This is a genomic window from Paramesorhizobium deserti, from assembly GCF_001558695.1.
GTDB lineage: Bacteria > Pseudomonadota > Alphaproteobacteria > Rhizobiales > Rhizobiaceae > Paramesorhizobium > Paramesorhizobium deserti.
In genome coordinates this window covers 1-57,671 of sequence record NZ_LNTU01000023.1, presented here as the reverse complement: position 1 = coordinate 57,671, position 57,671 = coordinate 1, and the positions used below count along the sequence as shown (strand labels likewise).

At 61.2% G+C, this 57,671-nt stretch carries 42 protein-coding genes and 2 pseudogenes (1 of these 44 running past the window's edge); 13 read left to right on the top strand and 31 right to left on the bottom strand.

Going from position 1 to position 57,671, the window contains the following annotated elements; all coding sequences use genetic code 11:
- From ATN84_RS13155 to ATN84_RS26905, 20 genes are all read right to left on the bottom strand, one after another.
- Positions 1 to 865: the beginning of an ATP-binding cassette domain-containing protein gene (locus ATN84_RS13155; protein WP_068882111.1), read on the bottom strand. Its footprint begins 893 nt before the window's first position; only the first 865 of its 1,758 coding nucleotides appear in the window; the start codon lies at positions 863 to 865; the stop codon falls past the left edge of the window.
- Positions 862 to 1,878, bottom strand: a complete 1,017-nt coding sequence (hlyD, locus tag ATN84_RS13150; RefSeq protein WP_068882636.1) for a secretion protein HlyD — start codon at positions 1,876 to 1,878, stop codon at positions 862 to 864. The genes ATN84_RS13155 and hlyD overlap by 4 nt, the downstream gene beginning before the upstream one ends.
- Positions 1,878 to 2,585: a CerR family C-terminal domain-containing protein gene (locus ATN84_RS13145; RefSeq protein WP_068882110.1), complete on the bottom strand. Its 708-nt coding sequence runs from the start codon at positions 2,583 to 2,585 to the stop codon at positions 1,878 to 1,880. The genes hlyD and ATN84_RS13145 overlap by 1 nt, the downstream gene beginning before the upstream one ends.
- Before the next feature lie 168 nt (positions 2,586 to 2,753).
- Entirely contained in the window at positions 2,754 to 4,430 is a 1,677-nt protein-coding gene (locus tag ATN84_RS13140; protein ID WP_153020232.1) for an ABC transporter permease, read from the bottom strand.
- Positions 4,431 to 4,469: 39 nt separating this feature from the next.
- Positions 4,470 to 5,447 (bottom strand): Fe(3+) ABC transporter substrate-binding protein, encoded by a 978-nt coding sequence (locus tag ATN84_RS13135; protein WP_425287401.1) that lies wholly within the window; start codon positions 5,445 to 5,447, stop codon positions 4,470 to 4,472.
- Between the two features lie 158 nt (positions 5,448 to 5,605).
- Positions 5,606 to 6,670, bottom strand: a complete 1,065-nt coding sequence (locus tag ATN84_RS13130) for an ABC transporter ATP-binding protein (RefSeq protein ID WP_068882109.1) — start codon at positions 6,668 to 6,670, stop codon at positions 5,606 to 5,608.
- A 125-nt stretch (positions 6,671 to 6,795) separates the two neighbouring features.
- Positions 6,796 to 7,824 (bottom strand): LacI family DNA-binding transcriptional regulator, encoded by a 1,029-nt coding sequence (locus ATN84_RS13125; RefSeq protein ID WP_068882108.1) that lies wholly within the window; start codon positions 7,822 to 7,824, stop codon positions 6,796 to 6,798.
- A gap of 95 nt (positions 7,825 to 7,919) precedes the next feature.
- The gene (gene scpB, locus ATN84_RS13120) at positions 7,920 to 8,597 is read right to left on the bottom strand and encodes an SMC-Scp complex subunit ScpB (protein ID WP_068882107.1); all 678 of its coding nucleotides are present in this window, start codon (positions 8,595 to 8,597) and stop codon (positions 7,920 to 7,922) included.
- Between the two features lie 2 nt (positions 8,598 to 8,599).
- A complete protein-coding gene (locus ATN84_RS13115; RefSeq protein WP_068882106.1) occupies positions 8,600 to 9,595 on the bottom strand; it encodes a DUF1403 family protein in 996 nt (331 codons plus the stop codon).
- 150 nt (positions 9,596 to 9,745) lie between these two features.
- The gene (locus ATN84_RS13110; RefSeq protein WP_068882105.1) at positions 9,746 to 11,470 is read right to left on the bottom strand and encodes an ABC transporter substrate-binding protein; all 1,725 of its coding nucleotides are present in this window, start codon (positions 11,468 to 11,470) and stop codon (positions 9,746 to 9,748) included.
- A 77-nt stretch (positions 11,471 to 11,547) separates the two neighbouring features.
- On the bottom strand, positions 11,548 to 11,964 hold the full coding sequence (locus ATN84_RS13105) for a DUF2160 domain-containing protein (protein WP_082766278.1): 417 nt from the start codon (positions 11,962 to 11,964) through the stop codon (positions 11,548 to 11,550).
- Complete coding sequence (locus tag ATN84_RS13100) at positions 11,964 to 12,782, bottom strand: carbohydrate ABC transporter permease (RefSeq protein WP_068882632.1); 819 nt, start codon at positions 12,780 to 12,782, stop codon at positions 11,964 to 11,966. The genes ATN84_RS13105 and ATN84_RS13100 overlap by 1 nt, the downstream gene beginning before the upstream one ends.
- Positions 12,783 to 12,882: 100 nt before the next feature.
- Complete coding sequence (locus ATN84_RS13095; protein ID WP_068882104.1) at positions 12,883 to 13,749, bottom strand: carbohydrate ABC transporter permease; 867 nt, start codon at positions 13,747 to 13,749, stop codon at positions 12,883 to 12,885.
- Positions 13,750 to 13,752: 3 nt separating this feature from the next.
- Positions 13,753 to 14,823, bottom strand: coding sequence for an ABC transporter ATP-binding protein (locus ATN84_RS13090; RefSeq protein ID WP_068882103.1), 1,071 nt, complete (start codon positions 14,821 to 14,823; stop codon positions 13,753 to 13,755).
- A gap of 9 nt (positions 14,824 to 14,832) precedes the next feature.
- Entirely contained in the window at positions 14,833 to 15,915 is a 1,083-nt protein-coding gene (locus ATN84_RS13085; RefSeq protein ID WP_068882102.1) for an ABC transporter ATP-binding protein, read from the bottom strand.
- A 27-nt stretch (positions 15,916 to 15,942) separates the two neighbouring features.
- Entirely contained in the window at positions 15,943 to 17,496 is a 1,554-nt protein-coding gene (glpD, locus tag ATN84_RS13080) for a glycerol-3-phosphate dehydrogenase (RefSeq protein ID WP_082766277.1), read from the bottom strand.
- A gap of 175 nt (positions 17,497 to 17,671) precedes the next feature.
- Positions 17,672 to 18,448, bottom strand: a complete 777-nt coding sequence (locus ATN84_RS13075) for a DeoR/GlpR family DNA-binding transcription regulator (RefSeq protein WP_068882101.1) — start codon at positions 18,446 to 18,448, stop codon at positions 17,672 to 17,674.
- 213 nt (positions 18,449 to 18,661) lie between these two features.
- Positions 18,662 to 18,895 (bottom strand): hypothetical protein, encoded by a 234-nt coding sequence (locus ATN84_RS13070; protein WP_068882100.1) that lies wholly within the window; start codon positions 18,893 to 18,895, stop codon positions 18,662 to 18,664.
- Positions 18,896 to 19,081: 186 nt separating this feature from the next.
- A complete protein-coding gene (locus ATN84_RS13065) occupies positions 19,082 to 19,435 on the bottom strand; it encodes a hypothetical protein (protein WP_068882099.1) in 354 nt (117 codons plus the stop codon).
- Positions 19,436 to 19,699: 264 nt separating this feature from the next.
- On the bottom strand, positions 19,700 to 20,272 hold the full coding sequence (locus ATN84_RS26905; RefSeq protein WP_153020231.1) for a hypothetical protein: 573 nt from the start codon (positions 20,270 to 20,272) through the stop codon (positions 19,700 to 19,702).
- Here ATN84_RS26905 and ATN84_RS13055 point away from each other — a divergent pair.
- The 7 genes from ATN84_RS13055 (at position 20,234) to ATN84_RS26900 (ending at position 37,136) form a co-directional block, all read left to right on the top strand.
- Positions 20,234 to 20,959 carry a 3-keto-5-aminohexanoate cleavage protein gene (locus ATN84_RS13055; RefSeq protein WP_068882097.1) on the top strand — a complete coding sequence of 242 codons (726 nt, stop codon included), beginning with the start codon at positions 20,234 to 20,236 and terminating at the stop codon, positions 20,957 to 20,959. The two genes, ATN84_RS26905 and ATN84_RS13055, sit on opposite strands and share 39 nt — an antisense overlap.
- A 114-nt stretch (positions 20,960 to 21,073) precedes the next feature.
- Positions 21,074 to 21,763, top strand: coding sequence for a DUF2161 domain-containing phosphodiesterase (locus tag ATN84_RS13050; RefSeq protein WP_068882096.1), 690 nt, complete (start codon positions 21,074 to 21,076; stop codon positions 21,761 to 21,763).
- 149 nt (positions 21,764 to 21,912) lie between these two features.
- The gene (locus ATN84_RS13045; RefSeq protein ID WP_068882095.1) at positions 21,913 to 22,890 is read left to right on the top strand and encodes a Bug family tripartite tricarboxylate transporter substrate binding protein; all 978 of its coding nucleotides are present in this window, start codon (positions 21,913 to 21,915) and stop codon (positions 22,888 to 22,890) included.
- Between the two features lie 80 nt (positions 22,891 to 22,970).
- Positions 22,971 to 23,438: a tripartite tricarboxylate transporter TctB family protein gene (locus tag ATN84_RS13040; protein ID WP_068882094.1), complete on the top strand. Its 468-nt coding sequence runs from the start codon at positions 22,971 to 22,973 to the stop codon at positions 23,436 to 23,438.
- Positions 23,439 to 23,442: 4 nt separating this feature from the next.
- Positions 23,443 to 24,975, top strand: a complete 1,533-nt coding sequence (locus tag ATN84_RS13035) for a tripartite tricarboxylate transporter permease (protein ID WP_068882093.1) — start codon at positions 23,443 to 23,445, stop codon at positions 24,973 to 24,975.
- 210 nt (positions 24,976 to 25,185) lie between these two features.
- Positions 25,186 to 25,536, top strand: a complete 351-nt coding sequence (locus ATN84_RS13030) for a hypothetical protein (protein WP_068882092.1) — start codon at positions 25,186 to 25,188, stop codon at positions 25,534 to 25,536.
- Between the two features lie 620 nt (positions 25,537 to 26,156).
- Positions 26,157 to 37,136, top strand: a complete 10,980-nt coding sequence (locus ATN84_RS26900) for an autotransporter-associated beta strand repeat-containing protein (protein ID WP_068882091.1) — start codon at positions 26,157 to 26,159, stop codon at positions 37,134 to 37,136.
- A 48-nt stretch (positions 37,137 to 37,184) separates the two neighbouring features.
- On the opposite strand, the gene ATN84_RS13020 is transcribed toward ATN84_RS26900, so the two are convergent.
- On the bottom strand, positions 37,185 to 38,393 hold the full coding sequence (locus ATN84_RS13020) for a TIGR03862 family flavoprotein (protein WP_068882631.1): 1,209 nt from the start codon (positions 38,391 to 38,393) through the stop codon (positions 37,185 to 37,187).
- Between the two features lie 107 nt (positions 38,394 to 38,500).
- Positions 38,501 to 39,424 carry an AraC family transcriptional regulator gene (locus ATN84_RS13015; protein ID WP_342027681.1) on the bottom strand — a complete coding sequence of 308 codons (924 nt, stop codon included), beginning with the start codon at positions 39,422 to 39,424 and terminating at the stop codon, positions 38,501 to 38,503.
- A 142-nt stretch (positions 39,425 to 39,566) separates the two neighbouring features.
- On the opposite strand from ATN84_RS13015, the gene ATN84_RS13010 reads away from it, so the two are divergent.
- Positions 39,567 to 40,775, top strand: a complete 1,209-nt coding sequence (locus ATN84_RS13010; protein ID WP_068882089.1) for an MFS transporter — start codon at positions 39,567 to 39,569, stop codon at positions 40,773 to 40,775.
- Positions 40,776 to 40,842: 67 nt separating this feature from the next.
- On the opposite strand, the gene ATN84_RS13005 is transcribed toward ATN84_RS13010, so the two are convergent.
- The gene (locus ATN84_RS13005; RefSeq protein ID WP_068882088.1) at positions 40,843 to 41,271 is read right to left on the bottom strand and encodes a DUF2267 domain-containing protein; all 429 of its coding nucleotides are present in this window, start codon (positions 41,269 to 41,271) and stop codon (positions 40,843 to 40,845) included.
- A gap of 95 nt (positions 41,272 to 41,366) precedes the next feature.
- Between ATN84_RS13005 and ATN84_RS13000 the strand changes: the two genes are divergently transcribed.
- Positions 41,367 to 41,564 carry a CsbD family protein gene (locus tag ATN84_RS13000; RefSeq protein ID WP_068882630.1) on the top strand — a complete coding sequence of 66 codons (198 nt, stop codon included), beginning with the start codon at positions 41,367 to 41,369 and terminating at the stop codon, positions 41,562 to 41,564.
- Positions 41,565 to 41,627: 63 nt separating this feature from the next.
- Here the strand turns inward: ATN84_RS13000 and ald are convergent, their stop codons facing one another.
- Positions 41,628 to 42,743, bottom strand: a complete 1,116-nt coding sequence (gene ald, locus ATN84_RS12995; RefSeq protein ID WP_068882087.1) for an alanine dehydrogenase — start codon at positions 42,741 to 42,743, stop codon at positions 41,628 to 41,630.
- A 150-nt stretch (positions 42,744 to 42,893) separates the two neighbouring features.
- Between ald and ATN84_RS12990 the strand changes: the two genes are divergently transcribed.
- Positions 42,894 to 43,412, top strand: coding sequence for an Lrp/AsnC family transcriptional regulator (locus ATN84_RS12990; RefSeq protein WP_068882086.1), 519 nt, complete (start codon positions 42,894 to 42,896; stop codon positions 43,410 to 43,412).
- Between the two features lie 52 nt (positions 43,413 to 43,464).
- Here ATN84_RS12990 and ATN84_RS12985 read toward each other — a convergent pair whose 3' ends face one another.
- Positions 43,465 to 44,130 (bottom strand): helix-turn-helix transcriptional regulator, encoded by a 666-nt coding sequence (locus tag ATN84_RS12985; RefSeq protein WP_068882629.1) that lies wholly within the window; start codon positions 44,128 to 44,130, stop codon positions 43,465 to 43,467.
- Positions 44,131 to 44,224: 94 nt separating this feature from the next.
- On the opposite strand from ATN84_RS12985, the gene ATN84_RS12980 reads away from it, so the two are divergent.
- Positions 44,225 to 45,655: an MFS transporter gene (locus ATN84_RS12980; protein ID WP_068882085.1), complete on the top strand. Its 1,431-nt coding sequence runs from the start codon at positions 44,225 to 44,227 to the stop codon at positions 45,653 to 45,655.
- A gap of 22 nt (positions 45,656 to 45,677) precedes the next feature.
- Here the strand turns inward: ATN84_RS12980 and ATN84_RS12975 are convergent, their stop codons facing one another.
- The 3 genes and pseudogenes from ATN84_RS12975 to eglC form a co-directional block, all read right to left on the bottom strand.
- Positions 45,678 to 47,018, bottom strand: a complete 1,341-nt coding sequence (locus tag ATN84_RS12975; protein WP_244491083.1) for an HlyD family type I secretion periplasmic adaptor subunit — start codon at positions 47,016 to 47,018, stop codon at positions 45,678 to 45,680.
- Entirely contained in the window at positions 47,015 to 48,739 is a 1,725-nt protein-coding gene (locus tag ATN84_RS12970; RefSeq protein ID WP_068882083.1) for a type I secretion system permease/ATPase, read from the bottom strand. Before ATN84_RS12970 ends, ATN84_RS12975 begins: the two co-directional genes overlap by 4 nt.
- A gap of 322 nt (positions 48,740 to 49,061) precedes the next feature.
- A pseudogene (eglC, locus tag ATN84_RS12965) lies at positions 49,062 to 50,441 on the bottom strand (endo-1,3-1,4-beta-glycanase EglC); the annotation flags it as partial.
- Positions 50,442 to 51,066: 625 nt separating this feature from the next.
- Between eglC and ATN84_RS12960 the strand changes: the two are divergent.
- Entirely contained in the window at positions 51,067 to 54,597 is a 3,531-nt protein-coding gene (locus ATN84_RS12960; protein ID WP_153020229.1) for a hypothetical protein, read from the top strand.
- Between the two features lie 35 nt (positions 54,598 to 54,632).
- On the opposite strand, the gene ATN84_RS12955 is transcribed toward ATN84_RS12960, so the two are convergent.
- Positions 54,633 to 55,586 (bottom strand): SMP-30/gluconolactonase/LRE family protein, encoded by a 954-nt coding sequence (locus ATN84_RS12955; protein ID WP_068882081.1) that lies wholly within the window; start codon positions 55,584 to 55,586, stop codon positions 54,633 to 54,635.
- Between the two features lie 4 nt (positions 55,587 to 55,590).
- The gene (locus ATN84_RS12950; protein WP_201026371.1) at positions 55,591 to 56,265 is read right to left on the bottom strand and encodes a TRAP transporter large permease subunit; all 675 of its coding nucleotides are present in this window, start codon (positions 56,263 to 56,265) and stop codon (positions 55,591 to 55,593) included.
- A 197-nt stretch (positions 56,266 to 56,462) separates the two neighbouring features.
- Here ATN84_RS12950 and ATN84_RS12945 point away from each other — a divergent pair.
- Positions 56,463 to 57,354 (top strand): annotated as a pseudogene (locus tag ATN84_RS12945) (IS3 family transposase); the annotation flags it as partial.
- 92 nt (positions 57,355 to 57,446) lie between these two features.
- Here the strand turns inward: ATN84_RS12945 and ATN84_RS12940 are convergent.
- Positions 57,447 to 57,671, bottom strand: a 225-nt coding sequence (locus ATN84_RS12940; RefSeq protein WP_153020228.1) for an autotransporter outer membrane beta-barrel domain-containing protein, incomplete at its 5' end; no start/stop codon positions are given.

Below are 57,671 nucleotides of genomic sequence, written 5' to 3'. Positions count from 1 at the left end.
CCTTCTCCAGGGTGGATTGCGCTCCTTCGGCGAGCACCAGCCGGATCGCCTCTCCTTGGATCACCCCGTCGACCACGCCTTTTCGGTCGAGTATTCGGGCGAGAGTGGGCCTGCGCCGCCCCTTAATGCCCGTCAGCTTGAATACCCGGCCATCGACCCGGCTGGTCAATTCAGATGGCGGGCCGGTGAAGAGCAGTTTGCCTTGGTTGAGGAGAAAGACATTGTCGCAGGCCTCGGCCTCGTCGAGATAGGCTGTCGACCACACGACCCCAATGCCTTCCTTCGTCAGATCCTCGACCATCTTCCAGAGCTCGCGGCGCGAGATCGGATCGACGCCAACGCCGGGTTCATCGAGCAGCAGAAGACGCGGCTTCTTCAGGAGCGCGCAGGCAAGACCGAGCTTCTGCTTCATGCCTCCCGAGAGCTTGCCTGCCAGACGGCCGGTGAACCGCTTGAGATCGGTGAAGGTCAGCAATTCATTATAGACCGCGGGACGCTCCGCCTTCGGCAATCCCCTGAGATCGGCGTAGAGATCAAGATTTTCCTGTACCGACAAATCTTCATAGAGGCCGAAGCGCTGCGGCATGTAGCCGATGGAAGCCTGGATGGCCGCGGGGTTCTGCCTGGTGTCGAAGCCCAGCACCTCGATCGTGCCGGATTCAGGCAGCATCAGCCCGGTCATCAAGCGGATCAGCGTCGTCTTGCCGGCCCCGTCGGGCCCGACCAGCCCGGTGATTTCGCCGCCCTTGATTGCCCCCTCTATTCGATCAAGAGCCGGGGGCGCGTCGCCAAAACGCTTGGTGACATCCGTCAGCCGGACGAAATCGGCGGATGCATCCTTTACCTTTGCAACTCCGGCGCTCACGGTCCGTCTCCGCCATTTTCCAGCGGGATGCGCACCGTCACCGGCATGCCCTGCCGCAGCCTCGGGTCGGCGTTCTCGACGATGATGCGGAGCCGGTAGACGAGATCTGTCCTGAGATCGGGCGTCTCGACCGATTTCGGCGTGAACTCGGCGACGGGGGAGACAAAGCCCACCTTGCCTCGATAGGGTTTGGCTGGTGCCGTGTCGGAGAGGACCTCCACCGTCATGCCGGGGTGCACCCGGCCGAGATCGGGTTCGGAGATATAGGCCCGCACCCACACAGGCTTCGTCAGCGACAAGACATAGACGATATCGCTCGGCGAGACGATGGCGCCCGGCTCGCGCACCCGCGAGAGAACGACACCATCGGCGGGAGCGGAGAGTTCCGTATCCCCGAGAGAGGTTTTGGCGGAAGAAAGCTCAGCTTCCGCCGCCTGCAGATTGGCGCGTGCCGCCGCGATATCCTCGGGGCGCGTGCCCTCCTGCAGGAGGCTCAAAGCCTCGAGCGCCGATTGTGAGCGCGCCGTCGCCATATCCTTCGCCGCCTTCGCCTGATCGAGAGAGGCTTGGGAGATCGCCCCGCCAGGCCTTAGCTGACGCGCCCGTTCGAATGCCTGCTCGGCATTCTGCAAATCCGCCAGGCTCTCGGTATAGAGCGCCTGCGCCTGGGCGATCTCGGCCTGGCGTGGCCCGGCCTGAAGCTTCTCCAGCGTGGCGCGCAAACCGGCGACCTTGGCTTGCGCCGCGAGAACATTATCCTCGGCAGGTGCCGCATCGAGGCGCGCAAGGACATCGCCGGCCTTGACCCTGTCGCCCTCATCGACCAGCGCTTCTTTTATTCGCCCGGCGACACGAAAACCGAGTTGCACCTGCCGGATATCGACATTGCCATAGAGCGTCAGGCCGTTGTCGGGCTCGCTCCCCCAGCCGCGACGCGAGGGAATATCGAACCACCAGGCCCCGGCGGCACCCGCAGCGAGCAGGAGGACGATGATGGCAATAAGTTTTCTGATCATGCGTTGCCGCCTTCCGGATTGATGGTCGAGACAAGCTCGCGCGCAAGCCCCCGCACGATGTCGAGTTCCTGAGGACCTATTGCTTTCCACTCCAGTTGCGCCAGCACCGCCGCATGCGCCACCCGGAACACCATGACGCTGCCGATGAGCGACAGCGTGCGCAGCCTGACACGCTGTGAACCCACTTCGTCCTCGAGAAGGATCGCGACCAATCGGCCGACGACTTCAAGCATCGGCTTCATGACGCCGCCATAAACCCGCTTGAAGGCTTCCGTCGGCTCCATCTGTTCGCGAATGAGGAAACGCGCCCAAGGTTCCGATTCCCGGCTGACGAACAGCGCCGCTATCATCTGCAGGATTTCCGTCAGAAGGCCGCGCGCCTCTTCCCGGCCGATGGGCGTGCCCGTCGTTTCCGCCTCGGTAAGCCGCGAACGGGTATGGTCGCGCAGTGCCGAGACATGGGCAGAGATGGCCGAGCCTATATGCTCCGCCGCCGCTATATAGAGGCCTTCCTTGCCGCCGAAATAATAGGGGATCGCTTGCTGGTTGACCCCCGCCGCCTCGCTCAGCATCCTTGTCGTCGCGCCGTCGAAACCATAGCGGCCGAACACGACGATCGATGTGGTCAGCAGCTTCTCGCGCGTCGCATCGCCCCGATCTTCCGGAGATTTGCGTGGGTTCTTCGTCCTGGGCTTCTCAGTCATGCCTCCATGTTAATTCATTCAATTGAATTAGTCAAATGCATGAATCCGGAAATCTGAATGCCTTTCTCCTTCACCAGCGATTGAGGAAAGAAAAATCGAATGGAACTGCCGCGCTTTGAGCATTTCCAGCAAAAGCATGGAACGGGCCGCGTTTGGAAATACGCAAAACTAGGCTTTTTGCCGCCCTACCCCGGCAAGCACGATCACCGGCAAAGTGCCGATCAGGACGATGGCGAGAGCGGCGATGGACGCCTCCTCATAGGTCCCGCGCGCTGCCTCGCCATAGAGATGCGTTGCCAGCGTTTCGAAATTGAGCGGCCGGAGCAAGAGCGTCGCAGGCAGTTCTTTCATGCAATCGACGAACACCAGAAGCCCGGCGGCCGCCAGCGCGGTCTTCGACAGAGGCAGATGAACGTTGCGGAATGTGCCCGTTGCATCCTGCCCGAGACTGCGTGCGGCCTGATCGAAAGAAATCGGAATGCGGCTGAACCCGGCCTCGGCCGCCCCGGCGGAGATCGCCAGGAACCGCACGGTATAGGCATAGATCAGCGCCGCCCCTGATCCGATCAGCAGCAGCCCCGTCGAGAACCCGAACCAGCTCATCGCATTGCGGTCGATGAATTGGTCGAGCGCCGCGACCGGGATCAATATTCCGATGGCGATCACCGTGCCGGGTGCGGCATACCCGACGGTCGAGAGGCGATACGCAACGCCCGAGAACCTGCCCGGTCGCAGCCGCATCGCATAAGCGACGGCAATGCCGAAAACCAGCACGATCGCCGTCGCCACGGCCGACATGATGATCGTGTTGGAGGCTTCCGAGACGAGTTGCCTGGACAGACCAGCCATATGAAACCGCTTCCAGGCTTCGATCGCGAGATAGGCTGCCGGCGCAACGAAACCGATGAAAACAGGAACGAAACCACTGCAAAAAGCCATCCAACCAGCAAAGCCGCCAAGCTTCCGAGGCGTGAAACTGCGGTTGCGTTGTGCCGTCAGCGAATAACGCTGGCGGCGGCGCGCCCAGCGTTCGATCACGATGAGGGCGATCACCAGAAAGAGCATGGCGAGTGCGATCTGCGCCGCGCCCGGCAGATCGGAACGGGTGATCCATGTCGTATAGACGGAGACCGTCAGCGTCTTGACCCCGAGGAATTCCGACGCGCCTATATCGTTCAGGGCCTCCATCAACGCCAGACTGACGCCGACGGCGATCGCCGGCCGCGCCAATGGCAAGGCGACGCGCCAGAATATCCGGCTGCGTGTTGTCCCGAGCGTACGGGCCGCCTCGATCAGGTTCGCCGCCTGCGTCAGGAACATCGCCCGTGTCGTGATGTAAACATAGGGATAAAGCACGAAGCCGAGCAAGACGATGCAACCCGTCATCGAGCGGATGTCTGGCAGACGGAACTCGCGCGGGCTGGAATAGCCCAGCACGGCGCGGATGGCGCCCTGAACAACCCCGATCGGGTGCAGGATGTCGAGATAGGCATAGGCGATGATGTAGGTCGGCACCGCAAGCGGCAGGAGCAATGCCCATTCCAGCGTGCTGCGACCCGGAAAATCATAAGCCGTTACCAGCCAGGCGCTGCCCGTACCGATGAGGATAACCAGAATACCGACGCCCAAAAGCAGGGTCAGCGTCTGAGTCAAAGCCGTCGGCAGGACAAAGGCGAAAAGATGCGGCCAGAGGTCGCTTGACCCATGCAGCGCTTCCCATGCAAGGGCAAGGATCGGCGTCAGCACCAACAGAGCGATGACGACCGCCATGAATAGCCATAGCCGCCCAACCTTCCGGTGGGCGGCTTGAATGAAGGAAAAGCGCTGCAAGACGGTGTCTGTCATGATGGTGGTGGGTGCCGCAAACGGCACCCGGTGATCTAATCAGTTGTCGAAGCCAACTTTTTCAGCCAGTTCGCTCGCTTCCTTGCGATATCCGGCGATTTCCGTCAGCGGCACCGGATCGACCTTCAACTCGCCGAAAGAGGCGATGATCGGATCGATGGATGCACCCGCCTTGACCGGATATTCGAAATTGGCTTCCGCATAGAGCTTCTGCGCCTCGTCGGAAACGAGATATTCGAGAAGCTGCACTGCCTGCTCCTTGTTCGGCGCATGCTTGGCAACCGCGGCGCCACTGATGTTGACCTGCGTGCCGCCGTCCTTGAAGGTCGGCAGGATGACCTTGATCGCATTGCCCCAGGCGACCTGATCCTCGCCGCCCTTTCCGGAACGCATCAGCCCGACATAATAGGAATTGGCGATACCGATGTCGCAGATGCCGCCGAGTATGTCCTTGGCCACATCGCGATCACCGCCTCCGGCCGTGCGCGCCAGATTGTCCTTGACCCCGGTCAGCCATTTCTCTGTCGCTTCGGCACCATGATGGGCGATGTAATCAGCGAAAAGCGCAGTGTTGTACGGATGCTGGCCCGAGCGGATGCAGACCTTTCCCTTCCACCTCGGATCCGCCAGATCCTCATAATTGAAGGCGCTGAGGTCGAGATCCTTGGCCGCATAGAGCACGCGGGCACGCGTCGACAGCGCAAACCAGTTATTCCCGGCATCACGCAGGTTCTCCGGCACCGCCGCATCCAGAACCTTCGATTCAACGGGCTGGGTCAGCCCCTTTTCGGTGAGATCGATAAGATTGCCGAAATCGACCGTCATCAGAATGTCCGCCGGCGAGCTTTCCCCTTCGGACGCGACGCGTTCGGTCAGGCCGTCCTTCATGAACACCGTGTTGACCTTCACGTCGCTCTTGGCGGTGAAGGCGTCGAGCAGCGGTTTGATCAATCCTGGTTCGCGCGTCGTGTAAAGGTTCAGTTCTGCTGCGGAAGCGCCGCTGCTGGCAAGGGCCATTACGCTTCCAAACAGAGCCAATTTCACTGCGGAAAGCTTGTTCATGATACGGTCCTTTATCGTCGGGTTATGTTTAATAGCAGGCGACTGGTCAGCCTCCCCAATCATTGCATCGATCATACATGATTTGTCCAGTCAAGTTTATATTTCGCGCCACTTCACGGCTGCGGAAATACAAGGACCCCACCTGGTTCCACTGTGAGATGAATATGATCTCCAGGCTTGAGCTCGATGCGATCGGGCGTGCGCATCTGGAGGAGTTCATCCGCTCCTTCCACCTTTATCGCAAGCTGCTCGATTTCTCCCAGAAACGAGCAACGCACCACACGCGCCGACAGCCCCTGTCCCGATCTTGCCAGCCGGAATGCTTGCGGACGGACGCAAGCAAGCGCCGGGCTACCCTCGGGCAGGCCCAACGTAGCCGGAAACGCACCTAGGGCCGTTTCAACCCGACCGTTGCGGTAGATGCCGGGCACCTTGTTGAAAGGGCAGAAGAACTCGGCCGCATAAAGCGAATTCGGGTGGTCGTAAATCTCATACCCGGTGGTTGCCTGCACCACCCGGCCCTTCTGCATCAGCACCACCTTATCGCCGGCGGAAAGTGCCTCCTCCGGATCGTGCGTAACCATGATGACGGTCGTGCCAAGCGCCCTCAGCGTCGCGATGGTTTCCTCTCGCACCCGCTCGCGCAAGCCACGGTCGAGATTGGAAAACGGCTCGTCCATCAAGAGGATGCGCGGCTTCGGCGCCAGCGCCCTTGCCAGCGCCACACGCTGCTGTTCGCCTCCCGAGAGCATATGCGGATAACGTTTGGCGAGCGCCCCGATGCCGATGCGCTCGATGACGGTCGCCGCCCGCTCCCGCGCCTCATGACGCGGCAGCTTCTTCAGGCCGAAAGCCACATTTTCCTCGACAGTGAGATGAGGAAACAGGGCATAATCCTGAAAGACGAAGCCTATATTGCGGTCTTCCGGCTCGACAAAACGGTTGGCCCCGGCGATTTCTCCCCCGCCGAGCAGAATGCGCCCGCTATCGGCGGTATCCACTCCCGCAATGATCCGCAAAAGCGATGACTTGCCACAACCGGACTGACCAACCAGGCAGATGATTTCGCCGGGCAGGACAGAGAACGATACGTCGTCCAGCGCAAGTGTTTCTCCGAAACGCCGGCTGATATGCTCTAGCGTCAGCGCGCCAGCCGCGTTTTCTGCAAATCCATGCATCGTCCATCCCTTGCCGCCGGTCTTTCAAGCCGGCTGCGTGGTTTTGTTGATTTCTCAGATCAGGTTTACAGCATCGGCCTGCAAATCGGAATCGATTTTCGAAGGTGCGATGCATTGTTAGGCGTTCAACCGGTCGGCGCTTCTCCCGCCGACGACCGGATCACCAGGTCGTAGGAGAGCTTCGCCGTTTCCGACGCGACGCCCTTCTCGATTTGTTTCAGAAGAATATCGGCAGCACGCTCGGCCATTTCGAAGATTGGCTGCCGGATCGTCGTCAATTGCGGCCAGACCATTTGCGCCAGAGCCGTATCGTCGAAGCCGACAATGGAAAGCTTCTGCGGCACCGGTATCCGCAATTCGTGCGCGGCCTGGAGGACGCCTGCGGCCATATCGTCGTTGGAGGCGAGGATGGCCGTCGGCCGGTTTGCGTGATGCAACAGCCGGCGCCCGGCCTCCAACCCACTTTGAAAGGTGAAAGCCCCCTGGATTTCCATCGCCGGCTCCGGCTCGATACCTGCCGCCTGGAGCGCGCGGCGAAACCCCATCAGCCGGAGCCGGGCGGAACGATGTGTCTCGTCGCCGATTACGATGGCAACGCGCCGGTGGCCGAGCCTCAGCACATATTCGGCCAGGTCGAACGCCGCCGCCTCGTCATCTATGACGACACTCCCGGTCCCATGAACGCTGGTATCTCCGGCAACCCGCACGAAAGGCAGGTGTGAAGCCAGGAGTTCCTCCAAAATGACCGGATCGTCACACATGGGCGGGGTGACGATCACCCCGTCGAGGCCGGACGCATAAACGGTCGAAACCATTGCCCCGCGGATATCCGCCCGATCCTCGACCGGAAAGATGAGAAGGCGATAGCCGGTGCCGCGCAGCCTTTTCAGCGCGCCCATCTGCAGTTCGGTGACATAGGCCGGACTTGGATTCTCAAAGAAGAGGCCGATGAGATGCGATCTTCTGCGTGCGAGATTACGCGCCGCGACATTGGGGTGGTAGCTGAGTTGCTGCCCGACCTGGCGGACCTTTTCCCTGATCTCGTCGCGTACATTCGGTTCGTCGTTGAAGACGCGGGATACGGTCTTGATCGACACGCCGGCCGCCTTGGCGACATCGCGTATGGTGGCTCGCTTGCCAATCTTCTTTGTCATGCCTGCGATTGGCACCTTCCTTTGCCCAGCCTTTTCGAAGAAGCCATGGCAAAATAATCATAATAACGCAATCTTCCGACGCGAAATCGGCGATTTTATCCGATTTCGTCCTCTTCCTCATGCACGGCGTCCATCGCCCCCGGAATGTTGGCGAGCAGCTTCTCTTTATCAAGCAGGCCGGCATCTTCCAGCTTCTCGATATCGGGCAGGTCGCGCAGTGTTTCGAAGCCGAAATGCGACAGAAAGGCATCCGTCGTGATGTAAGTATAGGGCGCACCCGGCTGCGGGCTGCGCGGACCGGAGGTGATGAACCCGGCATGGCGCAGCTGCGCGATCGCGTCGCGGCTCACCTCACGTCCGATGAAAGCGGAAAGTTCGGTTCGTGTCAGCGGCTGGAAATAGGCAATCGTCATCAGCACCAGCGCCTGTGCCGGCGACAGTCCGGTCATTGCCTCATCAGCATCAGATGCCGCACGTATGGCGCTTGCGTAGGCAGGCCGGGTACGATGTTGAAAACCGCCGGCCACGTGGACGATATCATAGGGCCGCGTCCGCAATTCCTCGCGAATGTCCTCTATCAGGAGTTCGATGCTGCAATCACGCCCGACCAGTCTCTGGAGCATCTCCAGGCTGACCGGGTCGCTCGCCGCGAAGATCACCGCTTCGACACGGTTCATCCATTCGCGCCAGCGGGCTGTGGACGGCAGGTCGAGCAATTCGCGGTCGAATGCCTCCGCCGCTCGCGATGTCTTCTCCTGATCACCCAATGCCATTTCTAAAGCCCATAGAGCCGAAAGGTGGCTCGTCCCGTCAATTCGCGTACTGCCTCGAGCGAAACAAGACGCTCGAAAAGCCGCCGTAGTGCACGGTCGGTCATGGCCTGTCCCGGAAAGGCCTCGACACAGGCCGATGGCAGCAAGGCATCTTCCTGAAGCAGGGCTTCGACGATACGCGCAGAGCCCTTGGCGCGCAGTTTCGGCACTATCGCCTTCAACCTTTCCGCCCGGCGGGCAATATCCGCAGCCGTGTCATGGGCCTCAAGAGCAGCTTGAACATAGGCAATCAACACCGCCCTGCGCCACCCCGCTTCACCGATGCGCAGACGGCGGCGATTGGGTCCTGACCGGAAGAAAGGCTTTTGCGCCTGGATTACCAGAAGCGGCACGGGCCGCGGCCATTTCAACCGGGCGGCAAGCACCAGATCGGCAACCCAGAACCCGAGAAGCTCGACGGAAACGGATAGGGTCGGATGAGCCATCGCGATATATTCGGCAGTTTCGATGGCGGCGAAGGGCCCCGGTTTACCGGCTCGCATCAGAGCCCCGATATGCCCCGCAATTTCCGCGAAATCCTGTTCCGATTTCAACCCGAAGAACTCCGCTGCGGAATTCAATAACGCGCTGTCAGGCATCCCCGTGTGACGGGCAAGCCTGCGCCAGGCAAGAACAGTCCGGCCCGCCGGGCCGGGATCGCTTCCGGGCCGTGTGAGACAGACGGCGTCGCGCAGCGCCGCCTCCTCCTCCGGCCGACCAAGAAGCTGGGACGATGTCGAGGCCGCCTTCAACGCCATGCGGCTGCGCCAGACGCCGGACCAATCCGGATCATCCCGGATCAGGCCGTCCAGCGCTTGGAGCGCGGCGCCCGCCAGGAAAGCAGCCTCGGTTTCATCCATCGCCGACAGGTCGCGCGCCGCCCGCAACCACGGGGCGGGAGATGAGGTGTCAGCAGGGAAAACCGTTTTTTCCGAAGCGATCGAGCGCGCATAGTTCATAAGGGCAACTTAAGCCAAACCGCCCGTCATCTCTATGGGATTTGCAGGAAACCACAACAAACACCGCCCGTTCGCCGCCAAAGGCTGCGATTAAAAGAAAAAGGGCCGAACTTCAGTCCGGCCCAGTTTCATTCCGGGAGAAGCTCCGGCTTATTTCTGCCAGCTCTTGACCAACTCGTCATAATTGACGGTGATGGGCTTCTCCTTTTCGTTTTCGACTTTCAATTGCGGCGCGAGATTGCCGTGCTTGACGGCGTCCTCATGCCAGTATTCGATATCGTGCTCCTCGGCGAGCTTCGGTCCGATATCGCCCTGAACGCCCGCGCGCTCGAGGCGTTCCAGCACCTTCTCCTGCTCGGCACAGAGCGAGTCCATTGCCTCCTGTGCCGTCTTGGCGCCGGAAGAAGCATCGCCGATCGCCTGCCACCAAAGCTGCGCGAGCTTCGGATAATCAGGCACATTGGTGCCCGTCGGCGACCACTGCAAGCGGGCCGGCGACCGGTAGAATTCGACTAGGCCGCCGAGCTTGGGAGCGCGGTCCGTGAAGGACTCGTGGTCGAGAGTCGACTGGCGGATGAAGGTCAGGCCGACATGGCTTTTCTTGACATCCACCGTCTTGGAGGTCACGAACTGCGCGTAGAGCCAGGCCGCCTTCGCGCGGTCGTCAGGGGTCGATTTCAACAGCGTCCAGGATCCGGCGTCCTGGTAACCGAGCTTCATGCCGTCCTTCCAGTAGACACCATGCGGCGACGGAGCGAAACGCCACTTAGGCGTGCCGTCCTCGTTCACGACCGGCAGACCTTCCTTGACGAAATCGGCGGTGAAGGCCGTGTAGGTGAACATCTGCTGAGCGATCTCGCCCTGCGATGGAACCGGACCGGACTCGGAGAAGGTCATGCCCTGAGCGGCTGCCGGCGCGTAGGCCTTCATCCAGTCGAGATATTTCTGGATTGCGTAGACCGAAGCAGGCCCGTTGGTGTCGCCGCCGCGCGCCACACAGGAGCCGACGGGCCGCGAATTCTCATCGACCTTGATGCCCCATTCGTCGACCGGCTTGCCGTTCGGAATGCCCTTGTCGCCATTGCCGGCCATCGAGAGCCAGGCATCGGTGAAGCGCCAGCCAAGCGACGGGTCCTTCTTGCCATAGTCCATGTGGCCATAGACCTTCTTGCCGTCGATCTCGCGGCCGGTGAAGAACTCGGCGATGTCCTCATAGGCCGACCAGTTGACGGGCACGCCGAGGTCGTAACCATATTTGGCCTTGAAGTCGGCCTTGTTCTTCTCGTCGTTAAACCAGTCGTAGCGGAACCAGTAGAGGTTGGCGAACTGCTGGTCGGGCAGCTGATAGAGGTCACCGTCCGGCGCGGTGGTGAAGGACTTGCCAATGAAGTCGTCGATGTCGAGGTTGGGATTCGTGACATCCTTGCCCTCGTTCGCCATCCAGTCGGTCAGGCTGCGCGCCTGCTGGTAGCGCCAGTGCGTGCCGATCAGGTCGCTGTCGTTGATATAGGCGTCGTAGACGTTCTCGCCCGATTGCATCTGCGTCTGCAGCTTTTCGACGACGTCGCCCTCGCCGATCAGGTCATGGCTGATCTTGATGCCGGTAATGGCGGTGAAAGCCGGCGCCAGCACTTTCGATTCATATTCATGCGTGGTGATGGTCTCGGAAACGACCTTGATCTCCATGCCGGAGAATGGCTTCGCCGCATCGACGAACCACTGCATTTCCTTTTCCTGATCGGCGCGCGGAAGCGCCGAGAGATCACCGATTTCCTTGTCGAGAAATTCCTTCGCCTCGTCCATTCCGGCAAAGGCGTTGCCTGTTGCCAACAGCAGCACAAGCGCTGTTGTCGATGTGAGTAGATGCCGTCGCATGTCAGTTCCTCCCAAGAGTTGCGATTGCCTTTCCAGTCCAGCGCCCGCCTGGTAGAGCCGGCGCTCATTTTCTCCCCCTAAACGTAGCGAAATACGCCGATGGCGTAGACCACGGACAGAGCTAGAGCCCACCACAGATTGGGGCCAACCAGCCCCAACCATGCCAGATGAATGAATGCCGCTCCGAGCAGCGAAACGAAAAGCCGGTCGCCGCGCGTCGTCTCGAAGCGCAGGACGCCGACGCGGGGATTGCCGCCAGGACTTGCGTATTCCCAGACAGCCATCAGTGCCAGAAGCGTGAATATGGTGAGAAAGAACATGGCGGTGGGGAAGGACCAGGCCATCCACCCGCCAGGTATGAGTGGCGCCGTCCAGTTGCGCGCGCCGTCCTTTAAGGGCAGCGACATCACGAGCAACCCAGCGGCTGCAACGTAGATGCCCAGGACAACGCCGAGAGCAACAGGCCAGCGATTGTTGCGAGAAATGGTAGCCATCACACCCTCCCCAGGGCGAAGCCCTTGGCAATATAATTGCGGACGAAATAGATCACGAGCGCGCCGGGAATGATCGTCAGCACGCCGGCAGCCGCGAGCACGCCCCAATCGAGTCCGGAGGCGGAGACCGTGCGCGTCATCGTCGCTGCGATGGGCTTGGCCGCCGTTGTCGTCAGCGTTCTGGCGATGAGCAGCTCGACCCAGGAGAACATGAAACAGAAGAAGGCGGCGACGCCGATGCCGCTCGCAATCAGCGGCATGAAGATCTTCACGAAAAAGCGTGGAAAGGAATAGCCGTCGATATAGGCGGTCTCGTCGATCTCCTTCGGCACGCCCGACATGAAGCCTTCCAGGATCCAGACGGCGAGCGGCACGTTGAAAAGGCAATGCGCGATCGCCACAGCGATATGCGTGTCGATCAGCCCGAAAGCCGAATAAAGCTGGAAGAAAGGCAGCACGAAAACCGCCGGTGGCGCCATGCGGTTGGTGAGCAGCCAGAAGAACAAATGCTTGTCGCCGAGGAAGCGGTAGCGCGAGAAGGCATAGGCAGCCGGCAGCGCCGCCAGCACCGAGATGACGGTGTTCATCACCACATAGATGATCGAATTGATATATCCCCGATACCAGGACGGATCGGTGAAGATGACGGCATAATTGCGCAGCGTCGGCTGCTGCGGCCACAGCGAGAAGGTGGAGAGGATTTCCGCATTGGTCTTGAAGCTCATATTGACGAGCCAATATATCGGCAGCAGCAGGAAAATGATGTAGAGCGTCGGGATCAGCCACCAGAAGCGGGACTGCTCACCACGCCTGCGCATCGTACGGGCAAGGGCTGCCTGTGCATTCGGCGGCATGGATGACGCCTGATCGAACTTGCCCTTGCGCTCCGCCATAAGTTTGTCGTCCGCGACACTCATATCAGCGCTCCACATCGTAATTGGTCATGACCGTGTAGAAGACCCATGACAGCGCCAGGATGATCAGGAAGTAGACGATCGACATAGCCGCCGCCGGGCCGAGATCGAACTGGCCCACGGCTATCTTGACCAGATCGATGGAAAGAAATGTCGTCGAGTTGCCCGGTCCGCCGCCGGTGACGACGAAGGGCTCGGTATAGATCATGAAACTGTCCATGAAGCGCAGCAGCACGGCGATCAGCAGCACGCGGTTCATCTTCGGTAATTGGATATAGCGGAAGACAGCCCAGCGCGACGCGCCATCGATCTTGGCGGCCTGGTAGTAGGCATCCGGGATCGACACCAGGCCGGCATAGCAGAGCAGCACCACCAGGCTCGTCCAGTGCCAGACATCCATGACGATGACGGTGATCCAGGCGTGCAACGGGTTCTGCACGTAATTGTAGTTGATGCCGAGTTGGCTCAACGTGCGTCCGAGAAGGCCGATATCGACACGGCCGAAAACCTGCCAGATGGTGCCGACCACATTCCACGGAATGAGCAGCGGCAGCGCCATCAGCACGAGGCAAATCGGAACGCCCCACCCCTTGCGCGGCATGTTGAGCGCGATCAGGATGCCGAGCGGCACCTCGATCGCCAGGATGATGAAGGAAAAGAGCAGACCGCGCAGGAGCGCCGAATGGAAGCGATCCGAACGCAGGATCTCCTCGAACCATTCGGTCCCTGCCCAGAAGAACTGGTTGTTGCCGAAAGTATCCTGCACCGAATAGTTCACGACCGTCATCAGCGGAATGACCGCCGAGAATGCCACCAGCAGCAGCACCGGCAGCACCATGAACCAGGCCTTGTTGTTCCATGTCTTGTCCATGGCCTATCCTCCCAAAGCCACGCGCCAGGAATCGGCGTAGACGTTGATACCTTTGGTGTCGAAACGGATATGCGGGTCGGCGGGAACGTCCTCGTCCTCGGGCAAGATGGCGGCGATCTCCTGTCCTTCCAGACGCGCGCGCACAATCTTGTGCCGGCCGATATCCTCTATCTTGGCGATTGAAACCGGCATGCCCTCACGGCCGAGGCGTACATATTCAGGGCGTATGCCAAGTTCCATCCTGCCTTTGGCCGCCGATTGCTGCGTTCCCGGCAACTCGATGACTTGCCCGCCGAAACGGGCCTTGCTGCCCTCTATCTCGACCGGCACGACATTCATGCCCGGCGAGCCGATGAAATAACCGACGAATGTATGTTTCGGCCGCTCGAAAAGCTCGTGCGGCGTGCCGATCTGCACGATCTCGCCCTCATACATGACGACGACCTTCTGCGCGAAGGTCAGCGCTTCCGTCTGGTCGTGCGTGACATAGACCATGGTGAAGCCGAAGCGCCGGTGCAGTTCCTTCAATTGCGAGCGCAGCACCCATTTCATATGCGGGTCGATGACCGTCAGCGGCTCATCGAACAGGATCGCATTGACATCGGAGCGCACCAGGCCGCGCCCGAGGGAGATCTTCTGTTTCTGGTCGGCGGTCAGGCCGCGCGCCTTCCTGTTCGCCCAGCTGGCGAGGTCGATCATGTCCAGCGTTTCGCGCACCTTGCGGTCGACATCCGCAGCGGCGACGCCGCGATTGCGCAGCGGGAAGGCGAGATTGTCATAGACCGTCATCGTGTCGTAGATGACGGGAAACTGGAACACCTGTGCGATATTGCGCTCCTGCGTCGACAGACCGGTGACATCCTGACCGTTGAACAATATCCGGCCGTGCGAGGGGTGGATCAGCCCGGATATGATGTTGAGCAGCGTGGTCTTGCCGCAGCCGGAAGGTCCAAGCAGCGCATAAGCGCCGCCGTCTTCCCAAGTGTGGTGCACTTCCTTCAATGCGTAATCAGCATCCGATTTCGGATTGGGCCCATAGGCATGTCGGATATGATCGAGTTCGATGCGCGCCATGGTTTCCTCCTAAGCCGCCAGTTTCTGCTGGCGCGTGACGGAACGGCCGCTCGCGTCGAAGATCATGAGATGGCGCGGATCAAGAAAGAGATCGATGATCTCGCCGGCACTCAATTCATGGATCCCGCTGGCCAGCATGGCCCAGCGGGCATTTGCAAAGGCAAGGTGGATATAACTTTCCGAACCGGTGATCTCGGTGACGATCACCTTGGCGCGGATGGCGAATGCATCCTGCCCCCGTCGCTCGAAGGAGAGATGATGCGGCTGAAAGCCCATCACATAGGCGCCATCCCCTATCCCCTGCCAATCGGCCGGAACCGCGAAGGTGACATCGCCCTCCAGATGGAACTGGCGGCCTCTCTTCTCAACAGCAATCGTATTGAGCGGCGGATCGGCGAAGGTCTGTGCGGTGATGAGATCAGCGGGATAGCGGAAGACGTCGATCGTTCGTCCGAATTGGGTGACGCGCCCTTCCGACAGCGTGGCGGTATTGCCGCCGAGCAATAGCGCCTCCGAGGGTTCGGTGGTGGCGTAGACGAAGATCGCGCCTGATTTGGCGAAGATACGCGGCAGTTCCGCCCGCAGCTCCTCGCGCAGCTTGTAATCGAGATTGGCGAGCGGCTCGTCGAGCAGCACCAGCCTGGCATTCTTGACGATGGCGCGGGCGAGCGCCGTGCGCTGCTGCTGCCCTCCGGAAAGATTGAGCGGCGTCCGGTCGAGATAGGGCGTCAGCTTCAGAAGTTCCGCCGTCTTGCGCACCTCGCGGTCGATGGTGGCATTGTCAGCGCCCGCCACACGCATGGGCGAGGCAATGTTCTCATAAACCGTGAAAGCGGGATAATTGATGAACTGCTGATAGACCATGGCGACAGAGCGCTTCTGCACCGGCACGCCCGTCATGTCCTGCCCGTCGAACCATAGCGAACCGGAAGTCGGCACGTCGAGGCCCGCCATGATGCGCATCAGGCTGGTCTTGCCGGACAGCGTCGGCCCAAGCAGGACGTTCAGCGTCCCATGCTCCAGCTTCAGCGATATGTCGCTGAGATGGGTCTTGCCTCCAACGACCTTGGAAACGTTCCGTAACTCCAGCACTCGTCTTCCTCCTCCCGCAAGCGGACGCTACCGGCCCGCTGCCGCAACCTTCTTCTGCCCCGCGCCCGGCTTTCGATCACCGGCGGCCTGGGCCATGAATTCGGCAAGCGCCACTGCCTCTTGGCGGCCAAGCCTCAACCCCAGTTTCGTGCGCCGCCACAAAATATCATCCGGGATAAGCGCCCATTCGTTCTCCATGAGATAGCGCACTTCCGCCTCATAGAGATCGGCGCCGAAATGCCGGCCCAAATCTTGGTATGAAGCAGCTTCTCCAAGCAATGCCGCTGTCCGCGTCCCATAAAGCCGGAACAATCTACGAGCATGCGTTTCGTCGAGAAAGGCATATCGTTCATGCACGCGGCGCAATTCCGCGTTGAACGCCGTCATCGGGAAATCACCGCCCGGCAGAGGTGCGGATCGCGTCCAGGATGGCCCCTTGGCCCCCAGGAAACTCTCGATCTTCTCCAGCATGTGCTCGGAAAGACGCCGGTACGTCGTGATCTTGCCGCCGAAGACGTTGATGAGCGGGGCGGCACTTTCCGACGCATCCTCCTTCAGCACATAATCGCGGGTCGCCTCCTGCGCCTTCGATGCGCCGTCGTCATAAAGCGGACGCACGCCGGAATAGGTCCAGACGATATCGTCTTGGCTGACCGGCTCGCGGAAATATTCGCTTGCGGCCTGAGCGAGATAGTCGATTTCCTTCCCGGTGATCGCGGCATCAGCAGGATCGCCGCGATAATCCTGATCCGTCGTGCCGATCAGCGTGAAATCATCCTCATAGGGAATGGCGAAGATGATGCGCCCGTCATTGTTCTGGAAGAAATAGGCGCGCGGATCATCGAACTTCTTGCGCGTGACGATGTGGCTGCCCTGCACCAGCCGGACATTGTGCACGTCTTTCCCGGCAATCTCTGAGACCACATGATCGACCCAAGGCCCGGCGGCATTGACCAGAAGCCGCGCCCTCACCTCTTCCGCCTCACCGGTGACCACGTCTTCGATCGTGATTTGCCACATGCCGCCATCGCGGTGGGCCTTCGCCACCTTCGTCCGCGTGCGGATGACCGCACCCCGATCGGCCGCATCCCGGGCGTTCAGCGCCACGAGGCGGGCATCATTGACCCAGCAATCGGAATATTCGAACGCCTTGGTGAAGAGCGGCTTCAACGGTTCTGCTGCCGGGTCGCGGCGCATGTCGAGCGTGCGTGTCGGCGGCAGCTTTCTGCGCCCGCCAATGTGATCGTAAAGGAACAGGCCGAGACGCAACAGCCATGCCGGACGCACCCCGCCCTTGTGATAGGGCAGGACGAAGCGCATGGGGTGAATGATATGCGGCGCGTTGCCCCAAAGCACCTCGCGCTCCATCAACGCTTCGCGTACCAGCCGGAACTCGTAATGTTCGAGATAGCGCAGGCCGCCATGGATGAGCTTGGTCGAATTCGACGACGTGCCGCTCGCCAGATCGTCCATCTCGGCCAGATAGACCGAATAGCCGCGTCCAGCCGCGTCGCGCGCAATGCCGCACCCATTGATGCCGCCACCGATGACAAAGATGTCATATGTCGGATTGTCGTCCACAGCGTTGCCTCTGAGAGCGGAAAACCGCTCTAACTCCTTGTTGCTCCATAAGCCTGCCGGATCATCGCTCCCCTCCTCGCAGGCTTACCCCTTTCTTTCGCAATGCAGCATTGCTCGCCAATACGAAAGCAGTTCTGATTATTTCGCAAATAATACGAATGTCAAACGAAAATGATTACGGAACCGGCGCGGGCGCGGTTTCGATGAGGCGAACCTTGAACTCCCGGCAGATTTCCCGGATGCCGGGATCTGGGCAGTAATCGGTGATGAAGGTATGAACCTGCGACAGGTGACCGATCCGCACCGGCGCCGTCCGCTCGAACTTGGTCGAGTCAGAGACGAGGATTACATGCCGCGCATTCGCGATGATTGCCTGCGCCACTTTCACCTCGCGGAAATCGAAATCAAGCAACGCACCATCGCGGTCGATCGCCGATGTGCCGATGACGGCGAAATCGACCTTGAACTGGCGGATGAAATCCACCGCCGCCTCGCCGACAATGCCGCCGTCGGAGCCGCGAACCACACCGCCGGCAATGACCACCTCCATCCCCTGATAGACACGCATCCTGTTGGCAACATTGATGTTATTGGTAATCACCATCAGTGCCTTGCGGTCAAGGAGCGCCTGACTGACGGCCTCCGTCGTGGTGCCGATATTGATGAAGAGAGACGCCCCGTCCGGAATGAGCTCGGCCGCGGCGGTGCCGATGGCTTCCTTCTCCTGCGCGGCGATCTGGCGGCGCGCCTCATATTGCAGGTTCTCGACACCGGAGGGATAGAGCGCGCCGCCATGGATACGCGTCAAAAGCTGCTGCTGGCAGAGATCGTTCAAGTCCTTGCGGATCGTCTGTGGCGTCACATTGAAGAGCGCCGCAAGATCATCGACCAGCACCCGCCCCCGCTCCTTGGCGAGCTCCAGAATTTCATTGTGTCGCGGCGTCAGATACATTTTCCCTCCGGCTTTCGTTTTCTTTCGGAGAATAGAGACGAAAACCGAAAAAGAAAATGCCCCTTCGCTCCATCGTCGGGAAGCCGCCTCACCGTCACCAGCCGGTTACTCAATCCCCGCGATCCCGCCCTTCATGGCGGATGACGGCGGCATAGGCGATGATCACCACGAGAATCGGCACGACGACGAAGGCGAGCAACCAGGTTCCGTCCATCAGCGGAGCCCTTTCAGTACCCGCGTGCCGAGGTAATGCAGGACCGCGGAGGCCATCAGCCAGCCCACCAGCCCCAGCATCAGCCTCGCATGGCTGATCGTGTTGTCGATGTTGTCGACATTGTAGAGATAGCCGGCAACGGGCGTTGCAATCCCCACCGTGAAACACGCCGTGGACGCACGATCCAACGCATTCGCCAGAAGCTTCGTGCGTTCATTGTTGACGATACTCATCGGGTTTACCATCAATCAGACAATAAATTTGGAAGTACGGCATAAAACATAGTCTTCACGAGTCCAGATATGAACTACTTCAAAAATTTCTTAAGAAAAATACTGGTGCTATTAATATGATTAAGTATTTTATCACAGGCCTCCTAAGATATTATTATCGCTCTTCGATGAGGTTCACGTCTCAGATCAGGCTCTATCAATGGCAAGGCAATCGGCCGGCGTCCTGGCGTTGATATGGTTGCTGCCGGCGTGGCCATGCATGGCGATGATGGCGAGATCGTCGCCTGCCCTTATCGGTCGTGTCCACCATCCGCCCTTCAGTGCCCAGCCCGACGCGATCGCGACCTCGATATCGCGACTATCCGGTCTCAGGACGGCGCTTTCATGGACAATGCGTGCGTTGGGAGAGCGCCTTGCCAGTTGCGCCCGCCCTTCGTCAAGCGCCAGATCCCGGTCGCCCGCTATGACCAGGCGATGAAAATAGTGCCGTGTCTTGCGGAATTGGGTGAGATAGGCAATTCGCACCTGATAGGCTGGCATAACGGTCTCCCAGAGGCTTGCCAAGCTGGTCGATATTTGTTTCGGCCTTTCTCGGCGCTTCACATAAAATGATTCCCAAATAGCCTTCCGCTGAGAATATGTGCAGTTCGGCGCGGCTGTTGCAAGGAATGCCTCTTCTTGATTCACAAGATGAAGCGTCCTTGCTACAGTGCTCCAAGGCGTTTTATGAAAAAATCCAAGCGATCGAATATGTCTCCATAAATAAAAGGCGGCATTTCCGCCGCCTTTTATTCACAAATTTCCTCACCATTTGACTTTGAATGCGATGTTACCTGATATGGTGTAGTTTTCGGCGAATTGTTCGAGGGTGGATTGTGCGGCGAGTTTGGCGAACATGCCGTATCGTCCGTCGTTCCAGTTGTAGGTTCCGCCGGCGCCGATCTCGGCCCAGACATTCTCCTTGGCAGTGGTGAAGCGCTCGCCGGAGACGCTCCATCTGGCGCGGCCGAGGAACTGGCGGTGCAGGCTGGCGTTGCCGTCGAGGTCAAGCGCGGCATAGGTGAGCTGCGCCTGCGGCGTCAGGAGCCAGTGATCGTCGAGCGCGACAATCGGCGATTTACGACTTGGCGCATAATAATATCTTTCAACATCGTAATTGCACTTGAGCAACGATTCAAAATGCTCTGCTATACGGCACGACACGGCAAATCCGAGAAAAACGGCAGAAGACGAATCGATCCCGACCTTTCTCCAGACGATTCGGCCGGCGAATTGCGATAACTCCAGCGAACTGTTCGCCCGCCACGGCGTTGCAGGAATTCCAGCAAGGAGGGGCAAATGTTGCTCGAGGTGGCATTGAACGGAAATCGCGATCACCCGGCAACGCCGCGCACGCCCGCGCAGATTGCCGCCGAAGCCCGTTCAGCGATAGAGGCAGGCGCCCAACTCCTTCATTTCCACCCCTATGATGCGCCCGGAAGAGAAACCTTCGACGCCGATGATTGCGCCCGGGCGATCAGGGCGGTTCGGGCAAGCTGCCCCGGCATTCCCATTTCGCTCAGCACCTCGGCCACCATCGAAGGCGATCCGGAGAAGCGTTTCCGCCAGATTGCCGCCTGGGATGAGATGCCCGATCTGGTTACAGCCAACCAGGGAGAAGACGGCATTATTGAGCTCTGCGAACTGTTGCTCTCCCGTGGTGTCGGCATCGAGGCGGGTCTCCTGAGCACAGAGGACGCACGGCTGTTCGTCGCCTCCGGGCTGGCGCCCCGCTGCCGGCGCGTGTTGATCGAGTCGCTCGAAACCGATCCCGCCGACGCGCTGCGCGACGCCGAGACGATGGAGCGCATCATTGTCGAAGCCGGCATCAGGCTCGAGCAGGTCCACCATGGCGAGGGCGTTGCCTCCTGGGCGGTGAATCGCCGCGCGGTCACGAGGGGACACGGGATCAGAACCGGACTGGAGGACACGCCTGTCCTGCCTGACGGACGGCAGGCCAGGGACAATGCGGAACTCATCGCGGCAGCGGCGGCAATTATCGCGCAGGCTTCGCAAGGAGCATAGCCCCCATCCATTGGCGGCTCGAAAAGCAAGGCCGTTTTCGCCCTTCCCAACCGGTATCCAGCTCATTTAAGGAAGGAATCGGGGCGAATCCCGGTAAAAGACAAAGGAACTGGTTTGGAAACGGCGCTCTACCTCCCGATCAAGCGCTTTCTCGAAACGGCGGGTTACAGCGTCAAGGGCGAGATCGAAGGCTGCGATATCGTCGCGCTCAGCGAGGACGAACCGCCCCTCGTCGTCATCTGCGAGCTCAAGCTGCGCTTCAACCTGGAGCTGATCCTGCAAGCGGTCGACAGAGCCGCCGCCAGCGATGAGGTCTGGCTTGCCGCGCGCGTCTCGGCGAAAGGCAAGGGACGTGAGGGCGATCGTCGTTTCCGCAATCTGTGCCGCCGCCTCGGCTTCGGCATGCTGGGCGTTTCGGACAATGGCCATGTCGATGTGATCGTCAGTCCGGATGCGCCGATGCCAAGGCGTAACACCCGGAAAAGATCGCGCCTCGTCGCCGAACACAGGCGCCGCAAGGGCGACCCGACATCCGGCGGCGGATCGCGTGCGCCCATCATGACGGCCTATCGCCAGCAGGCCCTTGCCTGCGCACAAGCCCTGCGCCATGGCCCTTTGCGCCCGCGCGATCTCCGACCCGCTACGCCCAATGCCGCCAAGATATTGCTGAACAACGTCTATGGCTGGTTCGAACGCGTCGATCGCGGCATTTATACCCTGACACCGGCAGGCGTGGAAGCCATCGAGCGATGGTGCCCGCAACTTGCGGACGACAGAAGCGCGGTCCTGTCCATTTCTGAATAATGATCAGAACCTGGCGGTTTTACTTCATCTGCACTGGATCACCCCAGGCGAATGCCCCTCCTCTATTGACGGCGGCGATGACGCCAGCTTACGCTGACCGCCAACAACGATATTCGATAAAGAATACGAACCAAGGAGGAGAATACCCCATGATTGGCAGACGCCTTTTCTGCAGCCTTGCGGCCGGTGCTGTCGCCGCCGTTTTCATGCCGGCGGCCGTGGCCCTAGCCGAATATCCCGATCGACCCATCACGCTGATCGTCCCATGGGGTGCAGGCGGCGGAACGGATTCCACCGCGCGTATCATCGGCTCGATCCTCCAGAAGGAACTGGGGCAGCCCGTGAATGTGGTCAATCGCACCGGCGGTTCGGGCGTCGTCGGCCATAGCGCGATCGCCGACGCCGACCCCGACGGCTACACACTCGGCATCGCGACCGTCGAAATCGGCATGATGCATTGGCAGGGACTGACGGAACTGACCTATGCGGATTACACCCCGCTCACCCTGATGAACGAGGATCCCGGCGCGGTCCAGGTCAGCGCCGATGCGCCCTGGGCGGATCTCCCGGCGCTCATCGAGGACATCAAGGCCAATCCCGGCAAGTACAAGGCGTCCGGAACAGGCCAGGGGGGCATCTGGCATCTCGCTATAGCCGGCCTTCTCTCAAAGCTCGGCGTTGATCCTTCCTCCGTGCCGTGGGTACCGAGCAATGGCGCTGCGCCCGGCCTGCAGGACCTGGTGGCGGGCGGCGTCTCCATTGTCCCCTGCTCCATTCCCGAAGCACGCTCGCTCCTGAGCGCCGGCCGCGTGAAATCGCTTGCCGTCATGTCGGAGGAGCGCAACGCCGCTTTCCCGGACATTCCGACCACCAAGGAAGCCGTAGGCGTCAGCTGGACGCTTGGTGCCTGGCGCGGCATCGTCGCGCCCAAAGGCCTGCCCGAGGCCGAGAGCGCAAAACTGATCGCGGCGCTGCAGAAGGTCTATGACAGCGAGGAGTACAAATCCTTCATGGCGAAGCAGGGCTTCGGCGTACGCTGGGCATCGGGCCAGGAATTCGCCGATTTCATGAAGGCCAGCGACGAGACGCTGGGCGAAGTCATGAAAGAGGTGGGCCTGGCCAAGTAGCTTCCGCCCCATCCGGAGTTCGCAGATCGCCGCATTTCTAGGATGCGGCGATCCAACATCCTTCGAACGCGGAGCTAGAGATGCGCTTCAACGATGCGGTACTTGGTGCGGTCCTGCTTGCCTTTTCGATCACGATCGGGCTCTGGGCGCGAAGCTTTCCGGCAATCCCCGGACAGGAATATGGCGCAGCCGTCTTCCCGACGCTGGTGGCCGTTGCGCTGGGAGGATGCGCGCTTCTGCTGATCCTGTCGGGCTTGCGGCAAGGCGGCGGCGTGCTTCTGTTCGAGGGATGGGCCCGCGCGCCCGGCGGATACGTCCGCATCCTGTGCACAATCGCACTGGTCATCTTCTATATCCTCGCCGCCAAGCCGCTCGGCTTTATCCCGACGATGACGGTGGTCCTGCTTTTCACACTGCGGATGCTCAAGACCGGCTGGCTGCCGGCTATCGCCGTCGCACTCGCCACGGCGATCGTGCTGCAATGGTCGTTCGGCAATTTCCTCCAGGTTCCCCTGCCCTGGGGTATCCTGTCGGCATGGAGGTTCTAAAGCGATGAGCACGATGGAAGCTGCATTCGGGCTCATCCTTCACTGGAACGTGCTTGCCACGATCATGGCCGCCGCACTGTTTGGCCTTTTTGTCGGCGCCATACCCGGCCTGACCGCGACGATGGCGATCGCCCTGCTCGTTCCAGTCACTTTTTTCATGGATCCGGTGCCCGCCGTCGGCGCGATGGTGGCCTGTTCCGCCATGGCGATCTTCGCCGGTGATATACCGGGCACGCTCCTGCGCATTCCGGGCACGCCCGCCTCCGCGGCCTATACCAACGAAGCCTTCCGTATGACACAGAAGGGCGAGGCGGAGCGCGCACTTGGCGCCAACCTCCTGTTTTCGGCCGTCGGCGGCCTCTTCGGCACGCTCGTGCTGATGTTCACCGCGCCCTGGCTCGCCGAAATCGCCCTGAAATTTTCCTCCTTCGAATATTTCTGGATGGCGCTGCTGGGGCTGACCTGCGCCGCATTCATCGGGGCGAGCGCACCGGTGAAAGGCCTGATCAGCCTGCTGATCGGCCTCTTCGTTGCAACGATCGGCCTGAACAATCCCGCCGGCGTCCCGCGCTTTGCCTTCGGCAATGCCAATCTCATGGGAGGCATTGACTTCATTTCGGCCATGATCGGCCTTTTCGCCGTTTCCGAAGTCTTGCGGACCGTGGCCGGCGGCGCACGCCAGGCGCCGATGGTCCAAGCCTCCATCGGCAATCTGTTCAGGGGCTGGGGTCGGTTGCTCAAGACCTATTGGCGCCAGCAGTTGCGTGGCAATATTCTCGGCACGGCCATCGGCGTGCTGCCCGGTTCAGGCGCCGATATCGCCGCCTGGGTTTCCTATGCCATCAGCCGCCGTTTCTCGAAAACGCCTGAAAAGTTCGGAACCGGTCATCTCGAAGGCATCGTCGAATCCACCTCGGCCAACAACTCCTCCCTCGCCGGAGCATGGGTCCCGGCCCTGGTGTTCGGCATCCCCGGGGATTCCATCACGGCGGTCGTGATCGGCGTTCTCTATGTCAAGGGTCTCAATCCGGGGCCGACCCTGTTCCTGACCGATCCGCAGACGATCTACGCCGTCTTTCTCATCTTCATCCTCGCCAACCTGATTATGATTCCCTTCGGGTGGGGCACGATCAAGCTCGCCAAGCAGATCCTCCGCGTGCCGTCCAAGATGCTGATGCCGATCATCCTCGCCTTCTGCATCGTCGGTGCATTCGCAACCAACAACACCGTTTTCAACGTATCGGTGATGCTGGTGTTCGGCGTCCTCGGCTTCGTGATGGAAGAAAACGAGATTCCCATCGCGCCCTGCATTCTCGGCATCGTCCTCGGCCCCATGCTGGAGCAGAATTTCGTAACGTCGATGATCAAGGCCGACGGCAGCTTCCTCGGCTTCTTCGAGCGGCCGATCGCCGCTTCGCTCGGCGTCGTGACCCTGCTGATCTGGAGCTGGTCCCTCGCCTCCTATCTCCTCGCTCGGCAGCGAAGCCCTCACGCCGCCGATGTGCAGGCGGCAGGCCGCGGGCCTACGAAGCCATGAGCACAAACCCATGAGATTGCCGCGGGGTTCGTGTTCCAGAGAACCCCGGCCAGAGCCCTCCGTTTCCGACCAGGAGCACACCTGTAATTATCTGTATCCGACTGGAACCATTTCTATCGGAATCCAGTTGCCCATGGATCGATATTTGCTCCGAAGATCACTCCAACCGGACGCAAGTATCGGAAGATACCACTAGAAAGGGGCCAAGCCATGAAACCGAGCTCACAGCTTGCGGTCGCCTCGGTAATTCTCCTGTTTTCGGGCGGCGTCGCCGCGGCCGAATGCGTCGACACGACCACTACTGCACCCGACAGCACCGCGACGGCGGAAATCGCCAAGGACGGCAGCAAGGCGCCGCTTGAAAAGCAGAACGACGATGCGGCAAGGCATGCTGACACCAATGCCGTGCAAAAGAGCGGACAAACGATGCCCCTGGCGCCCCAGCATGGCGGTGAGGACAAGGATCTCGCCGCGTCACGGCAGGATGCTGAAGCTCAGCAGCAAGGCGATAAGACGGCTGCAGCACAAGCTCAACCCCGCAAGGACGCCTGCGCGGAATAAAGCACGTCCAGGAAAAGCGAGGCAGTTTTCCCGGGAGAAACAGAAACCTGTTTTCCCGGGAAAAGCAGGAACCGCTTTGTCCGGTGAACACGTGCAAACACAAAGGCTGGAGTTCAGACTGAAATGGAAACGCTGGCCGACGGTATTCGCTTTGTCCTCCTGCCGCCATTCTCGGGACAAGCATGAGAATGACGGCAAAGAGCGTGTGGGCGGTTCTACCAGAGCAAGAACCGCTATAGTCTGGTTCCCGATCCCATTAAGACAGGGATCACTCTAATACTTAGGCAGACGCAAACAGCCCATACCGTTTGCTCTACGCCACTCTTGCGAAACAGATTTACCGTCATGGCATCGTATATAGCGCGCCCTTTATCCCATCTATTATTTCTGACCAGCGCCGTTTCACAATAAGAACCACGATGGCAATTACAGATATATTCAGCATAAATGGATATAGAGTCAAATTTATAATGAAATTTCTGAATATTAAGGTTGTGCAAGATAATTTTCCAGTATAGCCATTCTGAAAAAATGTTCTTTTTACGATTCGACATGTGATTCGAGTGTCAATCGAGTGAAGTTTATACGATCTATAAGCGGCGGCACTATGCGAGGGGATGATGCGGCATATCATCGGGGCTCCGATCGGCAATAGCATTGACATCAATCGACTTCTTCTGAAAAACAACCTGTCCCGATCCGGCAGGCAGGTTGCCGTTTCTTCGTCGAAACGCAGCAATATCGCGCGTTTCTTCCGCGCGGCACTGGCGACGACATCGGCTCTGGCGCTCGCGCAGGCTATGATGGCAATGGCGCACAGGCCGGCCACGGCGCAGACGATAACGAAGGACTGGAGTGGGACCGCAGCGCAGAACGATTGGACTGCTGGCGGCAACTGGAGCCCCGCCGGACCGCCGGGAACTAGCGATGTCGTGGGCTTCAGTTCGCTGCTCACCCGCGAGGCGATCATCGGGTTCAACAACACCACCACGGCTGTCACGATCAACAGTCTCATCATGGCCTATCAGACGTCCAGTGGACAGGGCCAGATCAGGATTCTGGGCGGTAGCACCCTGACGACCAATGCCGATCTCATGGTCGGTCGGGGAGATAATCAGACGGCCAAGCTCTTCGTTGATAACGGCAAACTGATCACGAAAGGGAATGCTTATCTCGGTAGTGCGGTAGGCGGAGGGACGGTCACGGTCTCCGGCGGATCGGACTGGACGATCGACGGAACCCTGAACTTAGCGGCCGAAGGGCTGCTGAGTGCAGCAAAGAAAGCGGCTTCGCTCGGCACCGTCACTGTGACAGGCGCTGGAAGCACCATGAATATCGGCGCCGGCGCTGCTCCCAACACCATTACCCTGAACGTCGGCCAATTCGGCAGGGGCACGTTCAACATCGAAGACCAAGCGATAGTGACGCATGCTGGTAACCTTACGGTTGGAAACCAGCCCGGCAGCAACGGCATTTTGAAAATTGCCGGCGGCGGTCAGTTGACAACGAGCGGAACCGCATGGATCTCCGGACAGCCACAGAGTGCGACCGGGACAGGCACCGTGACCGTCTCAGGAAAAGCCGCGAGCGGAACCGCGTCGCAATGGACTGTCGGTGGTCCGCTTTATGTCGGCAATGCCGGCAAGGGCACGCTTAATATCGATAGCGGCGGTGTGGTGACGGCGCAGAGCGGTGCATGGGTCTCACAAGACCCAGTCTTCCCTTCCGATGGTACCCTCAACATCAGCTCGAACGGTGTCTTGGAGACGACATATCTCAAGAAAGGCAGCGGCGTCGCGCAGGTCAACATCAATGGCGGCATTCTGAAAGCGCTCGCTGACGATACCGCGACGCAACGTTTCATCACAGGCTTCACGGGCACCGAATTCGCCATCGGCGCGAACGGCATGACTGTTGACAGCAATGGTTTCGCCGTCACCTCCACTTCAGGCTTCTCCGGCTCCGGCGCGCTGACGAAGATCGGTGCCGGCAATCTGACGCTGACCGGCGCCAACACCTTTACCGGCAACACGACCGTCAATGGCGGCACCCTGACTCTCAATAGCGCTTCTGTTACGCCAGGAAACCTTTTCGTCGGAAACACTTCCGGCGCCTCGGGCAACCTGATGATCGAGAACGGCAGCACCGTGACCAACAGCGGCTATGTGCGTATCGCGGAAGGCACGGGAACGACGGGCGTCGTGACGATAAAGGGCGGCTCGACCTGGACAATCAACAGCAACATCGCGCTCATCGTCGGCAACAGCGGCGACGGCACGCTCAACATTGATGGCGCCGGCACGTCGGTCACCACGACCAACGGCGGCTACACCCATATCGGCACGGGTGCCGGGAACGGCAAGGGCGCGCTCAACATCACCGGCGGCGGCACGCTGACGACAGCAGGTGATGCGTCGATTGCCGGGGCTACTGGCAGCACCGGCACGGTGACTGTGGATGGCAACGGCTCCTCATGGGAGATGGCGAACCTCAACATCAGCGTGAACGGCTCCGGGTCGAACACGCCGAAGTCGAACGGATCGCTGACAGTTTCCAATCAAGCGACCGTCACGACGAAGACGGGCGGCGTTGTCATCGGCGATTACGGTATCGGCTCCATCGATATCAAGAGCGGCGGCAAGCTCGATACCGCGGCCGTGTCGACGATCGGCAACTTCCCCTCGGGCGAGGGAACGGTGACGATCGACGGCCTCGGCTCGAAGTGGACCAGCGCGTCCAATATCGGCATCGCCAATGCCGGCAAGGGCACTCTTATCATCCAGAACAAGGGCGAGGCGGTCGTAACCAGCGGCTATACCTCCGTCGGCGATCGCGCAGCCGGCACGCTCAACCTGTTGAGCGGCGGCAGGCTGACCTCGACCGGCGACGCCTTTCTCGGCGGCAATCAGGTGAATTTGGCCTATGGCGGCGGCGGAACCGGCACCGTGCTGGTCTCGGGCACGGCTTCGCTGTGGAACATAACAGGCGCGCTTTATGCCGGCTATAATGGAGCCGGAGCCAAGGGTGATCTGACGATCGATGACCAGGGCGAAGTCACGGTAGGCGGTGCTCTTACGGTCGGCAATATCGCCAACGGCACCCAGACGAACTCTGTGACCATAACGGACGGCGGCACCTTAACCACCGGAAGCGGTCTCTCCACCATTGCCCATGCTGCGGGATCGAAGGGCGCGGTGACCGTCACCGGCGCCGATTCCAGCTGGACGACTGGCGGCGATCTGCGTGTCGGCAATTCCGGCAACGGGACGCTCGATATCGATGGGGGCAAAGTGACGGTCGGCGGCAACATGACCGTTGCCGATGCCGATGCCGCCGCTTCGACCAGCCGCATGACGATCAAAAACGGCGGCTCGCTGACGACCAATTATCTCGGCATCGGCGCGAAGAACAACGCCGACGGCACGCTGGAGGTCTTGAGCGGCGGCACGCTGGCGAGCAACACCACCGCCCGTCTCGGCGATGCGGCGGGATCGAAGGGACAGGCGACCGTTTCGGGAAAGGATACCGGCGGTGCAGTCTCACACTGGACGATCGGCCAGACACTGACGGTCGGCAATGCCGGTACGGGTTCGCTTACGATAGAGGATGGCGGTATCGTGACCGCCACCGGCGGCGTGACCTTGTCCGGCAGTGGCGCCGGCTCCGGCACGCTGGCGGTGAATGGCGGCGCCAGCGGCGCTGGTGTTCTGGAAACCGTGTCGCTGGCGAAGGGCGCCGGCACCGGCGCCACGAAAGCCACCTTTGACGGTGGCATTTTGCGAGCGACGGGTCCGAGCGCGAACTTCATCTCAGGTTTCACGGGGACGCAGTTCGAGATCGCGTCCGGCGGGATGACGGTTGACACGAACGGGTTCGATGTCGCGACGGCGGCGGCGAACGTGCTTTCGGGCGCGGGCGCGCTGACGAAGGTCGGGGCGGGGACGCTGACGCTTTCGGGCGGCAATAATTTTTCGGGCGGCACGACGGTGAATGGCGGGACGGTGACGGCGGGGGCCGCGGGGACGGCGTTCGGCACCGGGCTTTTGACGGTGACGGGTCCGGGGGCGGCAGCGCTCAACGGTTTCAATACGACGGTCGCCGGCATCACCGGCAACGGCGCGGTTTCGCTGGGTTCGGGCACGCTGACGTCGGCCTATTCGGGCAGCGCCACGACAAGCTATTCGGGCGTGATGTCGGGGACGGGCGGCTTTGTGAAGTCAGGCAGCGGCACGCAGGTGCTGTCGGGGGCCAACAGCTATACGGGTGCGACGACGATTTCGGGCGGCACGCTACAGGTCGACGGCAACCAGTCGGCGGCGACGGGGCTGACGACGGTCGCCTCAGGCGCGACGCTTTCCGGCTCGGGCACGCTCGGCGGCGGTGTCGATGTCGCCTCCGGCGGCACGCTGGTGTCGCAGAACGACGCGACGCTCGGACCGCTCGCGCTCAATATCAACGGCAATCTCACCCTCACCTCGGGGGCCAATCTCAATTACACCTTCGGCGCCACGCCCAGCGCCGATCCCGACGGCCTTCTGATCGATGTCGGCGGCGACGTCGATCTCGGTGGCGCCACGCTCAACGTCTCGGGCTCGGGCTTCGATCCCGGCGGCGTTTACGGCCTGATCGAATATACCGGCATGCGGAGCGGCAATCTGGTGGCGGGAACGATCCCGTCCGGCCTCTATGTGCAGACGGCGATGGCCGGCCGCATCAATCTCGTCAACACCAACGGGCTTGGCGCCTTCAGCTTCTGGGACGGCGACGGCAATGCCGGCAACGGCACAATCGACGGCGGCGACGGCGTGTGGCAGGGCGACGCGTTCAATGCCAACCAGAACTGGCTGGAGGCCACCGGCACGACCAACGGCACCTTCAGGGGCGGCCCCGCCATCTTCGGCGGCACCGGCGGCACGGTCAAGGTGGACAACAGCCTGGGCGCGATCGTCGTCTCCAGCATGCAGTTCATGTCCGACGGCTATGTCCTCGACGGCCTGACGGCGAGCGACATGATCACGCTCACCCCCGCGACCGGCAGCCAGGTCGAGATCGCGGTCGGCGACAAGAACAGCGTCCCCTATACCACGACCATCAATGCCGGGCTCACAGGCACGGCCGAGCTCGTCAAGACCGATGCCGGCACGTTGGTGCTGACCAATGCCGGCAACAGCTACACCGGCGGCACCCGCATCGAGGACGGCATCGTGCAGATCTCCTCGGATGGCAATCTGGGCAGGAGCGCCAGCGGTCAGCTGGACACGGCGCTGACGCTTGCCAGCTCCGCGAACGAGGTCGCGACGCTGCAGAATACGCAGGCCATCTCCACCACGCGCCAGGTGACGCTGGAGGGGACAGGCGGCACCTTCCAGACCGATGCCGCCCTGACGCTCGGCGGCGATGTCGGGGGCGCTGGCGCGCTGACCAAGACCGGCGCCGGCAATCTGACGCTCAATGGCGCCAACAGCTATGGCGGCGGGACGATAGTGGAAGCAGGCACGCTGACCGCCGGTTCCGATACCGCCTTCGGCGCGGCGACAGGCGCTTTGACCGTCAATGGCGGCACCGCCGATTTGAACGGCCATTCGATGACGCTCGCCGGCCTTGCCGGCTCCGGCGGCACGGTCAAGCTGGGCGACGCCACGTCAGGCGCCTCGACGCTGACGCTGAACCAGGCCGGCAATTCGGCCTATGCCGGCAATGTCACCGGCACGGGTTCGCTGGTGAAGAACGGCGCCGGCAATCTGACGCTGTCAGGCGCCAACACCTTCTCCGGCGGGCTGACGCTCGGCGGCGGCGGGGTCACCGCCGGTTCCGACACCGCCTTCGGTACGGGCGTATTGACCGTCAATGGCGGCACCGCCGATCTCGCCGGCCATTCGATGACGCTCGCAGGCCTTGCCGGCTCCGGCGGCGCGGTCAAGCTGGGCGACGCCACATCAGGTGCCTCGACGCTGACACTCAACCAGGCCGGCAATTCGGCCTATGCCGGCAATGTCACCGGCACGGGTTCGCTGGTGAAGAACGGCGCCGGCAATCTGACGCTGTCAGGCGCCAACACCTTCTCCGGCGGGCTCACCATCACCGCCGGAACGCTGACCGCCGGCTCGGCCACCGCCTTCGGCGCGACGTCAAACGTTTTGACCGTCAATGGCGGCACCGCCGATCTCGCCACCTATTCGATGACGCTCGCCGGCCTCAAGGGCACCGGCGGCATCGTCGATCTCGGTACGGGCACGCTGACCCTCGACCAGGCCATCGACACCGCCTATGCCGGCAAGATCACCGGCGCGGGTGCGCTGAAGAAGGCCGGCGCCGGCACGCTGACGCTCTCCGGGTCGAACGATTTCACGGGGGGGCTGACCGTCAACAATGGCGATGTTCTCGCCGGCTCCGGCTCCGCCTTCGGCAAGGGCGCGCTCACCGTCAATGCCGGCACCGCCGATTTCGACGGCCATTCCATGACGCTCACCTCCCTTTCCGGCAATGGCGGCAATGTCAAGCTGGGCAGCGCCACGCTGACCCTCGACCAGACGACGACCACCACCGCGCACGCAATCATCTCCGGCTCGGGCGGCCTCACCATGAACGGCTCGGGCACGCTGACGCTCGCCGGCGCCAACATTTTCACCGGACCTTTGACGGTCGCCGCCGGCACAGTCAAGGCCGGCAATGCTACTGCCTTCGGCAAGGGCATTCTCACCGTCAATGGCGGCACCGCCGATCTTAACGGCAACGCCATGACCCTCGCAGGCCTCGCCGGCTCCGGCGGCACTGTCAAGCTCGGAACCGAGACGCTGACCCTCGACCAGACGGCGACCACCAGCTATGCCGGCCAGATCACCGGTTCCGGCGGCCTCGTCATGGACGGCGCCGGCCAGCTGACGCTTTCCGGCAACAATCTGTTCTCCGGCGGACTCACCGTCAAAGCCGGGACCGTCAAGGCCGGCTCGGCCACCGCCTTCGGCGCGGCGACGAGCCTTCTCACCGTCGATGGCGGCGTCGCCGATCTTAACGGTAATTCCATGAGCTTTGCAGGCCTTGCCGGCACCGGCGGCGAGGTCAAGACAGGCGGCGCCACGCTGACCCTCAAACCCTCCGGCGAGACCAGCTATGCCGGCCGGATCACCGGTTCCGGTGGCCTCACACTCAACGGCGCCGGCAAGCAGGTGCTCACGGGCGCCAGCACCTATGCCGGCGCGACCAATGTCAACAAGGGCACGTTGCAGGTCAACGGCTCGATCACCTCGGCCACGACCGTCACCGGCGCCGACAGCGTGCTCGCCGGCAGCGGCAGCACCGGCGCAGTGTCGGTGGTGAGTGGCGGCACGCTACTTTCCTATGACGACGATGCCGACGGCCGGAACCGGCTGACGATCAACGGCAAGCTGACCGTCGATGCCGCGAGTTTCCTGCAATATGATTACGGCCACACGCCCGCGCTCGACCCTGACGTGCTGATGGTCAAGGTCAATGGCGATGTCGATCTCAACGGCACCGTCAACGTCACCAACACCTCCGGCGACGGCTTCGGCCCCGGTGTCTACGGCATCATCGAATATTCCCGCAACCGGACGGGCACGCTCAAGGCGGGCAGCACGCTCGCCCCCTTCGGCCTCACCCTGCAGCAGGGGGTGATCACCGGCGAGATCAACCTCGTCAATCTCGGCACCGGCGAACGCAACTGGTGGGATCCGCACGGCACGCCCGGCTCCATCAAGGGCGGCGACGGCATCTGGACCATGGCCCGGACCGGCGGCGAGGCCGCCAACTGGGCCGATACCGACGGCAACAACAACGGCCATTACGAGCAGACATTCTTTGCCGTCTTCGGCGGAACGCCCGGCACGGTGCAGGTGGATGGCGGCGTCACCACCCCCGGCATGCAGTTCCTCGTCGACGGCTATACAATCCAGGGCGATCCGATCACCCTGGCCAATCCGACCGGCGTCGAGAACACGACGCCCGGCCAGACCTCCATCGTCGTCGGCAACCGTTCCGGCAACTCCAATTCCCATGTCGTCACCATCGCTTCCGTCCTGCAGGGCTCCGACATGCTGGTCAAGGAGGATGTCGGCACGCTGGTGCTTTCCCGCATCAACACCTATTCCGGCGGCACCCTCATCGACGACGGCACGCTGCAGATCGCCGACGACCGCAATCTCGGCGCCCTCACCACCGCCCTCACCTTCGACGGCACCGCCTATGTGGCCGCCACGCTGAAGAACACCCAGGCCATCGCCATGACCCGTCCGGTGACCCTCAACGGGGCCGGCGGCACCTTCGAGACCGATGCCGACCTGACGCTCAGCGGCACAGTCCACGGCGCTGGCGCCCTCACCAAGACGGGGACCGCGACCCTGACGCTCAACGGCGACAACCAATATGCCGGCGGCACATTCATCAATGCCGGCACCGTCTCGGTCTCGGCCGATAAGAACCTCGGTGCCGTCAACACCGGCATCACCCTCGACGGCGGCACGCTTAAGAACACCGCCGCCTTCACCACCTCGGCGCGCACCGTCACCGTCAATGCTGGCGGCGGCGCCTTCGAGACCGATGCCGACCTGACGCTTGCAGGCGTGATCCGCGGCCCGGCGACCGGCCAGACAGGCCCGCTCGAGAAGAAGGGCGCCGGCAGGCTGATCCTCACCGCCGACAGCAATGATTACACCGCCACCATGACCGTCAGCCAGGGCGAGCTCGTCTTCGGCAATGCCAGCAATGGCGGCGGCACCGCCGGCTCGATCGCTGGCCCGATCGTCAACAACGCCGCCCTCTCCTTCGACCGCTCCAATGCCTTCACCTATGCCGGCCTCATCTCCGGCACCGGCACGGTGACGCAAAAGGGCAGCGGCGAGACCACGCTCACCGGCAAGAACAGCTACAAGGGGAGCACCACGGTCCGGTCCGGCACGCTGATCGTCAATGGCGACCAGTCGGCGGCGACCGGCGACACCTTGGTGCAAAGCGGCGCCACGCTGCGCGGCAAGGGTACCATCGGCGGCGACGTCACCGTCGCGTCGGGCGGCGCGCTCACCGCACAGGACGAGACCGGCCTTGGCGCCAGCGCGCTCACCATCAACGGCGATCTGTCGCTCAATCCCGGCGCCGACCTCAACTACAATTACGGCACCTCGCCCAATGGCGACCATGACGCCCTGATGATCCAGGTCGGCGGCAAGCTCGACCTGAACGGCACCCTCAACGTCACCAACACCTCCGGTCAGGATTTCGAGGTCGGCGTTTACGGCCTCATCCGCTATTCCGGCGCGCTTTCCGGCGCGGGCCTCACCCTCGGCGCCATGCCCGGCAGCGATTTCCTGGTGCAGACCTCCGTCGACGGCCGCATCAACCTCGCCTATACCGCCGGTCAGACGCTGAACTTCTGGGACGGCGGCCAGATGACCCCCGACGGCAAGGTCGAGGGCGGCAGCGGCACCTGGCAGGCCGCCCCCGGCAGCACCAACTGGACCATCCATGACGGCAGCGTCCATGCCGGCTATGCCGACGACAGCGTCCCCGTCTTCATGGGCACATCAGGCACCGTCACCGTCGACGACAGCCTCGGCGCCATCCGCGTCGCCGGCATGCAGTTCGCCGTCTCCGGCTATACCGTTGAAGGCGACGCCATTGAGCTCACCTCCGGGCGCACCGGCATCCGCGTCGGCGAGCACAGCCACGACAGCCGCACCTTTACCGCAACCATCGCATCCGAGCTGACCGGCGCCGGCCAGCTCGCCAAGACCGATCTCGGCACGCTCATCCTCACCGGCGCCAACAGCTATACCGGCGGCACGCTGATCGATGCCGGCACGCTGCAGATAGCGAAGGACCAGAACCTCGGCGCCGCCGGCACCGGGCTCGCCCTCGACGGCGGCACGCTCCAGAACACCGAGGCAATGAGCTCGTCGCGCAACGTCACCCTCGACGCCAATGGCGGCACGTTCCAGACCGACAAGGACCTGACGCTCGCAGGCCGCCTCACCGGCAGCGGTTCGCTCACCAAGACGGGCGCGGCCACGCTGCTCCTCTCCGGCACCAGCACCTATTCAGGCGCCACTTTCGTCAAGTCGGGCACGCTCGCCGCCGGCCGCGCCGGCTCCTTCAGCTCCGCCTCCGCCTTCGATCTCGCCGCCGGCGGCACCCTCGATCTCAAGGGCTACGACCAAGGCATCGGGGCGCTCGTCAATGCCGGCACGGTCAAGCTCGCCGGCAGCATCCCCGGCGCCACCCTCACCGTCAACGGCGATTATACGGGCAAGGACGGCGGCACCGTCGCCCTCTCCACCAGGCTCGAAGGCGACGATTCCAAAACCGACCGCCTGGTCGTCAAGGGCGCCACATCAGGCTCGACCACCCTTGCCGTGACCAATGCCGGCGGCGGCGGCGCGCAGACCGAGAAGGGCATCAAGCTCGTCGAGGTCGACGGCGCCTCCAACGCCACCTTCGCCCTTCAAGGCGACTATCTCTTCCAGGGCGACCAGGCGCTGGTCGCCGGCGCCTATGCCTATAGGCTCTTCCAGAACGGCATCGACACCAATGACGGCGACTGGTATCTGCGCTCCAGCCTGCTCGAAGGCGACATCCCGCAGTTCCAGGCCGGCGTCCCCGTCTACGAGGCCTATGCCGGCGTTCTGCAGAGCTTCAACCAGTTCGACACGCTGCAGAGCCGCCTCGGCAACCGCTCCTGGACCATCGAGGCCCAGGGCGCCGACGGCCTCTCCGAGGAGGTTGCCCCCGAACAGGGCGCGGGGGGCCAGAGCCTCGGCGTCTGGGGCAACATCGAGGCCTCCGCCCACCGCTACCGCCCCGAACGCTCGACCAGCGATACCGACTATGACGCCGCCGTCTGGAAGATGGAGGCCGGTATCGACGGCCAGCTCCACGAGACCGAAGCCGGCCGGCTGATCGGCGGTGCGAGCCTCCATTACGGCACCATCGCCGCCGACATCTTCTCACCGCACGGTGAAGGCAAGATCGACACCACCGGCTACGGCATCGCCGGCACGCTCACCTGGTACGGCAGTAACGGCTTCTATCTCGACGGCCAGGCCAAGGTCACCTGGTATGACAGCGATCTCTCCTCCGCCACCGCCGGCCAGAGCCTCGTATCCGGCAATGACGGTCTCGGCTACGGCCTCTCCATCGAAGCCGGCAAGCGCATCCCCGTCCGCCCCGACTGGTTCGTCACCCCACAGGCCCAGCTCGCCTGGTCGCGCGTCGATTTCGACGGCTTCTCCGACGGCTTCGACGCAACCGTCACCCTGAATGACGGCGACAGCGTCATCGCCCGCATGGGCCTCGCCGTCGACCATGAGAACCAATGGCAGGACCAGGCCGGCCAGACCCGCCGCATCCATGCCTATGGCATCGCAAACCTCTATTACGACTTCGACAGCGGCACCACCATCGACGTCGCCTCAACCCCCTTCACCACAAGGAACGAACCGCTCTGGGCCGGCATCGGCCTCGGCGGATCCTACAACTGGAACGACGACAAATTCTCAATCTACGGACAAGCCCTCGCCAAAACATCCCTCGATAACTTCGCCGACAGCAACGTAATCTCAGGCAACATCGGCATCAGGGTCAAATGGTGAGGGAGAGAGACATGGTCCTGGACACCGGTCTTCTAAACCGGTGCCCGTCTAACGCCGCAACCAGTCGTCGATTCCCCTCGCCGCCGCCCTGCCGGTGGCGAGGCAGGCGGTGAGGAGATAGCCTCCGGTCGGGGCCTCCCAGTCGAGCATCTCGCCGGCGGCGAACACACCCGGAAGCGCCTTCAGCATATAATTCTCATCGATGCCGTTCCAGCAGATGCCGCCCGCCGAAGAAATGGCTTCCGCGATGGGACGGGCCTTGAGCACGGCAAGCGGCAAGGCCTTGATCGTCCGGGCCAGTTGCTCAGGATCGGCCTTGGCCACCTCGGGTGCAACCTCCCGCAACAGCGCCGCCTTGACGCCCTCCAGGCCGGCGCCCTTGCGAAGCCGGCTGGAAAAGCTCGCTTTCACCCCTTGCCGCGTGAGATCGCGCGACAACCGCTCCAGCGTCCTGCCGGGGGCGAGGTCGAGCTTGAGCCGCCCCCTTCCCTCCTTTTCAAGCCTGTCGCGCAGGCTTGCCGCATGGATATAGACGAGGCTGCCTTCAACACCGTTTCGCGTGATCACGAATTCGCCCTGGAACGTGCCCGCATCCGACGTGGCGGTCACGGATTTCACTGGCACACCGGCGAAACGCTCTCGAAAATTCTCGCTCCAGCTCACATCGAAGCCGCAATTTGCGGGCCGGAGATCGTTGACCTCCACGCCTCTGCCTCTTAGCCACACTACCCAGGCCCCATCGGAGCCGAGCCTTGGCCAGCTCGCCCCGCCAAGCGCCAGCAGGACAGCATCGCAGCGAACCACCTCCCGCCCCTGCGGCGTCATGAAAACAAAGCCGTCCTCCGCAAAGCCTTCCCAGCGGTGGCGTGTGAGGATCCTGACGCCCTGCCCCTCAAGCCTGCGGAGCCAGGCGCGCAGAAGCGGCGAGGCCTTCATCACTTCTGGAAAGACGCGGCCGGAGGAGCCGACGAAAGTCTCCGTGCCGAGACCCACGGCCCAGCCCCGCATATCATCAGGCGTAAACGCGTCGAGAGCAGCGCGCAAACGCTCCGAAGCCGGACCAAAACGAGTCACGAAGCGCGCATAATCTTCCGCATGGGTAATGTTGAGGCCGGATTTGCCTGCCAGCAGAAATTTGCGGCCGACCGTCGGCATGCCGTCATAGACCGTCACGCCATGGCCGCGCTGCGACAGCACCTCCGCCGTCATCAGCCCGGCCGGGCCACCGCCGATGATCACGACCTCTTTTCTCTTCATGAACAAACCATTCTGCGCGAATCCTGTTGACCACTCATGGCCGGCTCAGACCCCGCGCGCAAGGCAAAGCGGCGCTTTTTCAACCCAGCAGCCTGCTGTCAGCTATCTCACAAGGTAGCCGCGCGGACCGCACCGGGCGATCGCCCGATCACGCGCTTGAAGGCCCGGCTGAAGGCCGCCTGCGATCCATAGCCCAGACGGTGCGCAACGCTTTCGATCGGCATTTTCTCACGCCCGATCCATTGAGCGGCGAGTTGCATGCGCAATTCCGTGAGATATCGGACCGGCGTCATGCCCGTCACCTCCAGGAAGCGCTCGGCAAAGACCGAGCGGGAGCTGCCCATTTCCGCTGCAAGCTCGGCCACCGTCCAGTCGCGGCCGGGGTCGCGATGCAGCGCCGCGATCACCCGGCTGAGCCTGGGATCACGCAGGGCATCGACCCAGCCCGTCGCATCGCCGCAGCCGCATTCCACCCAGCCGCGAACGATCGAGGCGGAAACCACATCGGCAAGCCGCGCCAATATCCCGGCATAACCGGCCCGTTGCATGCACGTCTCGCGCTGCATGGCTTCCAGCATCGGCAGGATCTCGGGCTGCCGACCAAGTAGCGTGCCGACATGCATCACCTCGGGCATCAACCCCACCAGCGGGTGCATACCGCCCAGATCGAATTCCATGCAGCCGCTGAAGATCAGCGCGTCTTTCGAAGGGCAGGTTTCTCCCTTGCAGGCCGTGATCGCACCAACAGTTTTGCAAAGCGGAATGGATTCATAGGTGACGATGTCACGGCTGGGCAGATCCAGCGCCGAGAGAAGTTCATGCTGACCGCCTCGCGGCAGGAGCATCGCATCATGCGTATCGAGCTTCTGCATCACACCGCCGACGGTGCGCAGGAATACCGGACCGCGCGCCACGAAGTGGAATTGCGCCCGCCCCTCGACGGCGCCGAAGCCGATACCGAAGGGCGGCGTCATCTGTATCCGCTTGTAGTGAACCCCGTTGAGCCGCATGCCGAGAAGCAATTCGCTCACCAGGTCCCGCGGAGGCTGCGCACGCTTGCTGGATCGCGTTTCGGACTTATGATCAAACATACCGGATTAACTGGCATGGAAAGTCCGACTTGTCCACCCTATCCTTTTGCGACGCACAATATCGCACAAGGGACACCACCACATGAATGAACGGACACCACCCTCTCCACCCGAGCCGGTGCGGGAAAAGCCTGCCTGGGGAGCGGTCATTTCGATGACGCTGGGCGTCTTCGGGTTGGTCACGGCGGAATTCCTTCCCGCCAGCCTGTTGACGCCGATGGCGGCGGAGCTGCGTATAACGGAAGGTGCCGCCGGGCAAGCCGTAACGGCAACGGCAATGGTCGCGTTGATAACCAGTCTTCTCGTTACCGCGGTGACGCGGCGCATCAACCGGCGTCACCTGCTTCTGTTTTTTTCGATCCTCTTGATCCTCTCCAATCTGCTCGTCGCCTTTGCTCCGAGCCTACCCATCCTCATCGCCGGCCGCATACTGCTGGGCATCGCGCTTGGCGGTTTCTGGACCATGGCGGCGGCGATTACGATGCGGCTCGTCCCCGAGGCGCTCATTCCACGCGCATTGTCGATCCTCTTCAGTGGCGTCTCCGCCGCCACGGTGCTGGCCGCTCCGGTCGGCAGCCTGCTTGGCGACATCATGGGCTGGCGCGGCGTCTTTCTCATAGCAGCAGGGCTTGGCGTGCTGACGTTCATCGTCCAGTTCGTCGCGCTTCCTTCGCTCGCCCCCACCGGATCGGCGCGCTTACGCACGCTTGTCGACGTGTTGTTGCGTCCGGGTGTCGGGCTTGGCCTTATTGCCCTCACATTGGAAATAACCGGGCATTTCGCCCTCTTCACCTATATCCGCCCGTTCCTTGAAACCGTGACGGGTGCGGGCATCGCCTCCATCTCCGCGATTCTTCTTGGCTTCGGCGTCGCCAATTTCCTCGGTACCTATATGGGCGGCGTCATGCTGGAACGAAGCCTGCGCCTGACCCTCTTCACCATGCCATTGATGATGGGGCTTCTCGGGCTCGGTCTCGCCATTGCCGGCGGCGCTCTGCTTCCCGCTGCTGCGATGGTCGCCCTCTGGGGCTTCGCCTTCGGCGCAGTGCCGGTCGCGTGGTCCACATGGATCACCCGCACCATCCCCGACGAGGCCGAAACCGGCGGCGGGCTCCTCGTCGCGGCCTTTCAGCTCGCCATCGCCACGGGAGCAGGCATCGGCGGAGTGATCTTCGACACGGGCGGCGCCATCGGCGTCTTCACGGCGGGTGGCGGCATCCTCCTGGCGGCGACGCTGATGATCGGGCTTGGCGTGCGCACCCGCACTGCGGTGGCCGCCGCATCGGCCTGACCGCAGCACGCCTCACGCGGCCTGAGAATGAAAAGCACCCTTCGCGGGTGCTTTTCTGTTTTTGACTTCAGATAGCCGTAGGAGACCAGAAATCCCGAGCTGGCGGCGGCAGGTGCGCCAGACATCTCTCAAACGCTGCCTCATCGACGTGCCTGCGCAAAACGACTGCCACATCGCGGATAGCGGTATCAGGAGATAGATTGTGATACCGGCGAAGCTGCTGGACCTCCCGTGTCAGCACGGTGCGTTCCCACCCCTGCGTCCGCAGCTCATGCGGATCCCAATCGCTGATGAACAGGGCGCGCAGCATCGACGGCAGCACTTGAGCAAAGATGATCCCCTCCTCCAGGGTCAATCGCCGCCTGAAAGCCAGCAGAACCCCCTGAACCATCGTATAGGCCTGGTTGCGCGTCGTCAGACCGGCTTCCTCGGCAGCCTCGCCCAGAAATGCCTCGAATTTCTGTGACGCCAGCCGGTACTCCATCGGAACTGTCATTGAATAGCCATCTCCATCGCTCGTGGGATGGCATGGAACCTGCGGGCGGGCAAGCCGTTCTCCGATAAGTCTTTTCTGGAAGAAGGAGAATGCAGATGAACTGGGATCAGATCGCGGGACAATGGAAGCAGGTGAAGGGAAAAGTCAGGGAGCAATGGGGTGACTTGACGGACGACGATCTCGACAGGATCGCGGGCAATCGTGATCAACTGGTCGGCCAGCTTCAGGAACGCTATGGTATCGCGAAGGAAGAAGCCCGCCGGCAGGTGGACGAGTGGTCCAGACATATGTAGTACACAGCAGAAACTCCGGCGGTTCACCGATAAAACCGCCGGAACTCTTGGATATTCCAGCCGTCAGGCCGCAAGAATCGTCCTGGCTTCCACCATTTCGAGACCGAGCGCTTCCGCCACCGGACGGTTGGTGACACGACCCTTGTGCACGTTGAGGCCATTGCGCAGATGCGGATTGTCGATCAGCGCCGTGACGCCGCGATCGGCAAGCTGTAGCCCATATTGCAGCGTCGCATTGTTGAGAGCATGAGCCGAGGTTACCGGCACCGCGCCGGGCATATTGGCAACGCAATAATGGATGATGCCGTCGACTTCGTAGGTCGGCTCGGAATGGGTCGTGGCATGGGATGTTTCGAAGCATCCGCCCTGATCGATGGCGACATCCACGATCACTGCGCCCTTCTTCATGCCCGAAAGCATTTCGCGCGTTACCAGTTTCGGCGCCGCAGCACCCGGGATGAGAACCGCCCCGACCACAACATCCGCTGAGAAGACCTCCTCCTCCAGGGCCTCGATGGTCGAATAGCGTGTATGGATACGGCCGCGGAAGAGATCGTCGAGCTGGCGCAACCGCGGGATCGAGCGGTCAAGAATGGTCACGTCAGCGCCAAGACCTGTGGCCATCATGGCCGCATTGATACCGACGACGCCGCCGCCGATGATGGTGACCTTACCCGGAAGAACACCGGGCACGCCGCCGAGCAGCACACCACGTCCACCATTGGCCTTCTGCAGTGCCGTCGCGCCGGCCTGTATCGTAAGCCGTCCGGCAACTTCGGACATGGGTGCCAGGAGCGGCAAGCCGCCGCGATCATCCGTCACCGTTTCATAGGCGATTGCCGTGACGCCCGAGGCAAGCAGCCCCTTGGTCTGTTCGGGATCCGGTGCAAGATGCAAATAGGTGTAGAGAAGCTGTCCTTCGCGCAGCTGGGCCCATTCGGAGGGCTGCGGCTCCTTGACCTTCACGATCATGTCGGACTGCTGGAAAACGTCTTCGGCGGACTTGACCACCTTTGCGCCCGCGGCCTGATAGGCTCCATCGTCAGCGCCAATTCCTGTGCCAGCTCCGGACTGGATAATGACCTCGTGGCCATGAGCGACATATTCGCGTACGGCCCCCGGAGTGAGACCGACGCGATATTCATGGTTTTTGATTTCTTTGGGGCAGCCGACACGCATATTGCCTCCTCCTCATTTGGTTGTGGGTCTGGTTGAGGCGACATATCACCACAGATGAAATCGCATGTCCTTGCCAAATCTCCTCGACCAAAGGGCAGTTTCCGCATACTCTTGCGCAAAAACAGGAAAAAATCGGGGAATCTTTCAACAATGTCGCTGGACAGGATTGATCTCGCCATTCTGGACAATCTGCAGAAGGACGGCCGCATGTCCAATGCGACGCTGGCGGAGAAGGTTGGCCTTTCGCAATCCGCCTGTTCGCGCCGGCTCGATATGCTGGAGAAATCCGGCGTCATCCGCGGCTATCATGCGCGATTGTCGAACAAGATGCTCGGCCATCCGGTAACGGTTATCGTCAACGTCTCACTCTCCGGCCAGGCGGACAAGCAGTTGCGAGAGTTCGAAACAGCGGTGCGGCGCTGCCCCAATGTCCTCGTCTGTTATCTCATGTCCGGCGAATATGACTACCTCCTGCGCGTCGCCGCCAAGGATCTCGAGGATTACGAGCGCATCCATAAATTCTGGCTGTCGGCCATGCCGCATGTGACGAAGATAAATTCGTCCTTCGCGTTGCGCGAGGTCGCGGACCGCACCGGCTTGGGCATTGAACCAAGCCTGATCGAGATTACCGGAACGGGTAAGGGCCGGGCGTCAGACACCTCAGGCTAGTTCCGGCGTCGACCAGATCCGCTTGCTGAGATCGGACCGAAGCACGAGCGTGTTAACCGGCTGCACATTGCTCCGCTCGCACACGCCCCGTTCCTGTCTGTATGATGGAATAGGCGCAGCGGCGCGCTCCTTTCAAAATATGCTCCACACGTCTGATCTCGACATCGGGACCAAGGGCAGCCTGGAACACCTCAAGCTCGGAACGGCACAATTTCTGACAAGCTGTCGCCGCAACGCAGATCGGGCAATGGTTTTCGACAAGCAGGACTCCGCCGTCCGGCATCGGGATCGCCTCAGCCATATAGCCTTCGGCCGACCGGATGCGCGCCAGCTCCTCGACCTTTGCAATGAGCGTGTCGAATGGCGCCAGTGCTTCCCTATAGACGGAAAGCGTTGCCGCTTCGCGATGCGAAATCAGCCGGTCCAATCCTTCATTGCCAAAGACTGCGCTGACGGAAGCAAGCAGATCCGCTGTCAGACCGGCGTGATTGTCGGGAAACCGACCATTTCCCGCATCCGTCAGATGCCAGAATCGTTTCGGCCGACCGACACTCTCGCGGCTGTCCTCGAAGCCGACAAGACCGGCTTCATAAAGCCGCCCCAGCATCTGCCGAACGGCGACCGGTGTTATGGAGAGCCTTTGTGCGAGACGGGCGGCCGTCTGTGGACCGGCCACTTTCAGCGAATAGAGCATGCGATTTGTCGTTCGATCCTGCATGATCACAACATAGGCCAAAAAGATTAGAAAAGCTATTGCTTGTTTTATTAAGCGGAATATAAAAGAGGAAGCTTTTCAAATTGAGGAAACTCCCATGCTCGAGACTGCGGAGTCCAGCGATACAAGCTGGTCGGAACTTTTGACGGCGCGCTATTCGGCAGCTACGGCAACGCTTTGCCTGGGTGTCGCTCTGTTTGCCTTCAACGGATTTCTGGTATCCACATCGCTGCCCACAGCGGTAGCGGAGATCGGCGGCCTTGCGCTGATTTCCTGGGCGTTCACGCTTTATCTCGTTCTGTCGATCGTGGGCGGCGCGGCTGGAGCCTTGCTGAAGGCGCGGCTCGGCGCACGGACCGCTCTCGTCGGCTCGGCGCTGTTATTCCTTGTCGGGACGCTGATTGCCGCCTTTGCCACATCAATGACCGAAGTGCTCATAGGGCGGGCCCTGCAAGGGCTGGGAGAAGGAATCATAGCGGCGATTTGCTACGCCTTGATACCGGAGCTGTTTCCTTCGCGCCTTGTCGCCAAGGTGTTCGGCGCCGAGGCCATGGTCTGGGCGATCGCAGCCTTCGGCGGCCCGCTGGTATCAGGCATGTTGACTGAGCATATCTCCTGGCGGGCCGCATTTCTGGTCAATGTGCCGCTGTCGCTGATCTTCATTGCCCTGGTATTGCGCATCGTTCCGCGCTCCACCGAGCCGGCAGAACGCATATCGGTGCCGGCTATCCGTCTTGCAGCGATCGGCAGCGGCATCATGCTCGTCGCGCTTGCCAGTGTCATGGGCACCGTGGCGATGGAGGTGCTGTTTGTAGCCGGCGCCGCAATCGTGCTTGCCTCCGTCGTGGCATTCGATCGCCGCAGCACAACACCGCTCTTTCCCTCCGATGCTTTTGCCCTGAATACGACGGTAGGCATCGGCCTTTGGATCGTTCTGTTCATGCCGGTGGCCCAGGCCGCGACCTCAGTTTACCTCGTGATGACGCTACAGAACCTTTGGGGCTATGGGCCGACCATGGCCGGCGCGTTCCACGCAACTTTCGCCATCGCGTGGAGCCTGTGCGCCATCCTTGTTGCCAATATTCAGAATCCACGCCGCCGCGCCTGGCTTATCAGGCTGGGACCGACGCTTCTCGTTGCCGGACTTGCCATCATTGTCGTCGGATTTGAGATGGATGTGCCTCTTGTCGTCATGGCGGGACAGATCAGCATCGGCACGGGCTTTGGTGTCAGTTGGGGCTTCTTGAGCCAGACGGTCATGGAATCGGCGCGCAGCGGCGAACGCGACCGGGCTTCCGCATTGCTCCCGACATTGCAATCGGCAGGCTACGCAATCGGAGCAGCGATAGCAGGTCTGACGGCCAATGCGGCGGGATATCCGCTGGCAACCACGCCGGAAGCCCTGCGAGACGCGACGATCACGATATTCATCGTGTCGACGATCATCGGTATCGGTGCGCTGATTGCCGGCTATGCCCTTCCGACCCGGAAAAAGACCGTGCTGGCCTTCGATACAAACGAGGCGTGAAAAGTGGCCGGCGGCAAAATGCCTACTCCTCGGTGAAGGCCCGGTTGAACGAGTCGAGAAGCGGACGGACGAGATAGTCGAAGAATGTCCGTTCGCCGGTACTGATGAACACTTCGACCGGCATGCCCGGCTGGATCTGCCCGGCGGTGACGCCTTCGGGAAGCGCGTCCGCGATTTTGAGCCGGGCGCTGTAATAGGGCTCCCGTGTGGCTTCGTCCATCAGCCGGTCCGCCGAAACGAGCATCACCGTCCCGTCCACCTGCGGTGTCTTGCGCATATTGAGTGCCGAAAGCCGAAGACGCGCATGCTGGCCGGCACGAACGGCATCGATGTCCTGCGGCCTGAGCCGGGCATCCACTACAGGTACCGCTGCCGTCGGAAGGATCTCCATCAGCTTCTCCCCCGCCCCGACGACGCCGCCCGTCGCATTGTGGATCGACGAAACGACAATCCCGTCCACCGGGGCGCGGATAACGGTTCGCTCGAGCACCGCTTCGGCAGCCTTCCTCTGTTCCTCAACATCGGCAAGCGAAGTGCGCGCCTCGGTCAATTCGGAGACCGCCTTTTCGACCCGCTGCGTCGCGAGCCGTGCGATCTGCTCGCGGGCCTCCATGATCTGCGTTGTGGAAGAGGCGATCTGCGCCTCGATCATGCCCGCCTGGCCGATGAGATCGGCCTCGCTGCGCAGCAGCATCGTATAATCGGAACGACCGGCAAGACCTTGGTCGAGCAGCCCCTTCTTCCGACTCAGTTCCTCTTCGACAACCACAATTTGACGGCGAATGGCTTGCCTCTGCGACTGAAGGCCGACGACAGTCTGCCTGAGGGCCGCAACCCGCTGATGAAGAATGTCCTGTTCGGAGCGGAACCGCGCCAGTCGCGCGGCAAATTCCTTCTGCTGCTCAGCGATGAGCTTGCCGATCCCATCGACCCCGAAATCGAAATCGGTCTCGCCGGGAAGGACGAGTTCAGACGCTCCGTCGCGTTCCACCTCAAGCCGCGAGATGCTGCTGGTGAGCGTTACGGTCCGCTTCATCAGCCGATGGAGCTGTGTCTCGGCTATAATCGGGTCGAGGACGACAAGGGGCTGCCCTGCCCTGACCCGATCGCCCTCGCGGACAAGGATATTCTTGATGATCCCGCCATCAAGATGCTGGACGATGACATTTCTGCCGGGTGCGGCAATCACCCCGGAAGCCACGGCAGCGCCGGCAAGGGGCGCGGTAGCCGCCCAATAGCCGAACCCCGCGGCGAAGAGTGCCATTGCCGCATACCCGACAGCGGCGATCGCGCCCGCTCCCCGTCCGATCCGCTCCTTCCACAGGAAAGCCCCGTCCGTCATCACGGCTTCCTCCCTGCTCATGTGCGCTGCCTGGCCCGCATGACCGGAACGAACGACGCCGCGCTATGCCGCGGCTCCGATGCCCGCATCAATTTGCCAAGCACGTCTGCATTCGGCCCGAAGGCTTCGATGGCACCGTTTTTCAGCACCATCACGCGGTCGCAGGATGCCGCGAGCTTCATATTATGCGTGATGATGATAAGCGTGGTCTTTCTCCGCCGCGCGTCGGAAAGCGCCTGCAGCAGCGCCGCCTCTCCTTCGCTGTCGAGATGCGCGTTGGGCTCATCGAGAACGAGAATGCAGGGATCGCCGAAGAAGGCCCGGGCGAGGCCGATCCGCTGGCGTTCTCCCCCTGAGAGGGTAGCGACGGAAGTGCCGATCTCCGTCTGATAGCCGTTGTGCTGTGCCAGGATGATCCCATGAGCCTTCGCACGTCTTGCAGCTTCGATGATCTTCCCGTCATCGGCTTGTGGATCGAAACGCGAAACGTTGGCCGCGATCGTTCCAGGCATGAGCTCCACATCCTGCGCCAGATAGCCGATCGCCCTCCCGATCTGTTCGCCGTCCCATGATTTCAGCTCCGCACCGTCGATCCTGATGCTGCCGCCGCTCGGCAAAGCCGCGCCGACGAGAAGCCGCGCCAGCGTCGATTTCCCCGCCCGGCTTGGACCGATGATCGCCACCGCCTCGCCGGCATCGATATGAAAGCTCACTTGCCTGATGATCGGCTCGGCGCCCGGCTGCGCATTCGGCGCGAAATAGACGAGGTTTTTCACATCGATCATGCCGCGCGGCTCTGGCAGCCGGATCTTTTCCACCCCGCCGGAATGCCGTTGAAGAGCTGCCTGCAAATGCCGCCACGCGCGCCCCGCCTGAACGGTCTGCCGCCAGCCGCCGATCAACTGGTCGATCGGCTGCAGCGCCCGCCCGGAAATGATCGAGGCGGCGAAGATCATGCCCGCCGTCATCTCGCCTTTCAGGACGAGCCAAGCGCCGAGCCCGAGAATGGCGAGTTGCAACATCATGCGGAAGGCCCGTGCGATGCCGCCGAAGACAGCATTGACGGCAAGCGAGCGCGCCTGCACCCGCAGCGCTTCGGCAAAGCTCCGTCCCCATGCCTCGGTCGCGCCGCGGACCATTCCCATGGCGAAAAGCGTGTCGGCATTGCGCGAGAAAGCCTGCGCCGTGGCATCGCCGGCGACGAAGAGCTCCGCCGCCCTGGTTTCGCTCCGGCCGTTCGCAAGCTGGTTCAGACCCGCGAGCAGGATCATCAGGAGCATGCCGCAGAGGGTCAAAAGACAGAGAACAGGATGGACGAAATAGAGAAGAAGGACGAAAAGCGGCGCGAAAGGCAAATCGAAAAGCGATGAAAAACTGCGCGATCCTATGAATGTCCGGACTGTTGCAAGGTCGCGCAGAGGTCCGATGTCACCTGGGCCTCCACGCCGGCCTGCTACCGATGCCACAAATGCCCGGGAGACGAGCCTGCTGTCGAGCTTCGCGGCAACGCGTTCGGCATAAAGCGCGCGGATGATGTCCAGGAACCCGAGAAACGCCAGCGAGAGAATCGCGATCAGGGAGAGATAGAAAAGCGTTTCCCGGCTGGATGAAGGGATAACCCGGTCATAGATCTGCAGCATATAGAGCGGCGTCACCAGAAGCAGGGCATTCAGTGCAAAAGAGAAGACGCCGATATGAATGACACTGCCTGTTATGATTGCCCGAAGCCCGGCCGGCCGCACGACGCTAAACCAGGGTCCCGATAGGCTCCGGATCGAACCAGTAGTCGCCCGGCAGCGCTGGCGCCCCTGCATCAAGGTGACTCACATCCGCCGTCGTATGTTCCGGCTCAGCGGAAGTATCGTAACCAGCGGTACCGACTTCGCTTGCGTAGCCGCCGTTCCCCGTTCCGCCATAAGTGCTCTGGTTGGCAAAGACAGGAACGTCGGTTTCCCAATTCTCTGTCGTCGATGCGGTTTGCGTTGTGGAAGAGACCGTACTGCCAGCCGCCGCAAGAGCCGTTTCTGATGTATCGATCAGGGTGCTTGCCGAAGCCTGCATCAAACTGTCCAGCGAGTAGGCGCGGATATAATCGATCTTCATCTCGCCAGGCGTCGCGAGGCCGTCCGCCGGCGCCCCCGCCAATCCACCGACTGCCAAGTTGGCAATCATATACATCGGCTCATGCATATCATCGGGCGTATCGGTGCTCGCGACCTCCGTGCCGTCGATATACCAGGTAAGCGTTTCCGGCGTCCACAGCACGCCGTAGGTGTGAAAACCTTCTGTATCCGCGACATAGACGGTCGAACGGTCCTGCGTGTGTTCGCCGCTTGCTTCCGAATGGGCGGTAAGATGAAGCGTGTTCGGCTGCTGGCCGATCATTTCCACGACATCGAGTTCCGGCGGCCAGGCACCGCTTTCCGGCAAGAGCCAGAAGGCCGGCCAAAGCCCTTGGGTTTCCGGCAGATCCGCCCGCATCTCGAAATAGCCGTAGGTCTGGGCGAAGGAACTGTGCGTCGTCAGCATGCCCGACGTATAGTCGTAATCGTTGATATAGGGCTTGATGTCATCTGAGGCCTGCGCAGCCGTGATAGTAAGAACACCATTGTCGACGCTAAACGGATTGACGGAGCTCGTCGGTTCGTAATTCGTATCGATATACCACTGAAGCTCGCCATTTCCATGCAGCGTGTTACCGTTCTCCCCACCCCACCAGTAATTGGAATTCCAGGTGCCGCTTTCGCCGTTCCAAAGGTCCAGCGTGTCGAAATTATCGGAGAAGGTGAGGCTCATCTCTGATTTATCGAGACCGTATTTGAACTGGCCAGGATCGAGCTCGGCAATAGTTGTGCCAGCAAAGACGAGGCTCTCCCCCTCTCCGAGATCGACCCGCACGTCGTCACCCCTCTGGGACATCCGCGCCTCGATATTAGCGAAAGAGGTAAAGCCGTAGCCCGTAAGACGGACTGTATCGCCCGCTTCGAAATCGACGATCAGGTCGCTACCGTGCCCCTTGGTCAGCGCGAATATGTCATTGCCCGCGCCGCCGATCAGAACGTCATCTCCCAACCCGCCGTCGATCGTCTGCTGGCCAGAACCGCCGGTGATGATGTTGTCGCCGTCATTGCCAAATGCATATCGGTTGCTGCCGGTGACGATCAGATTCTCGAAATTGTCGGGCAGGCGATAGCTCATCCAGGTATCGATCGTATCGACCCCTTCACCTGCCGCCTCGAAAACTTTGTTCTTCGACGAGTAGAGGTGATAGATATCGTCACCCTCACCGCCAAACATGGTGAGACGTACGCTGCTATCGCCCCAGAAAGCATCGTTTTTCGCAGTTCCATATAATTCCGGGCCGGAATTGGTCGCCGAAAAATGATGGGCGGGATTTCCGCTGTAATAAAGTTCGATCCCCTTAGCATTCACGACCGTACTCATGGAATTTTCCTTCTTCCGGATTGCTCTGGTTGATCGAGCCTTAACGGCGATGCTTGCGATAGCTCAGTCCGCTCGAAACTTTGCTGCGGACGATAGTGCAGTGCAACAAGTCGAATGGTGATGGTTTCAGGCTATCAAAACAATCCCAAATTATTGCCGTCAGAAGAGAAAACACCTTTGCATATCAGGAGTTGCACAAATCGAATGCCCACCATCGAGTATAATAAGAATTTGTTCAGTCCGCTCTCTTTCGTTTGCTTGGTATAAAGAATACGTCTTTAGCGCCGGAGCAGTGTGCGCTCAGTCTAATTCGGGCCGTTGAAATAATTCTGGCATTCTGTTGTTGAGCAAAGAGCACGCAAGCCGTCGATAGTCCTTCAGAGGACATCGATGGTGCGGACTTCCCGCGCCCAACCGCCAGAGGTGCCCTTGCTAAGAACATCCCAAACAGAATGGAACAGGAAGTTCATTACAAATTGAAATTTATTTTGTTGTGCACAATCGCCCGAAGTACATAATTCTGTCACTGGGCTGAACGCACGGCTGACTCGCGGAGAAGTTGGTGATTCCAACGATGAAAGCGGTGATGTTGATCGGGTGAATATTGTTAGGAGGGACAATTCCTGTGATTACCAGAATTATCAACAGATTGGCACTGCGTATTAATAAAGAAAATCAGGATTCATCCGCTATCTGGAACAGGATCGTCGAGCAAAACAGCTCCAGGAATATCCAGCCGGCCTCGGCGAACAACTCCGGCAATTCTGTTCGGAATCATGAATCGCATGCAGGAAACAGCCATCCCCGAAACAATATTATCGCCCCCACGAACGGGTTCGATCCGACCCTGAACTCACCCACCATCTTCGCATACCATGCACCGCAGGCGGGCGGGAATGAGCCGTTCAACGTGGTGCCGGTTTATAACATCGCGCCGGCGCAAGAACCCAGAACCGAGCTCGACGGCAGCAATCCCGCGAATGACAGTCCCACAGGCCAGATTACCTACAGGGCACAGGAGAACGATTCGCTCATCGAGGTCGCACGGCAGCTCGGTTACGACGAGAATCTCGACCCGGAAGTGGCGGAAAGGTTCGGTTTCGATCCCGACAAGGACTATGCCGAGCAATACGCGGAGCTTTTGACGCAGATCAATCCCGAAATGCGCGCCGATCCCGACGGCTTGCCGGAAACGCATGTGATCACAGTCCTCAGCGACGAGCGCATGCAGGACGTCTTGGGAATGTCTAGGATTCTCGATGGAGTGAGTTCCATCGATGATCTGTCGGAAGCCCAGAAAAGCGAGCTACAAGGGCTTGTGGACGCCGAACTCATCTCCGCCGCCGGCATAATGAACGGTGAAGCGTTCGAAGCCGAGGCGAATGGGATCAGGGACCATTTGAAAGCCATTCTGCCGCAAGCCGAGGGGCTGTCGGACCTGATCGACTCCCGGGCAGATTCCTTCAGTATGAACATGAATGGGCTGTTTTCCGGCCTGCGGGAAAGCGGGGCGGCCGCGATTGAGAGCGGGGACTGGAGCGCCTTCCAGGAGGATTTGGCAGATGCCTTGCGCCGCAAGATCAATCCGCCCTACCCGACCTCATCCGATTTCGACAGTGACCAGGTCGTAAACGACTTCATCGCGGAACTGGCTTTTTACGGCCCGATCAACCCTGAAACGCTGACAGTGGATCAGGGTTACTTGGATGCGCTGGAGGCTGCAAAACATCAGGTGATGGTCACGGATGTGGCCGAGAGGATCACCGATGGCGACTCGCTGGAACTCCAATTGTTTGGTGTTCCCGCCGAGCGTGCCGACCAGATCCTCGTCGAGCTTTCGGAGATGCCGCCGACCGGAACCTATGAGGGCGAGGACAATCCGCCGACCTCGCGGCTGGCCGAGATCGTCTATCCGCTGCAGGAGACGTCTGCGGACGGAGATGGGACGATCTCTGATGAAGAGGCCGAACTGCTCAGCGACTTGACCGTGGTTGCCACCCAGGCCGGCGCATCTGCGGAACTCGATGAAAATGGGCGGATGCAGATTCCCGAAGGTGTCTCCCGCCTCGCGGAACTGTTGGTCGACGCCGATAGTGGCGACCTGAACCCCGAAGCGGGGACGGCCGGCGACCGGATGCTGCGATTGGGTATTGCAGAAAGCATCGGCAACGGAGATGGCGCGACCCTGGCGATTGCCATGGCAGACGTCTACGCGGAAAAGGGCTGGGATGGCGCTGCCGACAACATGCTGCATATGGTCTCCGTCGGTGTCAACAAACTGACGCAAGACGCGGATCAGACCACGCAGGACTATGTTCGCCTCTTCGGTGATCCACAATATGCAGGGAGTCATCTGGAGGGGCTTGTCCCCGAGGAGGACCGCCAGCGGGCGATCGGCGCTACCGAACACGGCAACCTTGAGGAGAACCCGGAAACCGTTAGGGATTTCGAACGCCTTTTCGCCGGCGCTGTCGCGACGAACGCGGCCTTGGAAGCCTTGCCCGAGTCGTTGCGCAACCTTGAGGGATACGGCCTTGACGGCTATGAGCGTTTGACCGGTGAGCACGGAGATCTGAAAACAACGCTTCTCGGCAAGGAAGGCGACGAAAACTCGATCTCGATGATTGGGGCGTCCGGCCTGGGCATGTCACAGGAACCGCTCCCCACCTTGACGCTGGAGCAGATCGAGGCAAGGCTCGGGGATTCCGAACTGTTCCAGGAATATGCTTCCCTCTACGCGAATGTCTCCAACGAGGAGTTTAACACCGTATTCAACGACGCTCTGGACATCTATGACAAAATAGAAGACCAGCTCGAAAATCCGGATTCCGACATTATCGACCTGCCTCCCGGAATGGAGGGACTGCCAGGACCGGTGCAGGAGATCCTGAATGGCCTGGAGGGCAAGAGCCGCGAGGAAGCCCTTGAGGCCCTGCGCGACCAACCCGTTCATGGCGCAGCGCTCCTGATGACATTGGAAGCACTGGAAAATGGGCAGCCCAACGGCCCGAGCGGCGGCTTCCTCTCGCGCGAAATCAAGAATTCGAGCCTGCAGGTTTCAACGGCCTTGGTAAACCCGTCGCCCATTGCGGAAAACATCACCAATCGCTGGAATACTGCAGTAGGAGGACAGACTTTCGAGCCACAGGAAGGTTTGCGTGGCCAGCGGGCCGCGGCGATTCCCTTTAGCTCCATCAGTGGCGCTCTGAACATCTGGGGCTTCGATGAGTTCATGGCCTCCGACCGCCTCGACGACAAGGCCTGGGCGGTGGTCTTCGGCACTCTGGCTGGGGTGGACATGTCTCGCGTGGCGGCCGCCGGTGTCCAGAACTTCTTTATTCCACAGGGCAGGCATGTCAGACCGGCAACGGGAATGGCCAGCATCTTCAATCAGGGCGGACGCCTTGATCGATTTACCCGCACCGGATTCGTGAACGGCCCTGGCGCTATCAGGGTCCTCGGAAACACGGTTTCGGCGCTAACGGGCCCGATCGCCTTCTGGACCGCCGGCACTGAATTTTCCAACGGCAATACGCTGGGCGGTGTCGTTTGGACCTCGATGGGTGCCGTCAGCACGGCTCACGCCATTGCCATATTTGCCGGCTCCTCCTGGGCGGGACCATTGGGGTGGATTGCAGCAGCGGTCTGGCTGGGCGGCGCGGCAATCCTGCACTGGAACTCGAAGGAGAACCAGCGCACATATTTCGAAGCAGACATGAAGTCCATCCTGACCAATCTGGAACCGCCGGTGGACGAAGAGCGCGCAGAGATCCTGGCGGAAGGCAGGGATGATTTGGGCGCCTCCGATGAGGCGATCGGTCGCCCACTGTTCCCGCTCCTGGAGCAACTGGCCGAGTATCGCGGCTATGACACGCCCGAAGAGAAGCAGGAGTTCTTCGAATATATTCTCTACAATGAAGAGGCATTGCCCAACGATAAGCTGAGAGAGCTGTCCGAAGCCTCGAGGAGCGTTATCGTCGATCGCCAATCCGACGACAATGGATATCTCATGGAGTCACGGGCCGACGAGCGGGGCTATTATGCTCAGCCGCTAACAATCGAGCAGTTGAACAATTGGATAGAAGGCACGCTCCCCGAAGAACAAATGATCGGCGTGATCAACCCCGGCATCGAGCTGCCACCGATGAGGAATTAGAGCGTGGCATTGAAATCCGGAACGCCGTACAGCTTCTAGCCGCACGCTCCGGAAAACATCGGCGCGCCGGAGATCTGAAGCTCTCTCGGGAACTCGACCTTCAGGATGCTTCCGCTATCGGATTCGGTGATGAAAAGCGTGCGCCCTTCTTCGCCGCCGAAGGCGCAATTAGTCGTGCCGAGCCCGCGAGGGGAACGCACAACCGCGATCGGGCGTCCAAGTGCGTCATGAACCCAGACGAGCCCCATGCCAGTCTGACAGACGACGACGCCATTCTGGGCGGTTAGCGCCAGGCCGTCGGGCCCGGCCCGGCCGCCGGAAAACTGGATGAACAGCCCGGCCTTGTTCACGCGCCCGCTCTGCGAAAGCGGCAGCCTCCAGACCGCATTGGCGCGGGTCACCGCAAGGTAGAGGACGTGCTCGTTGATATCGAGCACCAGCCCGTTGGGGCTCGGCACCTTGTCGATCAGACATGTCAGAGCGCCGGTTTCGGGCTGCCATTTATAGACCCGCCCCGTTGGATCCTGGAGGCCGGTCTGTCCCTGGTCGGTAAAGTAAACCGCGCCGTCCCTGCTGAAATGCAGATCGTTGCAACCCTTGAACCCTTCAGTGTCGCAATCGCGCAGCGCATGGCTCACGTGACCGCTGACCGGGTCGATCTGCATGATCCCGTTCTGAAAGTCCGCGATGAAAACCCGGCCGTCCTCATGGATCTTCAGCCCGTTCGGCTGCCCGTCATATTCAGCGATTTGCTGAACCGCGCCTTTAGGGCCGGCCCGGAATATCCGGCCGAAGGGAATATCGACGAACCACAGATTGCCCTCCCGGTCGAAGGACGGACCTTCGAGAAAACTGTCGACCGGTTGTCCATGGCGATTGCGCTCCGCCCAATAGGACGAAACGCCGGCGCGCCGGTGCGTCTCTGGCAATTCCGTAAAAACCTCCGCGTCGAGAACGACGGGTTCGGGAAAAGGGTATGTGGCAGCCATGGCATCATCCAGCAGTAATCGATGGAAGGAAGAGCGCGATCTGCGGGAAAGCGATCAGCAGCAGCATGAAGATGAGGATGATGGTGAAGAAGGGCAGCGTACCCATGATCACATCCCCGACCTTCACCTTATCGGAAGAGCTTGCCACGACGAAGAGGATGACGCCCAGCGGCGGCGTAAGCTGTCCAAGCTCCACCAGGATCACGACGAAGACGCCGAACCAAATGGGATCCACATTGAGCGCCATCAGCGCCGGGAAGATCACCGGCACGATGATCGCAATCATTCCGAGACCTTCCATGAAGCATCCGAGGATAGCGAAGGTCACCATGACGATCAGAAGGAACGTCAAGCGGGATACGTTTGCAGTCTCAAGCATTGCGACCAGGGTTTCACCGACGCCGGACAACGCGGTTGCATAGGCAAAAATCATCGAAGTGAAGACGACGAAAAGGATATTACCGCTCATCGAAGCCGTCCGGCTCAGAGCTTCGGAAAGTAGCCTCAGGCTCAATCTGCGGTGCGCGCGCTCGGCGAGGCTCAGCCGGTCCAGAAGCGCCAGCACGTCGATCTGCGGCTTCGGCGGCAGAGGCGGCGGAACGAAGGCGCGCACGATCTCGCCCGCGACAGGAGTTTCGATATATCGGCCAAGGCGCTGCTCCGGGTCGGAATCGGTCATGGATCCATCATGGCAGCGTGGCGCTATTTAAATAATCCCATCGATACTTAAATAACGGAGAAGCTAACGTAAGCGAGCTTAAATAGGCCCGTCGCTCTCGGCCTGCTCCAACGGAAGGATAAAGCCATCCGATCCGCAGTGCTAGCGTATTGGCAAGGAAATTTGCACCCATGGTGGCTGGAGACTGTGTTTCTTAGGAAGGCCGCAGCCTACTTTGCAAAGGACGCGATATGAGGTTCGCCTTCATTGCAAGCACCGCTCGATCTGGCCGGTGGCATGGCTCTGCGAAGCGCTGGATGTGTCGCGGTCGGGCTTTCATGCCTGGCTCACCCGGCCTCCCAGCGCACGGTCGCGGCACAACAAGGCGCTCGTCGGCGCAATCGATCGAAGCTTCAAGAGCAGCGACCGCACCTATGGCGCACGTCGTGTCTGGCACGATGTCCTCGCCGATGGTTCTCCTGCGGCCTGCACCGCATCGAGCGCTAATGCGGGAGAACGGCCTGCGGGCGCGACCACGCCGGCGCGGGCTGCCGAAGGACACGGGTGAGCGGACAATGGTGTCACAGAACCTTCTCGATCGCGCGTTCGAGGCATCGGCTCCGAACCGCAAGTGGGTGGCCGACTTCACCTATCTCTGGACCGCCGAGGGATGGCTTTATGTCGCCGCCGTCATCGACCTGTTCTCCCGCCGCGTCGTCGGCTGGGCGATGAAGGCCGAGATGACGGCGCAGCTCGTCACCGACGCCCTCATCATGGCGATCTGGCGCAGGGGCAGACCAGACAGCCTCATGCATCATTCGGATCAGGGGAGCCCAATATACCAGCGAGCAGTTCCAGAGGCTGATGGCCGACCACGGCATCACCTGCTCGATGAGCCGGTCGGGCAATGTCTGGGACAGTGCGGCAATGGAGAGCTTCTTCTCCTCGCTCAAGACCGATCGCACAGCCCGCAAGGTCTACAGGACGAGGGATGACGCCAGGGCGGATGTGTTCGACTATATCGAGCGCTTCTACAATCCGAGGCGACGGCAATCGACCCTGGGCTATCTCAGCCCCGTGGAGTTCGAGGAACGAGCTATGTTAGCTTAACCTCGTATCCGAAAAACCGGCAGCAGGCCAGCTAGTGGAAGTGAGTGCGAGTTCGGAAGCGCGGCTCCCCACCGCCTCGTGCGAATACTTGTTCACCACCTGACCTTCATACCGAGATTGCCGCTGACCTTGTAACTGTCGGCGAAATTCTCCAGGCTGGTGTCGAGCGAGACGTCGCCATGGAGCGCGTATCGGCCGTCGGCCCAGCTATAGGTGCCGCCGGCGCCGATGCCGCCCCAGGTCGGATCGTTGTCGCTGGCAAAGCTCACCCCCGACACCTCGATCTTGCTGCCTTCCTGGAACTCGTGATGGAGATT

Coding starts and splice junctions, on each gene's coding strand:
- ATN84_RS13145 (WP_068882110.1), bottom strand. CDS start 2,585: ATGACTGAGAAGCCCAGGACGAAGAACCCACGCAAATCTCCGGAAGAT.
- ATN84_RS13140 (WP_153020232.1), bottom strand. CDS start 4,430: ATGACAGACACCGTCTTGCAGCGCTTTTCCTTCATTCAAGCCGCCCAC.
- ATN84_RS13135 (WP_425287401.1), bottom strand. CDS start 5,447: ATGGCCCTTGCCAGCAGCGGCGCTTCCGCAGCAGAACTGAACCTTTAC.
- ATN84_RS13130 (WP_068882109.1), bottom strand. CDS start 6,670: ATGCATGGATTTGCAGAAAACGCGGCTGGCGCGCTGACGCTAGAGCAT.
- ATN84_RS13125 (WP_068882108.1), bottom strand. CDS start 7,824: ATGACAAAGAAGATTGGCAAGCGAGCCACCATACGCGATGTCGCCAAG.
- scpB (WP_068882107.1), bottom strand. CDS start 8,597: ATGGCATTGGGTGATCAGGAGAAGACATCGCGAGCGGCGGAGGCATTC.
- ATN84_RS13115 (WP_068882106.1), bottom strand. CDS start 9,595: ATGAACTATGCGCGCTCGATCGCTTCGGAAAAAACGGTTTTCCCTGCT.
- ATN84_RS13110 (WP_068882105.1), bottom strand. CDS start 11,470: ATGCGACGGCATCTACTCACATCGACAACAGCGCTTGTGCTGCTGTTG.
- ATN84_RS13105 (WP_082766278.1), bottom strand. CDS start 11,964: ATGGCTACCATTTCTCGCAACAATCGCTGGCCTGTTGCTCTCGGCGTT.
- ATN84_RS13100 (WP_068882632.1), bottom strand. CDS start 12,782: ATGCGCAGGCGTGGTGAGCAGTCCCGCTTCTGGTGGCTGATCCCGACG.
- ATN84_RS13095 (WP_068882104.1), bottom strand. CDS start 13,749: ATGGACAAGACATGGAACAACAAGGCCTGGTTCATGGTGCTGCCGGTG.
- ATN84_RS13090 (WP_068882103.1), bottom strand. CDS start 14,823: ATGGCGCGCATCGAACTCGATCATATCCGACATGCCTATGGGCCCAAT.
- ATN84_RS13075 (WP_068882101.1), bottom strand. CDS start 18,448: ATGTATCTGACGCCGCGACACAATGAAATTCTGGAGCTCGCCAAGGAG.
- ATN84_RS13070 (WP_068882100.1), bottom strand. CDS start 18,895: ATGAGTATCGTCAACAATGAACGCACGAAGCTTCTGGCGAATGCGTTG.
- ATN84_RS13065 (WP_068882099.1), bottom strand. CDS start 19,435: ATGCCAGCCTATCAGGTGCGAATTGCCTATCTCACCCAATTCCGCAAG.
- ATN84_RS13055 (WP_068882097.1), top strand. CDS start 20,234: ATGTTGCTCGAGGTGGCATTGAACGGAAATCGCGATCACCCGGCAACG.
- ATN84_RS13045 (WP_068882095.1), top strand. CDS start 21,913: ATGATTGGCAGACGCCTTTTCTGCAGCCTTGCGGCCGGTGCTGTCGCC.
- ATN84_RS13040 (WP_068882094.1), top strand. CDS start 22,971: ATGCGCTTCAACGATGCGGTACTTGGTGCGGTCCTGCTTGCCTTTTCG.
- ATN84_RS13035 (WP_068882093.1), top strand. CDS start 23,443: ATGAGCACGATGGAAGCTGCATTCGGGCTCATCCTTCACTGGAACGTG.
- ATN84_RS13030 (WP_068882092.1), top strand. CDS start 25,186: ATGAAACCGAGCTCACAGCTTGCGGTCGCCTCGGTAATTCTCCTGTTT.
- ATN84_RS26900 (WP_068882091.1), top strand. CDS start 26,157: ATGCGGCATATCATCGGGGCTCCGATCGGCAATAGCATTGACATCAAT.
- ATN84_RS13020 (WP_068882631.1), bottom strand. CDS start 38,393: ATGAAGAGAAAAGAGGTCGTGATCATCGGCGGTGGCCCGGCCGGGCTG.
- ATN84_RS13010 (WP_068882089.1), top strand. CDS start 39,567: ATGAATGAACGGACACCACCCTCTCCACCCGAGCCGGTGCGGGAAAAG.
- ATN84_RS13005 (WP_068882088.1), bottom strand. CDS start 41,271: ATGACAGTTCCGATGGAGTACCGGCTGGCGTCACAGAAATTCGAGGCA.
- ATN84_RS13000 (WP_068882630.1), top strand. CDS start 41,367: ATGAACTGGGATCAGATCGCGGGACAATGGAAGCAGGTGAAGGGAAAA.
- ald (WP_068882087.1), bottom strand. CDS start 42,743: ATGCGTGTCGGCTGCCCCAAAGAAATCAAAAACCATGAATATCGCGTC.
- ATN84_RS12990 (WP_068882086.1), top strand. CDS start 42,894: ATGTCGCTGGACAGGATTGATCTCGCCATTCTGGACAATCTGCAGAAG.
- ATN84_RS12985 (WP_068882629.1), bottom strand. CDS start 44,130: ATGCAGGATCGAACGACAAATCGCATGCTCTATTCGCTGAAAGTGGCC.
- ATN84_RS12980 (WP_068882085.1), top strand. CDS start 44,225: ATGCTCGAGACTGCGGAGTCCAGCGATACAAGCTGGTCGGAACTTTTG.
- ATN84_RS12975 (WP_244491083.1), bottom strand. CDS start 47,018: ATGAGCAGGGAGGAAGCCGTGATGACGGACGGGGCTTTCCTGTGGAAG.
- ATN84_RS12955 (WP_068882081.1), bottom strand. CDS start 55,586: ATGGCTGCCACATACCCTTTTCCCGAACCCGTCGTTCTCGACGCGGAG.
- ATN84_RS12950 (WP_201026371.1), bottom strand. CDS start 56,265: ATGACCGATTCCGACCCGGAGCAGCGCCTTGGCCGATATATCGAAACT.